Raw genomic sequence first — 54958 nt, 5'->3', positions numbered from 1 at the left:
CGGCCCCCAGGCCAAACAGGATTACTCGGTTGAGGTGCAAGGCCCGGCGGTGGCCGATATTCATCACTTCGCCTTGCTGCAAGGCGGTCGCCCGGCCCGAGCCAAATACTGGTGGCAACGCCGACGACAGCGACACGCGGAACTGGCGGTCAACGATCATGACGGTCAGGTGCGGCTGGTGTATCGCGACAATGCAGAACACCAGAGCGATATCGAAGACGTATATTTGCAAGTGCTGCGCGATGCCCGACGGCGCGTGGTGATCGCCAATGCCTACTTCTTCCCCGGCTATCGGCTGTTGCGGGAGATCCGCAATGCGGCACGCCGCGGGGTCAAGGTGCGCCTGATTCTTCAGGGGCAGCCGGACATGCGCGTGGCCACATTCGCCGCACGCATGACCTACGACTACCTGCTGCGCGCCGGGGTGGTGATCTACGAATATTGCGACCGCCCCCTGCACGGCAAAGTCGCCCTGGTCGACGAGGACTGGAGCACTGTCGGCTCAAGCAACCTCGACCCACTGAGCCTGTCCCTGAACCTGGAAGCCAACGTGCTGATCCGCGACCGTGTCTTCAACCACGATCTGTACGAGCGTCTCGACGAGTTGAGCAGCAACCATTGCAAGGTCATGTCGGCGGACACAGCCTCTCGCGGGCGGATCTGGGACATGACCATCGGCTTTCTGGTGTTTCACTTCCTGCGGCATTTCCCCGCATGGGCCGGTTGGTTGCCGGCGCATAAACCGCGCCTGAAGCCCTTTATCCATCCCCCCGGAAGCGCCAAGGCATGAGCCATTCCCAAGCGCAGCCTGCGCCCCACTCCGATACGCCGGGAAAACACCCCTGGCACCGCTGGAAAAGACCGCTGACGATGCTGTTTTTCCTGGCGCTGATCGTTTTGTTCACGATGCTCGCCCAGCGCATCGAATGGAACGAAGTGTTCGACACCCTGGCCGATTTCAAAGTGCGCACACTGATCATCGCCTCTGGTGTGACCCTGGCGAGTTTTCTGGTCTATGCCTGTTTCGACTTGATCGGGCGCACCTACTTCCGACAGAACCTGACCTGGCGGCAGGTGCTCCCGGTGGGGATTATCAGCTATGCCTTCAACCTCAACCTGAGCGCCTGGGTCGGTGGCATCGCCATGCGTTATCGACTGTATTCGCGGCTCGGCGTGAGTAAAGGCAACATCGCAAAAATCCTCGGGCTGAGCCTGGCGACCAACTGGTTCGGCTACATGGTGATTGCCGGCGCGGTGTTCAGCAGCGGCCTGGTGCGGATGCCGCCGGGCTGGAAACTGAGCAGCGACGCGCTGCAAGACGTGGGGGTTTTGTTGCTGCTGTCGAGCGCGGGGTATCTGGCGGCCTGCCGGTATTCCAGACGCCGGAAATGGTCGGTTCGCGGCGTGGAAATCATTCTGCCGTCGCTACGCATGGCGATCCTGCAACTGGCCCTCGGCGCGCTGAACTGGGCGCTGATGGCGGCGGTGATCTTCACGTTGTTGCCAAGCAAACTGGACTATCCGCTGGTGCTTGGCGTGTTGCTGATCAGCGCCATTGCCGGGGTCATCACCCATATTCCGGCCGGGCTCGGTGTGTTGGAGGCGGTGTTCGTGGCGCTGCTGCAGCACGAAGTATCGCGGGGCAGCCTGGTGGCGGGGTTGATCGCTTATCGGGCGATCTATTTCATTCTGCCGCTGTTGATAACCGTGGTGATGTATCTGGTGGTGGAAGCCAAGGCCAAGTCGTTGCGGATCTCGAAGAAACCTCGGTGAGATGTGGTTTGCCTGCGAACGACCGCAAGACCACCGCCTCTCTCAACTCGATTGAATGATGCTCAACCGCTCACCCACCACCATCTCGGTGATCCAGCCCACCAGGATCGAGGTGTATGCCTGCTGTGAAACCGGGTCGCTCAAGGCGTGATCGGCACCGTCGATGATCCGGTGAGTCAGCGAGTGAGTCTGCTGGCACGCGGCGCGGTAACTCATGATGGTCGCGTGGGGCACATAGGCGTCAGTTTCGGACTCCACCAACAACACATCCCCGGTGAATTGCGAACAGGCGTGCAACGCGCGATTGCTGTCGGCGCGTACCCGAGTGCCGCGATAATCGTGCAAGTCGGCCTTGTCCAGGTCACGCTTGGGCGTGTGCCACAAGTCGTCGCGATACAGCGCCGGCGCCCGCAGCGCCAGCCAGCGCACCGGGCGCAATGTCGTCAGGATCGCTGCCAGATAACCGCCATAACTGGTGCCGACCACTGCGATCGCAGAGGTGTCGAGCGCCGGGTGGGCGAGCAAGCGGTCGTAGGCTGCCAGCAGGTCACGCAGGTTGTCTTCGCGGGTGACTTGGGACAACGGAATGCCGGTCCCGCTGGTGTGGCCGCGCAAGTCGAACGTCAGGCACACACAACCCAACCCGGCGATGCCTTTGGCACGCTCCAGGTCGCGCTCCTGGCTACCGCCCCAGCCGTGGACGAAAAGCACCCCCGGGACTTTCGATTTGGGGCTGAGGAAGGTCCCGCTCATCTGTTCATCGTCGATGTCGATCTGAATGGTTTCGCTTCTAGCCGTCATAGGATTTGACCGTCACGTACTTGAGAAGAAAATCACTGTGCTCAGCCGGCCCGCGGTAAATCTCGATGGCGTTCTCCGGCAGCGATTGATCGCTATAGGTTTCGACCGATGACACGCGAATCGCACGCAGGCCTGGGTCGTTGACGAAGCTTTGCAGCGCCGCGACTTCGGCACTGCTGGCACCGCCCAGACGCCAGGATTGTTCGAGCACACCGCTGCGTTGTCGGCCGTTGCAGTCCAGCCCCTGGACGATGTCGTAGTTGCGCCGCGAAGCATAGAAACCGAGGTAGGACTCATCCGCCGCACTGTCGAACACCTGTGCCTGCTGGATCGCCAGCCTCACATCATCCGGCAGTTCCAGCGCCAGCAGATCTTCGTAATAACCCTGCACCACCAACAGGTCGGACCCTCCATAAACCTGCTCGCCCTGACCGTCTTCGGTCAAGTATTGATCACCGCAATAACTCAGCACTTTGTCGCCGATGAAGCTTTGCCCGACGCTATGGGTGACCACCTCAGTCAAATCCTGTTCCAGCACCACGCCCTCGGTGAACAGTGTCTTGGCCTCGGGGCGAGCGAGGATGGCGTCGAACTGGTCGAGGCTCTTGATCACTTCCTGACCGCGTCCGGCGCAGGCGTGAATAGGCTTCATGCGGATCGGGCCGCTGTAGAGCAGATGCTCCGCGGCCGGGCGCGCATCGTCCAGGGAGAACACGCTGAGGCCATCGAGCACGACGCTGCGCACCCGCTCGGAAAACAGCGGCACCCAGCCTTCGGGGGCGAACGCATTGCGGTTCAACAGCCCATGACTGATGGCTTTGGTGCAGATGAAATCGTGGTCGACGTAACCGCCCCACAAATCCTCCGGTCCTTTGACACCCAGTTGCCGGGCGGCAGCGGCGCCCACCAGCGTCTGGGTCGGCAACAGATAGAGGTCGCGACCGCTGTGCAGTTGCGGGTCGTAACTGCCGCCGTATTCGAGCCCGACGATCTGCGCCAGCCAACGGGCCAGCGCGCGATTGGTTTCGACTTCGTGCAGCGGGGCATCGGCACGCACCGAATGGGCAAGTACCAGTTTCTGGCGATTTGTTGGGGTCATGGGTTCCCCTTCAATCTGCGTTTGATAAATGTAGCTGGAGGGGTGCAGGGATCAGGCCAATGGCGGCTGATGAAGAACGACTTGTAAATCAGCCGGTTGCTTAGACAGCAATGGCATTAAGCCTGTTTGATTCTGCACGACGGGCTCTCAAGACTCTGGCATTTTGCACGACTCAAGCCCGAACACATTTTTTGACCTGGTGTGTTCTGGCTATCGGGCCACAACTGCGCTCGGCGTCACGCCAAAACGCGTCCGGTAATCGCTCGGCGCGAGCCCGGTAATCTTTTTGAACGTCGCGCGAAATGCACTCGGGTCCTGATAACCCACGGTCCAGGCAATGTGATCAATGGTGCCGTTGGTGAATTCGAGCATCTCCCGCGCCTTGCCGACGCGCAGGTGCTGGCAGTACTCGGTGGGTTTCAACCCGGTCGCCGCGCGGAATCGCCGCAGGAAGGTGCGCTCTTCCAGCCCCGCCCGTTCGGCCATTGCCGCCAGCGAGACATCGACCGCCCCGGTGCTTTGCAGCCAATGCTGGACCTTGAGAATCGAGGCATCGCCATGGCTGAGAATCGGTGAAAAATTACTGCCGCATTCGCTCGCGCTGTCGCTGTGCTCCACCACCAGAAAGCGTGCCGTGCTGGTGGCGATGCTCGGCCCCAGCAGACGGTTCACCAGGCGTAACCCCAGTTCTGACCAGGCCATCAACCCCGCCGTCGTGATCAGATCGCCGTCATCGACGATGGGCGTGTCAGCCTTGAGCTTGATCGCCGGGTAACGTTCGGCGAAGGCTTTGGCCGAGGTCCAATGAGTAGTGGCGCTACGGCCGTCGAGCAGGCCGCTTTCAGCCAACAGGATCGACCCCACGCAAACCCCGCCCAGCGTCGCGCCGTTGGCATGTTGCTGACGAATCCAGCGAATCAGCCCTTGTGTTGCCTGGCCCTTGGAAAAACCGGCGATTGATGGCGGGATCAACACCGCGACCAACGCGCCAGCCGGACCGGGTTGACTGTCGTAGACCCGCTCGGGCACCTGATCGCCCTCGACTCGCCAATGACTGACCCGCAGCAACGGCAACTGCGCCGTCTGATGCTCGGCGGCAATCCGGTTGGCCACCCCGAACAGATCCGTCAGACCATGCACCGCCGCCATCTGCGCGCCGGGATAGATCAGCACGCCCAATTCGACGACTGTCCTTTCTACGCCCATTGTCAGTTTTCCCCCTTCTATTGTCGGTGCGGCCAATCCTCGGACGGCCTGCAAAACCTAATACTTGAATCACACCCAACAAGCACTTCGAGGAAACACTCATGGCCAAGCAAGCACTCATCGTAGTCGATATCCAGAACGACTACTTCCCCCAGGGCAAGTGGCCTTTGGCAGGCGCCGATGCCGCCGCAGACAACGCTTCACGGCTGATCCAGGCCTTTCGCGAGGCCGGTGACGCGGTGGTACACATCCGCCACGAATTCACCTCCGACACCGCACCGTTCTTCACTCCGGGCTCCGACGGCGCAAAACTGCACCCCAAAGTCCTGAACCGCGCCGATGAACCGGTGGTGCTCAAGCACTTCGTCAACTCGTTCCGCGAAACCGAGCTCAAGGCCATCCTCGACCAGCAAGGTATCGAACACCTGGTGGTCGTCGGCAGCATGAGCCACATGTGCATCGACGGCGTCACTCGTGCCGCAGCGGACTTCGGCTATACGGTCACGGTGATCCACGACGCCTGTGCCACCCTTGACCTGGAGTTCAACGGCGTCACCGTCCCGGCCGCCCATGTGCATGCCGCGTTCATGTCGGCCCTGGGGTTTGCTTATGCGAGCGTGGTGTCCACCGATGACTTTCTAGCGGGCTAAATGCGGAACCTGTGGGAGCGGGCTTGCCCGCGAAGACGGAGTGTCAGTTGACATCATTGTTGACTGACACACCGCTTTCGCGAGCAAGCCCGCGCCCCACATGGATCGCGCTTAACTGACTGGCATTATGCTGCTCTTCTTTTTCATACACCTGCGCAACCGTCGAAAAAAATCTCACGCGTGAGCTATTGAGGTCCGCAAATATTGCCTGTAGTGTTTCTCACGCGTGAGTTTTTTCACAACGGGATCAGCACCATGAAAAGCAGCTCTCCATCAGATCCGCCTACCGGGTCTGTTACCGATTCAGCGAGCCGCAAGGGAGAGCGCTCGAAACCCTCCGCGAAAAAACCATCGAGCTTCTACATGAAGCAGATGCGCGCGGGCCTGGGTGCCGCCGGCTATGTGAAACACGAGACTTGGGTGCTTCCCGAAAATCGAAGCCTGCTCAAGCAGATGGAGAAACAGCTACGCCAACCGATTCTGGCTGGCTCATTCATGTCGGAGAATTACATGAGCGCAGGTAATAACTGGAACATCGATCGCCTCTACAGCGCCCTCCAGGCCCTCGACGAAGTGGTTGCGAACGAAATCACCCTCTCCCTCGTTCAAGGCTCCGAGTCCAGCATCAAGCTGGAAATGAACGATTTCGGTGGCTTGCCGATTTACATCGCGGTGGTTGGCGATCAGATCATCGTCGATACCGTTCTGGTCGATGTCGAGTCGATCAACGACGTCCCGGCCTTCAACGATGCCGTTCTGCGCAGCCGGGAAATGTTCCCGCTGTCCTCGATCGGGATCGAGTCCATGCCCAATGGGCAGATCGTTTACAACATGTTCGGCGCGCTGAGCTCCGACTCCAGCCTGACCAACGTCGTGACCGAGGTCAAAACCCTCGTCGACAACGTCCAGCGCGCCAGCGAAGCTTTCGAACGCTTCTTCAATTAATTATTCGGGAACAGGAAATATCCAATGACTCAGTCCATCTGGAGCAAATTGTTCACCGCATTGCGTGGCGGTGCCAACGAAGTCGGCGAATCGATCGTCGACCAACAGGCCCTGCGCATTCTCGACCAGGAAATTCGCGATGCTGACAGCGCGCTGGCCAACGCCAAGCGTGAGCTGGTCACCATCATGGCCAAACACAAACTGTCGGCTGACCGCGTCAGCGAGTACAACGCCAAGATCAAGGACCTGGAATCCAAGGCCCTGGCCGCCATCCAGGCCAACCGCGAAGACCTGGCACTGGAAGTGGCCGAAGCCATTTCGACCCTGACCAATGAACTGGATGTCGAGCAAAAGCAGGCCACCGAATTCGGCGGTTATGCCGACAACATGCGCAAAGACATCACCAAGGCTGAAAACCGCATCAAAAGCCTGCGCCAGCAAGTGGACATGGCCAAGGCTCGTGAAAGCGTACAGAAAGCCCAGGTCAGCGCTTCGATCGCCAGTGGCGGCGCCAACGGCAAGCTGGAAACCGCCGTTGGTACGCTGAACCGCCTGCAGGCCAAGCAGCAGCAACGCGCCGCTGAACTGCAAGCCCAGGACGAACTGGCCGACGCGTCGACCGGCACCGACCTGGAGCGCAAGCTTCGAGAAGCCGGCATCACGCCGGATTCGGGCAGTGCCAACGCTATTCTGGAACGCCTGAAGCAGAAATCGGCCGAGTAACCCGGCACGGGCAACACCGCGGTTTGGCACCCATGTCCCGGGTGCCAAGCCGCTCCCACATGGATTGCGCTTGGCTGACGGGCATTAATCGATGGCCCTTCTTTTTTGCCTGATCGAGGTCAAGGATGGATGCCCTGAAGGGTTTCAAGACAATCGCTGGCCTGGCCATCTTCATGGTTGCGCTGCAACTGCTCAATGTGGCGACCGGCTACAGCCTTAACGCCTTCGGCCTGGTTCCGAGAACCCTGCACGGACTGGTCGGCATCATCACCTCGCCTTACTTGCACACATCCTTTGCGCACCTGAGTGCCAACCTGATTGCCTTTTTGATCCTCGGTACCCTGGTCATCGTCGAAGGGCTCAACCGGTTCATGGCCGTCAGCGCTATCATCATTTTGCTGGGCGGTTCGCTGATCTGGCTGTTCGGTTTTGCCGGCGTGCATATCGGTGCCAGCGGCTGGGTGTTCGGTCTGTGGGCGTATCTTCTTTCGCGCGCCTGGTTCCAGAGGAGCTGGAGCAACCTGATAACGGCCAGTGTCGTGGCCCTGCTCTATGGTGGGCTGATTGTTGGCTTCCTTCCGCGCCGGGGCATTTCCTTCGAAGGGCATATTTTTGGTGCAATCGGCGGTTTTATTGCAGCCAAGGTACTGTTATCTACGCCGCGCAGCAGGTTTAATGCCGCCCGGTAACCGCATTCGAGCACTCAGATGCCCGAGCGATTACGTCGCCAGGAATGAGCCCCCAAGGAGTCAGGGATGTAATGTCGATTTTCCTTTTATTGCGCGCGTACGCTGCGTCCTTCTTCCATCGCTTCGGCTGGGCCGGCCTGGCCATTGCGCTGGGCGTACACCTGAGCACGGCCTGGCTCGGCCTGGCGTTTCTGGGCGAACAACACCTCATCGCTCCCGCCACGTTCACCTACTTCTATCTCACCACCACGCTCACCGTCGGCTACGGCGATCTTGCGCCACAGACAGCCGCGGGACGGATTTTCGTGGCCACCTGGGTCATGCTCGGGGGCATTGCGCTGCTGACCGCAGCCATCGGCAAAACCACCAGCAGTGTCATCGATGTATGGAGAAAAGGCATGAAGGGCAAAGGCGATTTCACCGGCAAAGTCGGCCATACCGTTCTCATCGGCTGGGAAGGCGCGTCCAGCGAGCGGGTTATTGAGTTGCTGCTGCAGGACGAAACGTCCAATGACAACCTGATCGTCATTTGCGATTGCGACCTCGAAGAAAACCCCATGCCGGGCAAGGCGGCCTTTATCAAAGGTGAAAGCCTGTCCTCTGTCGCGCTTTTGCTGCGTGCCGGCGTGCCTGGCGCCGAACGCGTACTGGTGCGCACCCATTCAGACGATCTGACCCTGGCCACCGTGCTGGCGGTCAATCAACTGAGTCCGGTCGGGCATGTGGTCGCCCACTTCAATGAAAGTGAAATCGCCGCGCTCGCCAGTGCCTACGCGCCCAGCCTGGAATGCACCTCAAGCATGGCCATCGAGATGTTGGTACGCGCCTCTCAGGATCCGGGCTCGTCAGTGGTCATCAATGAATTGCTGTGCGTGGGCCAAGGCGCCACCCAATACCTGATGAAACTGCCCGAAACTTTTGAAGCAACGTTCGGCGATCTGTACGCACAGATGAAAGAACGCCATAACGCGACCCTTATCGGCTATCGCGCCAAAGGCGCCCGACAGCCTTCGATCAACCCGCCCGGCGCCACTCACGTCAAGGGCGGCGAACTCTTCTACATCGCCTCTACTCGCCTCAAGGAAATCTCCAATGGGATGGTTTAAACAGTTGCTGGGGCTTGAGGCCCCGAACGCGAATACCGAATCGAAATGGACAGCCAGCGAAACCTCGCCTGTCGCCGGGCCTCTGGGCCTGGCATTTGGCAAAGGGGTTATGTTCGACACCACCCTGAAGCTGTTGCTCGACGGCAACACCAACGTGATCATCCCTGGCTCCCAACAGATCTGGAGCGCCGGCACCGTTGATCTCGGGCAGTCGAACTGGCTGTCACGCTATTACATGAACGACGAGGATTACTGGCTGCAAGTGCACACCACCGGCGACATTGCCGGACAGGTCGAGTCGGTGATCCTGTTCAACTACCTCAGTTACGTCACCATCAACAGTGAAGCGGAGCTGCGGCGGCTGGCTGGTCCTCAAAGCCTGATCGGCCTGCCGACCTACACCCTAAACGGGGTCGAATACACCCGCGAATGGGGCACCGAGAACGGCCAGACCGAACTGGTGCCGTTGAGCGAACACCTGAAGAATCCGGATGAGACCTACAGCATCGGGCACCGTTCGATGTTGTACGCCCGCGAAACCGGCCTGACCGATCGCCGGGAATTCCTGCTGTTTTCCGTCGAAGAAGACGCCGAGGGCACCATCAGCTTGAGCACTTCGCTGGGTATTTCGCTGTACACCACCGACCTGAACACTTTTTAAAAAGGAAGAAGTCCATGCTTGAAGCGCTCTCAATCTCCCTGAACAAAGCCGCCGTACTCGGGTTTGTTTTGTACATCCTCGGCGCCGCCGTGCTGTTCGCGCTGTTCCAGTTCATCTACACCCGAATCACACCGCACCGGGAATTCGAACTGATCCGTGCGGGCAACGTTGCAGCCGCCATCGCACTGGGAGGCGCCATCATCGGATTCGCCATTCCGGCCAGCAATGTGATCGCCTACTCGATCAGCATTCTGGACTTCGTCGTCTGGGCGGTGATCGCCGCTTTCGTACAACTGCTGGCGTTTCTGGTGACCAGCCTGGTGCTAAAAGGCGCCTCTGAGCGCATCAAGAACGGCGAAATCGCTGCGGGTATCTATGTCGCGGCAGTGGCCATCAGCGTCGGCATGTTGAACGCCGCGTGCATGACCCCTTCCCAGAACTGATTGCGCCACGGAGATTGCGATGAAACGAAGCAAGTACGTTCAGCTCTCGCTGGCGGCATCGGTCGCCATGGCCATATCAGGCTGCGGGCCGACGGAAAAAACCTACGAGATACACAAAAAGTACAATTTCCAGTCCGTTCAGCAGTGCGCCGATGAAAAGCTCCCGGTCGACATCTGTTCTGACGCCTATATGAAGGCCATGGCCCAGCATCGAAGCATTGCGCCGGTGTATGACAACCAGGCTGATTGCGACGCCGACTTTGTCGCCGACTGGTGCCAGCAGGATTCCGCCGGCAAATTCATCCCCAAGCTCGGCGGCTTCGAACTGAGTGCCGATGGCGAGGTGACGCAGTCCGAAGTGGACGCCGCCAAGGCTAAATTGCCCGCATCGGAAGCGAATGCCGCAGGGTCGGGCTTCTCCGGCAGTAGCCTGCTGACGGGACTGCTGATCGGCAACATGCTCAGCAACAACCGCAACAGTTACTACTCCGAGCCGGTCTACCGCTATCGCGATGATCGCGGTGACTATTCGTCCTCGACACTCAGTCAGCGGGTATCGTCAGGTTCAACCTTCAACAGGTCCAATCAGGCGCGGTACGGCAGCAGTGGCAGTTACACCGACACCATCACCCGCAGCAAGCCAGTGTCCGTTGCATCATCCACTTCCCGCGGCGGCTTCGGCAGCCAGGCCAGCGCACGCAGTGGCTGGGGTGGATCAGGCAAGAGCTTTGGCGGTTCGAGCAGCTAAGGGAACAAGTCCATGAAGAAAATCCTCTGCGCAGAGCGTCATGACTGGAAACAGACCGCCGAAAGCCTCGGCTTCCTGTTCCATACCATCGACGATGAACCCTATTGGGACGAGAGCGCGTACTACCAGTTCACGCTCAAGCAGATCGAGAACGACCTCGAGGACCCGACCACCGAGGTTCATGAGATGTGCATGGACCTGGTGGCGCGAGTGGTGCAAAGCGAAGAGTTGCTGGAGCGCCTGAGCATCCCCGCGCCGTTTTTCGACATGGTTCGCACTTCATGGCTCGAAGGCCACCCGCACCTGTATGGGCGCATGGACTTCTCCTACAACGGCAACGGGCCCGCCAAGTTGCTGGAACTCAACTACGACACGCCGACCAGCCTGTATGAGGCCGCGGCGTTTCAGTGGGGCTGGCTGGAGCAATGCATCGAGCGCGGCTTGCTGCCCAGGCATGCCGACCAGTTCAACAGCATCGACACCAAGCTGCATCAGGCTTTTGCCCAACTGCAACTCAAACAGCCCTTCTATTTCGCCTCGATGAAAGACTCGGTCGAAGACAAGGGCACCACCGATTACCTGCGCCTGGTCGCGGAAAAGGTCGGCATCGAATCGCGGCACATCGACATCGAAGACATTGGCCTCACCAGTGACGGACGTTTCGTTGACCTCGAAGATCGCTGGATCCCTCACCTGTTCAAACTGCATGCCTGGGAGTTCATCTTCCACGAACCCTTCGGCACAGCGATTGCGCAGAGCGACACACAGTTTTTCGAACCGCCCTGGAAATCCATCATCTCCAACAAGGGCATCCTGCCGCTGCTGTGGGAATTCAACAAAGGTCACCCGAACCTGCTCGCGGCGCATCTGGACGCCGACCCGCGTAAAGCGGTGCCCAAGGGCTGGGTGCGCAAGCCATTCTTCTCACGGGAAGGCGCGAACATTGAGCTGCAAACCGCTGAGGGTCTGATCGTAAAAGAGGACGGCCCCTACACTGATGCGCCGTTTATCCTTCAGGAGTTTGCCCCGCTGCCGAAATTTGGCGACAGCTACACGCTGATCGGCTCCTGGGTGATCGGGGATCAGGCAGCCGGTATCGGCGTGCGTGAGGACAACAGCTTGATTACCAAGGATTCGAGCCGGTTCTTGCCGCATCTGATACTCGACTGAGCCCTCCATCGCCCACTAAAAAGGACTGGTGTCGACATATCGTCAGACACCTACAAGACTTACTGCGCAAATGCCGGATAATGGCGGCCATTCGTTTAGCCGTTATTCTGGTAATCCCCCATGGAAATCAAAGTCAACTTTCTCGACAACCTGCGACTTGAAGCCAAGTTCGATGACTTCACGGTGGTGGCCGATCAACCTATCCGCTACAAGGGCGATGGCTCGGCACCGGGTCCGTTCGACTACTTCCTGGCTTCGTCGGCGCTGTGTGCGGCGTATTTTGTGAAGTTGTACTGCAACACGCGCAATATCCCCACGGATAACATCCGCCTGTCGCAGAACAATATTGTTGACCCTGAAAACCGCTACAACCAGATTTTCAAGATCCAGGTCGAGTTGCCGGCGGACATCTCCGACAAGGACCGCCAGGGCATCCTGCGCTCCATCGACCGTTGCACCGTGAAAAAAGTGGTGCAAGCCGGGCCTGAGTTTGTGATCGAAGAGGTGGACAACCTCGACGCCGATGCCCAGGCGTTGTTGATGCCTGCTTCCAACTCAGGGGCGAGCACTTATATTGCCGGCAAGGATCTGCCGCTGGAGCAAACCATCGGCAATATGTCGGCCATTCTGGCGGACCTGGGCATGAAGATTGAAATCGCCTCGTGGCGCAATATCGTGCCCAATGTGTGGTCGCTGCATATCCGCGATGCGCACTCGCCGATGTGCTTTACCAACGGCAAGGGTGCGACCAAGGAAGGCGCGTTGGCGTCGGCGTTGGGCGAGTTTATCGAGCGACTCAACTGCAACTTCTTCTACAACGACCAATTCTGGGGCGAAGACATCGCCGACGCAGCGTTTGTGCACTACCCGGACGAACGCTGGTTCAAGCCTGGCCGTAAAGATGCACTGCCGACCGAAATCCTCGACGAGTACTGCCTGAAGATTTACAACCGCGACGGCGAGCTGCGTGGTTCCCACCTGATCGACACCAACTCGGGCAATGAAGAGCGCGGCATCTGCTCGCTGCCTTACGTGCGCCAGTCCGACGGCGAGGTGGTGTATTTCCCGTCCAACCTGATTGAAAACCTGTTCCTGAGCAACGGCATGAGTGCCGGTAACACGCTGGCCGAAGCCCAGGTGCAGTGCCTGTCGGAGATCTTCGAGCGCGCGGTAAAACGCGAAATCATCGAAGGTGAATTTGCCCTGCCAGATGTGCCGGCTCACGTGCTGGCGAAGTACCCCGGAATACTGGCCGGGATTCAGGCACTGGAAGAGCAAGGGTTCCCGGTGCTGGTGAAGGATGCGTCCCTGGGAGGTGAATTCCCGGTGATGTGCGTCACGTTGATGAACCCGCGTACCGGCGGTGTGTTCGCCTCGTTCGGCGCGCACCCGAGCCTGGAAGTGGCGCTGGAACGCAGCCTGACCGAATTGCTCCAGGGCCGCAGCTTCGAAGGCCTCAACGACCTGCCCCAGCCGACGTTTGAAGGTCATGCGGTGACCGAGCCGAATAACTTCGTCGAGCACTTTATCGACTCCAGCGGCGTGGTGTCGTGGCGCTTCTTCAGCTCAAAATCGGATTACGAATTCGTGGAGTGGGACTTCTCCGGCCAGGGTGAAAACTCGAATGCCGAGGAAGCCGCGACCTTGTTCGGCATTCTCGAAGGCATGGGCAAAGAAGTGTACATGGCGGTCTACGAGCATATCGGTGCAACGGCCTGCCGTATCCTGGTGCCAGACTATTCGGAAATTTATCCAGTAGACGATCTGATCTGGGATAACACCAACAAAGCGCTGTTCTTCCGCGCCGACATCCTGAACCTGCATCGCCTGGACGAAGAGGAACTGCAAGCACTGGTTGAGCGTCTGGTGGAAAGTGAGCTGGACGACTACACCGACATCACCACCTTGATCGGCATCGAATTTGACGACAATACCGCCTGGGGTCAGCTGACGATCCTGGAGTTGAAGCTGCTGATCTATCTCGCCTTGCAACAATTTGAAGAAGCGAAAGAGGCGGTGGAAATGTTCCTGCAGTACAACGACAACACGGTTGAGCGCGGCTTGTTCTATCAAGCCGTGAATGTGGTGCTGGAGATGAAACTGGACGAAGACCTGGAACTGGAAGACTACGAGGCCAACTTCCGCCGGATGTTTGGCAACGAGCGGATGGATGCAGCGATCGGATCGGTGGACGGCAGCGTGCGCTTCCATGGCTTGACGCCGACCAGCATGAAGCTGGAGGGGCTCGATAGGCATTTGCGCTTGATCGAGAGCTACAAAAAACTGCACATGGCGCGGGCCAACATGACCGCTCTGTCCAGTTAACAGCGCCAACAAAAAAGCGAAGCCAGATCAATGGCTTCGCTTTTTACGGTGTCACTTGTCGAACAGCGGCTTATCAGAACGGGATATCGTCATCAAAGCTGTCGAAATCCGGAGCCGGTTGCGGTGCGGCCTGCGGAGGAGCCGGGCGCGACTGTTGCGGTGCCGACTGCTGCGGACGTGGAGCCTGCTGGCGTGGGGCTGGGGCGGATTGCTGGTAGTTATTGCCCCCGCCTTGTTGGTCGCCCTGCTGTGGACGGCCGCCCAGCAGTTGCATGGTGCCTTGCATATCGACCACGATTTCAGTGGTGTAACGCTTGATACCGTCTTTTTCCCACTCGCGGGTCTGCAGCTTGCCTTCGATGTAGACCTGCGAACCTTTACGCAGGTATTCGCCGGCGATTTCGGCCACTTTGCCGAACATCGAAACACGGTGCCATTCGGTCTTCTCGACCTTCTGACCGGTTTGCTTGTCGGTCCACTGTTCGCTGGTCGCCAGACTCAGGTTGGTCACGGCGTTACCGTTAGGCAAGTAGCGAACTTCGGGATCCTGGCCGCAAGTGCCGACCAATATGACTTTGTTAACCCCACGGGCCATAACGTTCTCCTAGGCTACGCACGCTGCCTCGGCCGGGTTGTTCACCAGGCGCTCAAGGGTCGTGCGATCCAATAGTTCTGTGTCCAATTTGATGTAAATCGCCGCTTCATCAGCAACGATCACCGCATCTGTTACCCCTACGACGGCCTTCAGGCGCTCAACCAGACCCGCTTCGCGGATCGCCTCGGGCGACAACGGCAAGCGCAGGCTCGTGACGTAAGGTGGTTCGCGCATGGTAACAGCAAAGGCCAGCCAAAGTGCAGCCAGCCCGGCACATCCCAGGAACACAACCGACAAACCGCCGTGCTGAAACAGCCAGCCGCCGAGGATCCCGCCCAGTGCCGAACCGAGGAACTGACTGGTGGAATAAACCCCCATCGCCGTGCCTTTGCCGCCTGCCGGTGAAACCTTGCTGATCAGCGACGGCAAGGACGCTTCCAGCAGATTGAACGCGGTGAAAAACACCACCGTGCCGATTACCAGAGCCCGCAAGCTGTCGCCGAACTGCCAGAAGAATAGCTCAGTGAGCATCAGCGTCAGCACCGCGCCCAATAAAACTCGTTTCATTTTGCGTTTCTTCTCGCCGTAGATAATGAACGGGATCATGGCGAAGAAAGAAATCAGCAGCGCAGCGAGGTACACCCACCAGTGCTGCTCCTTGGGCAAACCGGCTTTTTCGACCAGCGCCAGGGGCAATGCAACGAAGCTCGACATCAACATCGCGTGCAACACAAAAATGCCCAGGTCCAGGCGCAGCAGGTCCGGGTGCTTGAGCGTCGGTATCAGCGCTTGACGCGCGACACCGGACTCGCGGTGCTGCAATGGCCCGGTGGCGCGCGGCACCATGAACATCACGATGACGATACCGAGCAGCGCCATGCCGCCGGTGGCGAAGAACAGCCCCGAGAGGCCGAAGGCACGGGTCAGCAATGGCCCTACCACCATGGCGATCGCGAACGACAGACCGATCGTCATGCCGATCATGGCCATGGCTTTGGTCCGATGCTGTTCCCGGGTCAGGTCCGACAGCAACGCCATGACCGCCGCGGAAATCGCCCCGGCGCCCTGCAGGATGCGTCCGGCGATAACGCCCCAGATCGAATCGGCATTGGCCGCCAGCACACTCCCCAGGGCGAAAACGATCAGCCCCAGGTAAATCACTGGACGTCGACCGATGCGGTCGGAAATGAAGCCAAAGGGAATCTGAAAAATCGCCTGGGTCAGGCCGTAAGCGCCAATCGCCAACCCGATGAGGGCCGGGGTCGCGCCCGCCAGGTCCATCCCATAGGTCGCCAGCACCGGCAACACCATGAACATGCCAAGCATACGGAAGGCGAACACCAGGGCCAGACCGCTTGCTGCGCGGGTCTCACTGCCACTCATGCGTTCGCTGTGGGGATCGTGCATGGAAAAACCTCATGTGAACCGGCGGCGATTCTACCAGTCCCATCGATTGACGGGGTATATCGCGACGCTATGACGCGTACAGATGACGCAATCTTCATGCAAGGCTGCGCGCCCCTCATTTGATAGTGTGCATCCATCCAGTATTTGGCCGTATACTCCTACGTTTTCGACGCCCGCCGAGCGAGGCCACTTTGGACAAGATCCTGATTCGTGGGGCCCGAACCCACAACCTGAAGAACATCGACCTGACCCTGCCACGGGACAAACTGATCGTCATCACCGGCCTGTCCGGATCCGGCAAGTCGTCCCTGGCCTTCGACACGCTGTACGCCGAAGGCCAGCGCCGCTATGTCGAATCGCTGTCGGCCTACGCCCGGCAATTCCTGTCGATGATGGAAAAACCTGACGTCGACACCATCGAAGGTCTGTCGCCAGCGATCTCCATCGAACAGAAATCGACCTCGCACAACCCGCGCTCGACGGTTGGCACCATTACCGAAATCTACGATTACCTGCGCCTGCTCTACGCTCGCGTCGGTATTCCGCGCTGCCCGGACCACGACATTCCGCTGGAAGCCCAGACCGTCAGCCAGATGGTCGATCTGGTGCTGGCGCAACCGGAAGGCAGCAAACTGATGCTGTTGGCTCCGGTAATCCGCGAGCGCAAGGGCGAACACCTCTCGGTCTTCGAAGAACTGCGGGCCCAGGGCTTTGTGCGCGCCCGGGTGAACGGCAAACTCTGTGAGCTGGACGAGTTGCCGAAGCTGGATAAACAGAAGAAGCACTCGATCGACGTCGTGGTCGACCGCTTCAAGGTCCGCGCCGATCTGCAACAGCGCCTGGCCGAATCGTTCGAGACCGCGCTGAAACTGGCGGACGGCATCGCTCTGGTGGCGCCAATGGACGACGAGCCCGGCGAAGAAATCATCTTCTCCGCACGCTTTGCCTGTCCGATCTGCGGCCACGCCATCAGCGAGCTGGAACCCAAGCTGTTTTCCTTCAACAACCCAGCCGGCGCCTGCCCGACCTGCGATGGCCTGGGGGTTAAGCAGTTCTTCGACACCAAACGATTGGTGAACGGTGAACTGACCCTGGCGGAAGGCGCGATCCGCGGCTGGGACCGGCGCAACGTCTATTACTTCCAGATGCTTGGCTCGCTGGCCGCCCACTACAAGTTCAGCCTCGAAGTGCCGTTCAACGAACTGCCGGCCGATCAGCAGAAATTCATCCTGCATGGTAGCGGCTCGCAGAATGTCGACTTCAAGTACCTGAACGACCGCGGCGATATCGTCAAACGCTCGCACCCGTTCGAAGGCATCGTGCCGAACCTGGAACGTCGCTACCGAGAAACCGAATCGGCTTCGGTCCGTGAAGAACTGGCCAAGTTCCTCAGCACCCAGCCTTGCCCGGATTGCCGTGGCACTCGTCTGCGTCGCGAGGCGCGACACGTTTGGGTTGGCGAGAAGACCTTGCCGGCGGTGACCAACTTGCCGATCGGCGATGCCTGCGAATACTTCGGCGTGCTGAAGCTGACCGGCCGCCGTGGCGAAATTGCCGACAAGATCCTCAAGGAAATCCGCGAACGCCTGCAGTTTCTGGTCAACGTAGGCCTGGACTATCTGTCACTGGATCGCAGTGCCGACACGCTGTCCGGCGGTGAGGCCCAGCGTATCCGCCTGGCCAGTCAGATTGGCGCCGGCCTGGTGGGGGTTCTGTACATCCTCGATGAACCGTCAATTGGCCTGCACCAGCGGGACAACGACCGGTTGCTGGGCACCCTCAAGCATCTGCGGGATATCGGCAACACGGTAATCGTGGTCGAGCACGACGAAGACGCGATTCGTCTGGCCGACTATGTAGTGGATATCGGCCCGGGCGCGGGTGTGCACGGTGGACATATCGTTGCCGAAGGTACGCCGGACGAAGTCATGGCTCACCCTGACTCTCTGACTGGCAAGTATTTGTCGGGCCGAGTGAAGATCGCCGTTCCAGCCAAACGCACACCCCGTAACAAGAAGCTGTCGCTGTCCCTCAAGGGTGCTCGCGGCAACAATCTGCGCAATGTCGACCTGGAGATTCCAATCGGCCTGCTGACTTGCGTGACCGGCGTGTCCGGCTCGGGCAAATCGACGCTGATCAACAACACGTTGTTTCCCTTGAGCGCTACCGCACTCAACGGGGCAACGACCCTGGAAGCGGCGGCTCACGACAGCATCAAGGGCCTTGAGCACCTGGATAAAGTCGTCGACATCGATCAGAGCCCGATCGGTCGCACACCGCGCTCCAACCCGGCGACCTACACCGGCTTGTTCACGCCGATTCGCGAGTTATTCGCTGGCGTACCGGAATCTCGCTCCCGCGGTTACGGGCCGGGGCGTTTCTCCTTCAACGTGAAGGGCGGGCGCTGTGAAGCTTGCCAGGGCGATGGCCTGATCAAGGTGGAGATGCACTTCCTGCCGGACATCTATGTCCCGTGCGACGTCTGCAAGAGCAAGCGCTACAACCGCGAAACCCTTGAGATCAAATACAAGGGCAAGAGCATCCACGAAACCCTCGAAATGACCATCGAGGAAGCCCGGGTGTTCTTCGACGCGGTTCCGGCCTTGGCCCGTAAGCTTCAGACGCTGATGGACGTAGGCCTTTCGTACATCAAGCTGGGACAATCGGCGACGACGCTGTCGGGCGGTGAGGCCCAGCGGGTGAAACTGTCCCGCGAGTTGTCCAAGCGCGATACCGGCAAAACCCTGTATATCCTCGATGAGCCGACTACCGGCTTGCACTTCGCTGATATCCAACAACTGCTCGATGTTCTGCATCGCTTGCGCGATCACGGCAATACCGTGGTGGTGATCGAACACAACCTGGATGTGATCAAGACCGCCGACTGGTTGGTGGACCTGGGGCCGGAAGGCGGCTCCAAGGGCGGCCAGATCATTGCCGTCGGCACACCGGAAGACGTGTCCGAGATGAAGCAATCGCATACCGGCTACTATCTCAAGCCACTGCTGGCTCGCGACAAGGCCTGAATTGGGGCCATGAAAAAGCCCCTGTCACTTTGTCGGTGACAGGGGCATTTTTGTGCGTCGCCGGTCTAAAAATCAGAACTGCGATTGCAGGTAATTCTCCAGACCGATCAACTTGATCAAACCCAGCTGTTTCTCCAGCCAATAGGTGTGATCTTCCTCGGTGTCGTTCAGCTGAATGCGCAGGATCTCGCGGGTGACATAGTCCTTGTGCAACTCGCAAAGCTCGATGCCTTTGCACAGAGCTGCACGAACTTTATATTCCAGACGCAGGTCAGCGGCGAGCATGTCAGGCACAGTGGTGCCAACATCGAGATCGTCTGGACGCATGCGCGGCGTACCTTCGAGCATCAGGATCCGACGCATCAGGGCGTCAGCATGTTGCGCCTCTTCTTCCATCTCGTGGTTGATACGCTCGTAGAGCTCGGTGAACCCCCAGTCCTCGTACATCCGCGAATGGATGAAATATTGATCACGCGCCGCCAGTTCGCCTGTCAGCAACGTGTTGAGGTAATCGATTACGTCTGGGTGACCTTGCATCGCCCTACATCTCCCTGCTTGAAAGGCTGTAGTTTGAACCAACCTGACCTGAAGGTCACTCGCCTTCCGCAATAAAAGCGAAGATACTCTGAGAAAATGGGTTCAAATAACGCAAAAACCGCCCTAATGAGGGCGGTTCTGCTTCTCGTTTAGACTTCGTTAAGCTGTACGCCCAACGCCTTCGCGATGCCTTCTCCATAAGCCGTATCGGCCTTGAAGAAATGTTGCAGTTGACGATCAACCACGTCGCCGGAAACCCCAGACATCGCACCGGCAATGTTGTTGATCAGCAGAGCTTTCTGCTCATCGTTCATCAGACGGAACAGCGCACCGGCGTGGCTGTAGTAGTCGGTATCCTCGCGATGATCGTAGCGATCAGCCGCGCCGCTCAATGCCAAGGCAGGTTCCGCGTAGTGCGGTGCCTGTTTCGGTGATTCAACGTAGCTGTTCGGCTCGTAGTTCGGTGCCGCACCGCCATTACTGCCAAACGCCATCGAACCATCACGCTGGTAAGTGTTGACCGGACTGCGAGGTGCATTCACTGGCAGCTGCTGATGATTGGTGCCCACACGATAGCGGTGAGCATCCGCGTAAGCGAACACACGCCCCTGCAGCATGCGGTCAGGTGACAGGCCGACGCCTGGAACCATGTTGCTCGGACCGAACGCGGCCTGCTCGACTTCAGCGAAGTAGTTCAGCGGATTGCGGTTGAGCTCAAGCTCGCCTACTTCGATCAACGGGAACTCTTTCTGCGACCAGGTCTTGGTCACGTCGAACGGGTTCTCGTAGTGAGCCGCAGCCTGGGCCTCGGTCATGATCTGAATGTTGACACTCCATTTCGGGAAGTCACCGCGCTCAATGGCGCCGAACAGGTCACGTTGTGCGTAATCCGGATCGGTACCGGCCAGTCGTGCCGCTTCTGCCGGAGCGAGATTCTTGATCCCTTGTTTGGTTTTGTAGTGCCACTTCACCCAGTGACGCTCGCCATTGGCGTTGATCAGGCTGTAGGTGTGACTGCCAAAACCATGCATGTGGCGATAACCGTCAGGGATGCCGCGGTCAGAGAACAGGATAGTGATCTGGTGCAACGCCTCAGGCGAATGCGACCAGAAATCCCACATCATCTGCGCGCTTTTCAGATTGCTTTGCGGCAGACGCTTCTGGGTGTGGATAAAGTCAGGGAATTTCAGCGGATCACGGATGAAGAACACCGGCGTGTTGTTACCGACAATGTCCCAGTTGCCTTCCTCGGTGTAGAACTTCAGGGCAAAACCGCGTGGATCACGCTCGGTGTCAGCCGAACCGCGCTCGCCACCCACAGTGGAGAATCGCAGGAAGGTCGGGGTTTGTTTGCCGACAGACTCAAACAGCTTGGCGCTGGTGTATTGAGTGATATCGCGAGTCACAGTGAACGTACCGTAAGCACCCGAGCCTTTGGCGTGTACGCGACGCTCCGGGATGTTTTCACGGTTGAAGTGGGCAAGCTTCTCGATCAGGTGGAAATCGTCGAGCAGCAGAGGGCCACGAGGGCCGGCGGAGCGGGAATTCTGGTTGTCGGCGACAGGAGCGCCACTGGCGGTCGTAAGTGTTTTGTTTTGGCTCATGCGATCTCTTCCTCTGTCAGTCTTGAACTGCCGGCTAAATCGGCTTGGTGGGAAGTATTGATCATCAACATGACAGTCACAAATTCATTAATTTGCAGACACCAATAGAAAATTACTAATGATCAACCCAAGCATATAGTGCCTATAGGGAAGGGTTTGAAGCTTGTACGCAGAGCGCATTTCTAACAGGCACAAAAAACCGGGCACTAGGCCCGGTTCTTTGTTTCAGACTGACGTCTTACTCAGCGGATACAGCTTCACCGCCGACAGCACGATCAACCAACTCGACGTACGCCATAGGCGCGTTGTCGCCAGCGCGGAAACCGCACTTGAGGATGCGCAGGTAGCCACCCTCACGGGTAGCGTAACGCTTGCCCAGGTCGTTGAAGAGCTTACCAACGATAGCTTTCGAACGAGTACGGTCGAAAGCCAGACGGCGGTTAGCCAGGCTGTCTGTCTTGGCCAAAGTGATCAGCGGCTCAGCAACGCGGCGCAGTTCTTTGGCTTTTGGCAGTGTAGTTTTGATCAGCTCGTGCTCGAACAGCGACACCGCCATGTTTTGAAACATGGCCTTGCGGTGCGAGCTGGTGCGGCTCAGGTGACGACCACTTTTACGATGACGCATGGTTCATTCCTTACCAAACACAACGTTCGGTGATTACGACGATCAGGCAGTCGCCTTGTCGTCCTTCTTAAGACTTGCAGGCGGCCAGTTGTCGAGGCGCATGCCGAGGGACAGACCGCGGGAGGCCAGAACGTCCTTGATTTCAGTCAAGGATTTCTTGCCAAGGTTCGGAGTCTTCAACAGCTCTACTTCGGTACGCTGAATCAGGTCGCCGATGTAGTAGATGTTTTCCGCCTTAAGGCAGTTAGCCGAACGTACAGTCAGTTCCAGATCGTCAACCGGGCGAAGCAGGATCGGATCGATCTCGTCTTCCTGCTCGACAACCACTGGTTCACTGTCACCTTTGAGGTCGACGAACGCAGCCAACTGCTGTTGCAGAATGGTTGCAGCACGGCGGATAGCCTCTTCAGGATCCAGGGTACCGTTGGTTTCCAGATCAATAACCAGCTTGTCCAGGTTAGTACGCTGTTCGACACGGGCGTTTTCCACCACGTATGCGATACGGCGAACCGGGCTGAACGAAGAGTCAAGCTGCAAGCGACCGATGCTGCGGCTTTCGTCTTCATCGCTCTGACGCGAGTCTGCCGGTTCATAACCACGACCACGAGCTACGGTGAGCTTCATGTTCAGGGCGCCGTTAGACGCCAGGTTAGCGATTACGTGATCGGGGTTAACGATCTCGACATCATGATCCAGCTGAATATCGGCAGCGGTAACCACCCCCGAACCCTTCTTCGACAAGGTCAGCGTAACTTCGTCTCGACCGTGCAGCTTGATAGCCAGACCTTTAAGGTTCAACAGGATTTCAATTACGTCTTCCTGTACACCTTCGATGGCGCTGTACTCGTGGAGCACACCGTCAATCTCGGCCTCGACTACTGCACAGCCGGGCATTGAGGACAACAGGATGCGGCGCAGCGCGTTGCCCAGGGTGTGGCCAAAACCACGCTCGAGAGGCTCGAGTGTGATCTTGGCGCGGGTTGGACTGACAACCTGCACATCAATATGGCGGGGTGTCAGGAACTCATTTACCGAAATCTGCATGGATGCACCTATTTTCTAGCCCTTACTTGGAGTAGAGCTCGACAATCAGGCTTTCGTTGATGTCGGCGGACAGATCACTGCGAGCTGGAACGTTCTTGAAAACGCCCGACTTCTTCTCAGTGTCTACTTCTACCCATTCTACGCGGCCACGTTGGGCACACAGATCGAGAGCTTGGACAATGCGAAGTTGGTTCTTTGCTTTCTCGCGAACTGCAACCACGTCACCAGCACGAACCTGGTAAGACGGAACGTTTACGGTCTGACCGTTAACGCTGATCGACTTGTGCGATACCAGCTGACGGGATTCGGCACGAGTAGAGCCAAAACCCATACGGTATACAACGTTGTCCAGACGGCATTCGAGCAGTTGCAACAGGTTTTCGCCAGTTGCGCCTTTCTTGCCAGCAGCTTCTTTGTAGTAACCGCTGAATTGACGCTCGAGAACGCCGTAGATACGACGGACCTTCTGCTTTTCACGCAGTTGGGTGCCGTAATCGGACTGGCGACCGCGGCGTTGGCCGTGGATACCAGGTGCTGCTTCGATGTTGCACTTCGATTCGATCGCGCGCACGCCGCTCTTCAGAAAGAGATCGGTGCCTTCGCGACGAGCGAGTTTGCATTTTGGACCAATGTAACGAGCCATTCTTTACAATCTCCTGGATTACACGCGGCGCTTCTTCGGCGGACGGCACCCGTTGTGCGGGATTGGCGTCACGTCGGTGATGCTGGCGATCTTGTAGCCACAGCCGTTCAAAGCGCGGACTGCGGATTCACGACCTGGACCTGGACCTTTGACGTTAACGTCGAGGTTTTTCAGGCCGTATTCCAGCGCAGCTTGACCAGCACGCTCAGCAGCTACTTGAGCAGCGAACGGGGTGGACTTGCGGGAACCGCGGAAACCCGAACCACCGGAGGTAGCCCAGGAAAGAGCGTTACCTTGACGGTCGGTAATGGTCACGATGGTGTTGTTAAAAGAAGCATGGATGTGGGCGATGCCATCAACCACTGTCTTTTTAACTTTTTTACGAGGACGAGCAGCAGGTTTTGCCATGATTAATTTCCTGTCGATTCGCTGGGGCGATTACTTGCGGATCGGCTTACGCGGACCTTTACGGGTACGCGCGTTGGTCTTGGTACGCTGACCGCGTACTGGCAGACCACGACGATGACGCAGACCGCGATAGCAACCGAGGTCCATCAAACGCTTGATTTTCATGTTGATTTCGCGACGCAGGTCACCTTCAGTGGTGAACTTCGCCACTTCGCCACGCAGCTGTTCAATCTGCTCGTCGCTCAGATCTTTGATCTTTGCCGCTGGGTTTACCCCAGTCACTGCACAAATTTTCTGTGCAGTAGTGCGACCAACACCATAGATGTAGGTCAGCGAGATAACAGTATGCTTGTTATCTGGAATGTTAACGCCTGCAATACGGGCCATTCAGTGGGACTCCAATTGACAGCTACCTACGCCCCGGAAGCCAAGAAATAGGGCGCGAGATAATATCGCTGTAATAACAAATAATCAACCCGGCAGCGCACTAGCTGCCGGGCTTGAAGCACAATCACACTCAGCCTTGGCGCTGTTTGTGACGCGGTTCCGCGCTGCAAATTACTCGAACAACACCTTCGCGGCGAATAATCTTGCAGTTACGGCACAGCTTTTTCACCGATGCACGAACTTTCATCACCAACTCCTCGAACCTTATGGGTACTCAGCGCAACATGCCGCTGCCGTAACCCTTCAGGTTGGCTTTCTTCATCAGGGATTCGTACTGGTGCGAAACGAGGTGCGATTGTACTTGGGACATGAAGTCCATCACAACCACGACCACGATCAGCAACGAGGTCCCGCCAAGGTAGAACGGTACGTTTGCTGCAACCACCAGGAACTGGGGCAACAGGCAGACGGCCGTCATGTAAAGAGCACCGAACATGGTCAAGCGAGTCAGAACGCCATCAATGTAGCGCGCAGACTGCTCACCTGGACGGATGCCCGGAATAAAGGCACCGGACTTCTTCAGGTTTTCCGCTACGTCTTTCGGATTGAACATCAACGCCGTATAGAAGAAGCAGAAGAAAATAATCCCTGCACTAAACAGCAGAATATTCAACGGCTGACCAGGAGCGATCGACTGCGAGATGTCCTGCAACCAGCCCATACCTTCAGACTGACCGAACCAGGCACCCAACGAAGCCGGGAACAGCAAAATGCTGCTCGCGAAAATAGCCGGAATAACGCCGGCCATGTTCACCTTCAGCGGCAAGTGGCTGGTCTGCGCAGCGAAGACCTTACGGCCCTGCTGACGCTTGGCGTAGTGAACAGCAATACGACGCTGGCCACGCTCAATGAACACCACGAAACCGATAATCGCTACTGCCAGCAAACCGATGGCAACCAGGGCGAAGATGTTGATATCACCCTGACGTGCAGACTCGAAAGACTGCCCGATCGCTCTCGGAAGACCGGCGACGATACCCGAAAAAATCAACATCGAGATACCGTTGCCAACACCACGCTCAGTAATCTGCTCACCCAGCCACATCATGAACATCGCACCAGCCACAAAAGTGGATACCGCGACGAAATGGAAGCCAAAGTCACCAGTGAACGCAACGCCCTGCCCCGCCAGACCAATGGACATGCCAATAGCCTGGACGAGAGCGAGGACGACAGTGCCGTAGCGGGTGTACTGGCTGATCTTGCGACGGCCAGCTTCACCTTCCTTCTTCAACTGTTCCAGCTGCGGGCTGACGGCGGTCATCAGTTGCATGATGATCGATGCCGAAATGTACGGCATGATCCCCAGCGCAAAGATGCTCATCCGTTCCAGCGCGCCGCCGGAAAACATGTTGAACAAGCTAAGAATGGTCCCCTCATTCTGTCGAAACAGGTCCGCGAGTCGGTCCGGGTTGATACCTGGAACCGGGATGTGTGCGCCTATTCGGTAGACGATAATCGCCAGGAACAGAAAACGCAGACGAGCCCAGAGTTCAGACATACCGCCTTTGCCGAGCGCAGAGAGAGCACCTTGCTTAGCCATTTATTCCTCGAACTTGCCGCCAGCTGCTTCGATAGCCGCACGCGCACCTTTGGTGGCGCCGATTCCCTTTCCGATGGTGACAGCGCGAGTAACTTCGCCGGACAGCATGATTTTCACACGCTGAACGTTGACGTTGATCACGTTGGCATCTTTCAGGGACTGCACGGTGACGATGTCGCCTTCCACTTTAGCCAGCTCGGACAGACGCACTTCTGCGCGGTCCATGGCTTTCAGGGAAACGAAACCAAACTTCGGCAGGCGACGATGCAGCGGCTGTTGACCGCCTTCAAAGCCTGGAGCAATGGTGCCACCGGAGCGGGAGGTTTGACCTTTGTGGCCACGGCCACCAGTCTTACCCAAACCGCTACCGATACCACGGCCCGGACGATGCTTTTCGCGACGGGAACCCGGCGCTGGACTCAGATCATTGAGTTTCATCGATTAACCCTCGACACGCAGCATGTAGTAAGCCTTGTTGATCATCCCGCGATTCTCGGGAGTATCCTGGACTTCTACAGTGTGACCGATGCGACGCAGACCCAGACCCTTAACGCACAGTTTGTGGTTAGGGATGCGGCCGGTCATGCTTTTGATCAGCGTAACTTTAACGGTAGCCATGATCAGAAGATCTCCTTGACGCTTTTGCCACGCTTGGCGGCAATGGATTCAGGAGACTGCATTGCTTTCAAACCTTTGAAAGTGGCGTGAACCACGTTTACCGGGTTAGTCGAGCCGTAGCACTTGGCCAGAACGTTCTGAACGCCAGCAACTTCGAGGACAGCACGCATAGCGCCACCAGCGATGATACCGGTACCTTCAGAAGCAGGCTGCATGTACACCTTCGAAGCGCCGTGAGCGGACTTCATTGCGTACTGCAGAGTGGTGCCGTTCAGATCAACTTGGATCATGTTGCGGCGAGCAGCTTCCATTGCCTTCTGGATCGCAGCAGGCACTTCACGCGACTTGCCACGGCCGAAGCCAACGCGCCCTTTACCATCACCAACCACGGTCAACGCGGTGAAAGTGAAGATACGGCCGCCTTTAACGGTTTTGGCTACGCGGTTAACTTGAACCAGCTTCTCGATGTAGCCTTCGTCGCGCTTTTGGTCGTTATTTGACATAACTTAGAACTCCAGCCCAGCTTCACGAGCAGCATCAGCCAGCGCCTTGACGCGGCCGTGGTACTTGAAGCCAGAGCGGTCGAAAGCCACCTGCGAGACGCCAGCGGCTTTAGCACGCGTAGCGACCAGCTGGCCAACCTTAGTGGCCGCGTCGATGTTGCCGGTGGCACCATCACGCAGTTCTTTATCCAAAGTCGAGGCACTTGCCAGGACTTTGTTGCCGTCGGCCGAAATGACCTGGGCGTAGATGTGCTGCGACGAGCGGAACACGCAGAGACGCACGACTTCGAGTTCGTGCATTTTCAGGCGTGCTTTGCGAGCGCGACGCAGTCGAGTAACTTTTTTGTCGGTCATTTGCTATGCCCTACTTCTTCTTGGCTTCTTTACGACGGACGACTTCGTCCGCGTAGCGCACACCTTTGCCTTTGTACGGCTCTGGTGGACGGAAGTCGCGGATCTCGGCGGCCACTTGACCTACCAGCTGCTTGTCGATGCCCTTGATCAGGATATCGGTCTGGCTAGGAGTCTCAGCGGTGATGCCTTCCGGCAGTTCATAATCCACTGGGTGCGAGAAGCCAAGAGCCAGGTTCAGCACTGTGCCTTTTGCTTGCGCTTTGTAACCAACACCGACCAGCTGGAGCTTACGCTCGAAGCCTTGGCTTACGCCTTGGACCATGTTGTTTACCAACGCACGAGTGGTACCAGCCATTGCGCGAGTTTGTTGATCGCCATTGCGAGCAGCGAAACGCAGCTCACCAGCTTCTTCAACGATCTCAACGGACGAATGGATGTTCAGTTCGAGAGTACCCTTGGCACCCTTCACCGAAAGCTGTTGGCCTGCGAATTTGACTTCGACACCGGCTGGCAGCTTAACGGGGTTCTTAGCGACGCGTGACATGCTTATCCCCCCTTAGAACACAGTGCAAAGAACTTCGCCGCCGACACCGGCAGCGCGCGCAGCACGATCCGTCATCACACCTTTGTTGGTGGAGACGATAGACACACCGAGACCGCCACGAACTTTTGGCAGATCATCGACGGACTTGTACTGACGCAGGCCTGGACGGCTAACGCGCTTCACTTCCTCGATGACCGGACGGCCTTCGAAGTACTTCAGCTCGATGGACAGCAGTGGCTTGATTTCGCTGCTGATCTGATAACCCGCAATGTAACCTTCGTCCTTCAGGACTTTGGCAACAGCTACCTTCAAAGTAGAAGATGGCATGCTTACGACGGACTTTTCAGCCATCTGGGCATTACGGATTCGAGTTAGCATGTCCGCTAACGGGTCCTGCATACTCATGGGCTAGACGCTCCTAATACACAAAAAATTAGCCTTGCGGCTACTACGTGTCGCCGAGTACATCCGCGTAAAAAAACACGGGCTCAGGCGAGCCGGGTATTCTAGACACACCCCACAAATGAATCAAGCCCCAAAAGGGGCTTGATTCAAGTTCAAGGTCACCGATGGTCAGGATCTTGCGACCCCGAACACCGAGACTTTGACAGTGCTTACCAGCTGGCTTTAACCAGACCAGGTACGTCACCACGCATTGCAGCTTCACGCAGTTTGTTACGGCCAAGGCCGAACTTGCGGTAAACGCCGTGTGGACGACCGGTCAGGCGGCAGCGGTTACGCATGCGCGAAGCGCTTGCGTCACGTGGCTGCTTCTGCAGAGCTACTGTAGCTTCCCAACGTGCTTCTGGACTTGCGTTCAGATCAACGATGATAGCTTTCAGTGCTGCACGCTTTTTGGCGTACTTGGCAACCGTGAGCTGACGCTTCAGCTCGCGGTTTTTCATGCTCATCTTGGCCATTTTCCTACTCCAATCAGTTGCGGAACGGGAATTTGAAAGCACGCAACAGGGCGCGACCTTCATCATCGTTCTTGGCAGTGGTGGTCAGGGTAATGTCCAGACCGCGGAGAGCATCGATCTTGTCGTAGTCGATTTCCGGGAAGATGATCTGCTCTTTAACACCCATGCTGTAGTTACCACGACCATCGAAGGACTTGGCATTCAGGCCGCGGAAGTCGCGAACCCGAGGCAGGGAGATCGACAGCAGACGATCCAGGAACTCGTACATACGCTCACGGCGCAGGGTCACTTTGACGCCGATCGGCCAACCTTCACGGACTTTAAAGCCAGCGATGGATTTCCGAGCGTAGGTCACAACGACTTTCTGGCCGGTGATCTTTTCCAGGTCAGCAACAGCGTGTTCGATGACTTTTTTGTCGCCGATCGCTTCGCCCAGACCCATGTTCAGGGTGATTTTGGTAACGCGCGGAACTTCCATCACGTTCGAAAGCTTAAGTTCTTCCTTAAGTTTCGGTGCGATTTCCTTCCGGTAAATCTCTTTTAGTCGTGCCATGGTCTTCTACCTAGCAGTGTTCAAGCATCAACCGCTTTTTGGGTCGACTTGAAGACACGAATTTTCTTACCGTCTTCTACTTTGAAACCAACGCGGTCAGCCTTGTTGGTTTCGCCGTTGAAGATGGCGACGTTGGAAGCGTGCAGTGGCGCTTCTTTCTCGACGATACCGCCCTGTACGCCCGACATCGGGTTAGGCTTGGTATGACGCTTGACCAGGTTCAGACCACCAACGACCAGACGGTCATCAGCAAGAACCTTCAGCACCTTACCGCGCTTACCTTTGTCTTTGCCGGCGATCACGATGATCTCGTCGTCACGACGAATCTTTTGCATGTCGGATCTCCTTACAGCACTTCTGGGGCGAGCGAGACGATCTTCATGAACTTCTCAGTACGAAGTTCACGGGTCACTGGCCCAAAGATACGGGTGCCGATCGGCTCTTGCTTGTTGTTCAGAAGAACAGCAGCGTTGCCATCAAAGCGGATAATGGAGCCATCTGCACGGCGAACGCCGTGACGAGTGCGGACTACAACAGCAGTCATCACTTGGCCTTTTTTCACCTTACCGCGAGGAATTGCTTCCTTCACGGTAACCTTGATGATGTCACCGATACCAGCGTAACGACGATGGGAGCCACCCAGCACCTTGATGCACATAACACGGCGAGCGCCGCTGTTATCGGCCACATCGAGCATGGATTGAGTCTGAATCATATAATTTCTCCGACCCCTAGTCCTTAGACTTCCACAGCGCGTTCGAGAACATCAACCAGCGCCCAAGACTTGGTCTTGGCCAAAGGACGAGTTTCACGAATAGTGACTTTGTCGCCGATGTGGCACTGATTGGTTTCGTCGTGCGCGTGCAGCTTAGTCGAACGCTTAACGTATTTACCGTAGATCGGGTGCTTAACGCGACGCTCGATCAGAACGGTGATGGTTTTGTCCATCTTGTCGCTGACAACACGGCCAGTCAGCGTACGGACAGTTTTTTCGGCTTCAGCCATGATTACTTACCTGCCTGCTGGTTGAGCACAGTCTTCACGCGAGCAATGTCACGCTTAACTTGCGAGAGCAGATGAGACTGCCCCAACTGGCCAGTTGCTTTCTGCATACGCAGATTGAACTGGTCGCGCAGCAGGCCGAGCAGTTGCTCGTTCAGCTGCTGTGCGGATTTTTCACGAAGTTCATTCGCTTTCATCACATCACCGTCCGTTTAACAAAGGAGGTGGCGAGCGGCAGCTTTGCAGCAGCCAGGGCGAAAGCCTCACGCGCCAGCTCTTCAGAAACACCCTCGATTTCATACAGGACTTTGCCTGGCTGAATCTGGGCAACCCAGTACTCCACGTTACCCTTACCCTTACCCATCCGAACTTCGAGTGGTTTTTTGGAAATAGGCTTGTCCGGGAATACACGGATCCAGATCTTGCCGCCACGTTTAACGTGACGGGTCAGTGCACGACGCGCTGACTCGATCTGACGAGCGGTGAGACGACCACGAGCAACAGACTTCAGCGCATATTCGCCGAAGCTGACTTTGCTACCGCGCAATGCCAGGCCACGGTTGTGACCAGTCATTTGCTTGCGGAACTTCGTACGCTTTGGTTGCAACATTTGGCGTACCCCTTACTTAGCAGCTTTTTTACGAGGCGCTGGTGCTTGTGGTTTCAGTTCTTCTTGGCGACCACCAATTACTTCGCCTTTGAAGATCCAAACCTTTACACCGATCACACCATAAGTGGTGTGAGCTTCGTAGTTGGCATAGTCGATGTCGGCACGCAGGGTGTGCAGAGGCACACGACCTTCGCGATACCATTCAGTACGTGCGATTTCAGCACCGCCGAGACGACCGCTCACTTGGATTTTGATGCCTTTGGCACCAATGCGCATGGCGTTCTGAACAGCGCGCTTCATAGCGCGACGGAACATTACGCGACGCTCCAGCTGCTGAGCTACGCTCTGCGCAACCAGCATACCGTCGAGCTCCGGCTTGCGGATCTCTTCGATATTGATGTGCACAGGCACACCCATTTGCTTGGTCAGGTCCTGACGCAGTTTCTCAACATCTTCACCTTTCTTCCCGATAACGATACCTGGACGAGCGGTGTGGATGGTGATTCGTGCAGTTTGGGCCGGACGATGGATATCGATACGGCTTACGGACGCGCTTTTTAGTTTGTCTTGGAGATACTCACGCACCTTCAGATCAGCGAACAAGTAGTCCGCATAAGTCCGACCGTCTGCGTACCAGACGGAGGTGTGCTCCTTGACGATTCCCAGGCGAATGCCAATGGGATGTACTTTCTGACCCATCTCTTCGACTCCGTTACTTGTCAGCAACCTTGACAGTGATATGGCAAGACCGCTTGACGATGCGATCAGCACGGCCTTTGGCACGTGGCATGATGCGCTTCAGCGAACGCCCTTCGTTAACGAAAACGGTGCTGACTTTCAGGTCATCAACGTCTGCGCCTTCGTTATGCTCGGCGTTGGCTACGGCCGACTCCAGCACTTTCTTCATGATCTCGGCGGCTTTCTTACTGCTGAAAGCCAACAGGTTGAGCGCTTCGCCCACCTTCTTCCCGCGGATCTGGTCGGCGACCAAGCGGGCTTTCTGGGCGGAGATTCGAGCGCCCGACAACTTAGCGGCTACTTCCATTTCCTAACCCCTTAACGCTTGGCTTTCTTGTCTGCCACGTGCCCACGATATGTGCGGGTACCGGCGAACTCGCCCAGTTTGTGGCCGACCATGTCTTCGTTAACGAGAACTGGGACGTGTTGACGACCGTTGTGTACTGCGATGGTCAGACCGACCATTTGTGGCAGGATCATCGAGCGACGCGACCAGGTTTTAACTGGTTTGCGATCGTTCTTTTCCGCCGCCACTTCGATCTTCTTCAGTAGGTGAAGATCGATAAAAGGACCTTTTTTCAGAGAACGTGGCACTGTCGTATCCCTCTATTTACTTGCGACGACGGACGATCATTTTGTCGGTACGCTTATTACCACGAGTCTTCGCGCCCTTAGTCGGGAAGCCCCATGGCGATACCGGATGACGACCACCAGAGGTACGACCTTCACCACCACCATGTGGGTGGTCAACCGGGTTCATGGCAACACCACGAACGGTTGGGCGAACGCCACGCCAGCGTTTGGCACCAGCTTTACCCAGCGAACGCAGGCTGTGCTCGGAGTTCGAGACTTCGCCCAGGGTCGCGCGGCATTCAGCCAGCACTTTACGCATCTCACCAGAACGCAGACGCAGGGTCACGTAGACACCTTCACGAGCGATCAGCTGAGCCGAAGCACCAGCGGAACGAGCGATTTGCGCGCCTTTACCTGGCTTCAATTCGATGCCGTGTACGGTGCTACCAACTGGAATGTTACGCAGTTGCAGAGCGTTGCCCGGCTTGATCGGTGCCAGAGCACCTGCGATCAGCTGGTCGCCAGCACTCACGCCTTTAGGCGCAATGATGTAGCGACGCTCGCCATCTGCGTACAGCAGCAGAGCGATGTGAGCAGTACGGTTTGGATCGTATTCGATACGCTCAACAGTGGCAGCGATGCCATCTTTGTCGTTGCGACGGAAATCGACCAGACGATAATGCTGCTTATGGCCACCACCGATGTGACGAGTGGTAATACGACCATTGTTGTTACGACCACCAGACTTCGATTTTTTCTCGAGCAGCGGTGCGTGAGGAGCGCCTTTATGCAGCTCCTGGTTGACCACCTTGACCACAAAACGGCGGCCAGGGGAAGTCGGTTTGCATTTAACGATTGCCATGATGCACCCCTTCCTTACTCAGCACTGCTGCTGAAATCGAGATCTTGGCCTGGCTGAAGGGAGATAACTGCCTTCTTCCAGTCATTACGCTTGCCCAGACCGCGAGCAGTGCGCTTGCTCTTACCCAGAACATTCAGGGTAGTAACACGCTCTACTTTCACGCTGAACAGGCTTTCGACGGCCTTCTTGATTTCCAGCTTGGTTGCGTCAGTGGCAACCTTGAAAACGAACTGGCCTTTCTTGTCTGCCAGAACCGTAGCCTTCTCGGAAACGTGCGGGCCAAGCAGAACTTTAAATACGCGTTCCTGGTTCATCCCAGCAGCTCCTCGAATTTCTTCACGGCCGACACGGTGATCAACACCTTGTCGTATGCGATCAGACTAACTGGATCGGAACCTTGCACATCACGTACATCAACGTGCGGCAGGTTACGAGCAGCCAGGTACAGGTTCTGATCAACAGCGTCCGACACGATCAGAACGTCGGTCAGGCTCATGTTGTTCAGTTTGCCCAGCAGGTCTTTGGTTTTCGGCGTTTCAACAGCGAAATCCTGAACCACGACCAGACGATCAGTACGCACCAGCTCAGCAAGGATGGAACGCATTGCTGCGCGATACATCTTCTTGTTCAGCTTCTGGGAGTGATCCTGAGGACGAGCTGCGAAAGTGGTACCGCCGCCACGCCAGATTGGGCTACGGATAGTACCGGCACGAGCACGGCCAGTACCTTTCTGACGCCATGGGCGCTTACCGCCACCACGAACGTCGGAACGGGTCTTTTGCTGCTTGCTACCTTGACGGCCGCCGGCCATGTAGGCCACGACTGCTTGGTGAACCAGCGTCTCGTTGAATTCGCCGCCAAATGTCAGTTCGGAAACTTCGATCGCTTGAGCGTCATTTACATTTAATTGCATGTCAGCTTCCCCTTAACCGCGAGCCTTGGCTGCTGGACGTACAACCAAGTTGCCGCCAGTAGCGCCAGGAACAGCGCCCTTGACCAACAACAGATTGCGTTCAGCGTCCACGCGCACTACTTCGAGGGACTGCACGGTCACGCGCTCAGCGCCCATATGACCGGACATTTTTTTGCCCTTGAATACACGACCAGGAGTCTGGCACTGGCCGATAGAGCCTGGAACGCGGTGGGATACGGAGTTACCGTGGGTGTTATCTTGCCCGCGGAAATTCCAACGCTTGATCGTACCCTGGAAGCCTTTACCTTTGGACTGACCGGTTACATCAACCAGTTGACCAGCAGCGAAGATTTCAGCATTGATCAGATCGCCGGCCTGGTACTCGCCTTCTTCAAGGCGGAATTCCATCACGGTACGACCAGCGGCAACGTTCGCCTTAGCGAAGTGGCCAGCTTGCGCAGCTGTAACACGCGAAGCACGACGCTCGCCTACAGTGACTTGCACTGCACGATAGCCATCGGTCTCTTCAGTTTTGAACTGGGTGACGCGATTCGGCTCGATCTCAATGACCGTGACCGGAATGGAGACACCTTCTTCGGTGAAAATACGGGTCATACCGCATTTACGACCGACTACACCAATAGTCATGTTGTAAACCTCATGAGTGTACGGGGCTTTCACCCGCTATGGCCGCCCATTTCAGAGCGTTACACGACTAAGACCGAGTCTTAGCCGAGGCTGATCTGCACTTCCACACCGGCCGCAAGATCAAGCTTCATAAGAGCATCAACGGTTTTATCCGTTGGCTGGACGATGTCCAGAACGCGCTTATGAGTACGGATCTCGTACTGGTCACGCGCGTCTTTGTTGACGTGCGGGGAGACCAGAACGGTGAACCGCTCTTTACGGGTAGGCAGTGGAATTGGACCACGCACTTGAGCACCAGTACGTTTCGCGGTTTCCACGATTTCCTGGGTGGATTGGTCGATCAGGCGATGGTCAAAAGCCTTCAACCTGATACGGATTTGCTGATTTTGCATTGGATTTCAGACTCCGGCTGCTATTCCCACCGGGCGCAATACGCCCGTTAAAAGGAGGCGCAATTCTATAGACGCCCCCGATAGGTGTCAACCCAATAAAAAAGCCCCCGCTGAGCGGGGGCTTTTTCAAAGCATCGAAGCTATCTCAGAAGAGAAGCTTACTCGATGATTTTAGCTACAACGCCAGCACCAACGGTACGGCCGCCTTCGCGAATAGCGAAACGCAGACCGTCTTCCATTGCGATGGTTTTGATCAGGGTAACAGTCATTTGAATGTTATCGCCTGGCATTACCATTTCAACGCCTTCTGGCAGCTCGCAGTTACCAGTCACGTCAGTAGTACGGAAGTAGAACTGTGGACGGTAGCCTTTGAAGAACGGAGTGTGACGACCGCCTTCTTCTTTGCTCAGAACGTAAACTTCTGCGGTGAACTTGGTGTGCGGCTTAACGGTACCTGGCTTAACCAGAACCTGACCACGCTCCACGTCATCACGCTTGGTGCCACGCAGCAGCACGCCGCAGTTCTCGCCAGCACGACCTTCGTCGAGCAGTTTGCGGAACATTTCAACACCGGTGCAAGTGGTGACGGTAGTGTCACGCAGACCAACGATTTCCAGCGGATCCTGAACGCGAACGATACCGCGCTCGATACGACCAGTCACAACAGTACCGCGACCCGAGATCGAGAATACGTCTTCGATTGGCATCAGGAACGGCTTGTCAGTCAGACGAACTGGTTCTGGGATGTAGCTGTCCAGAGTTTCAACCAGCTTCTTGACGGCAGTGGTGCCCATCTCGTTATCGTCCAGACCATCCAGCGCCATACGAGCGGAGCCGATGATGATTGGAGTGTCGTCGCCTGGGAAGTCGTAAGTGCTCAGCAGATCGCGCACTTCCATCTCAACCAGTTCCAGCAGCTCAGCGTCGTCTACCAGGTCAGCCTTGTTCAGGAAAACCACGATGTACGGAACGCCTACCTGACGGGACAGCAGGATGTGCTCACGGGTTTGTGGCATCGGACCATCAGCGGCCGAGCAAACCAGGATAGCGCCGTCCATTTGAGCAGCACCGGTGATCATGTTCTTCACATAGTCAGCGTGACCTGGGCAGTCAACGTGAGCGTAGTGACGGATCTTCGAGTTGTACTCAACGTGAGCGGTGTTGATGGTGATACCGCGAGCTTTCTCTTCTGGTGCGCTGTCGATCTTGTCGAAGTCAACACGAGCCGAACCGAAAACTTCGGAGCAGACGCGAGTCAGAGCAGCGGTCAGAGTGGTTTTACCGTGGTCAACGTGACCGATAGTGCCAACGTTGACGTGCGGTAGGGAACGATCAAATTTTTCTTTAGCCACGACAATTAACTCCTTGCCTAAAGGACTGAATCAGCCTTGTTTTTTGGTAACGGTTTCGACGATGTGCGACGGAGCCGTATTGTATTTTTTGAATTCCATAGAGTAGCTTGCGCGCCCCTGAGACATGGAACGAACGTCGGTCGCATAACCGAACATCTCGCCCAACGGAACCTCGGCACGAATTACTTTACCGGAAACCGTATCTTCCATACCCAGAATCATGCCGCGACGACGGTTAAGGTCGCCCATCACGTCACCCATATAGTCTTCAGGCGTAACAACCTCTACCGCCATGATCGGCTCAAGCAACTCACCACCACCCTTCTGGGCCAGTTGCTTGGTCGCCATGGAAGCAGCCACCTTAAACGCCATCTCGTTCGAGTCGACGTCGTGGTAAGAACCATCAAACACGGTAGCCTTCAGGCCGATCAGCGGATAGCCGGCAACAACACCGTTCTTCATCTGCTCTTCGATACCCTTCTGGATAGCCGGGATGTATTCCTTAGGAACCACACCACCCACTACTTCGTTCAGGAATTGCAGACCTTCCTGACCTTCGTCAGCAGGTGCAAAACGGATCCAGCAATGACCAAACTGGCCACGACCGCCGGACTGACGAACGAACTTGCCTTCGATTTCGCAGCTCTTCGTGATGCGCTCACGGTACGAAACTTGAGGCTTACCGATGTTGGCTTCGACGTTGAACTCACGGCGCATCCGGTCAACCAGGATGTCCAGGTGCAGCTCGCCCATGCCGGAGATGATCGTTTGACCAGTCTCTTCATCAGTTTTGACGCGGAAAGACGGGTCTTCCTGAGCAAGCTTGCCCAGAGCGATACCCATTTTTTCCTGGTCATCCTTGGTCTTAGGCTCTACGGCAACCGAAATAACCGGCTCCGGGAAGTCCATGCGAACCAGGATGATTGGCTTGTCAGCGTTGCACAAAGTTTCACCAGTGGTGACGTCCTTCATGCCGATCAAGGCCGCGATGTCACCAGCGCGTACTTCCTTGATTTCTTCACGGGCGTTTGCGTGCATTTGCACCATACGACCCACGCGCTCTTTCTTGCCTTTTACCGAGTTGATCACGCCGTCGCCGGAGGCCAACACGCCCGAGTAAACCCGAACAAAGGTCAAGGTACCCACGAATGGGTCGGTAGCGATCTTGAACGCCAGAGCCGCGAAAGGCTCGTCGTCGCTTGCATGACGCTCCATTTCCTCTTCCTCGTTATCCGGGTTGGAACCCTTGATAGCAGGAATGTCGGTAGGAGCAGGCAGGAAGTCGATAACGGCGTCGAGAACCAGGGGAACACCCTTGTTCTTGAAGGAAGAACCGCAAACAGCCAGAACGATCTCACCAGCGATAGTACGCTGACGCAGAGCGGCCTTGATTTCCTCGATGGAGAGCTCTTCCCCTTCGAGATACTTGTTCATCAGCTCTTCGTTGGCTTCGGCCGCAGCCTCGACCATGTTGCTGCGCCACTCTTCAGCCAGCTCTTGCAGCTCGGCAGGAATGTCCTTGCGAACAGGGACCATACCCTTGTCAGAGTCATTCCAGTAGACAGCTTGCATGTTGATCAGATCGATCTGACCCTGGAAGTTGTCTTCGGAACCGATAGCCAACTGGATTGGCACCGGAGTGTGACCCAGACGCTGCTTGATCTGACCGATCACGCGCAGGAAGTTAGCGCCAGCACGGTCCATCTTGTTTACGTAAACAAGACGTGGAACGCCGTACTTGTTGGCCTGACGCCATACGGTTTCCGACTGAGGCTCAACACCCGAAGTACCGCAGAACACAACGACAGCGCCGTCGAGTACGCGCAGGGAGCGTTCAACTTCAATAGTGAAGTCTACGTGGCCCGGGGTATCGATAACGTTGAAACGGTGTTCGTGCGAGTACTGCTTCTCAGAACCTTTCCAGAAGGCGGTGATAGCAGCAGAAGTAATGGTAATACCACGCTCCTGCTCCTGCACCATCCAGTCTGTGGTCGCGGCGCCGTCATGCACCTCGCCCATTTTGTGACTTTTGCCAGTGTAAAAAAGGACGCGCTCGGTGGTGGTGGTTTTACCAGCATCCACGTGAGCAACGATACCGATGTTACGGTAGCGGCTAATCGGAGTAGTACGAGCCATAAAGCCCTCGCAAAATTAGTGAAGCTAAAATTAGAAGCGGTAGTGCGAGAAAGCCTTGTTGGCTTCAGCCATACGGTGCACGTCTTCACGCTTCTTAACAGCAGCACCTTTACCTTCAGCAGCGTCCAACAGTTCGCCAGCCAAACGCAGAGCCATAGACTTCTCGCCGCGCTTACGGGCGAAGTCTACCAACCAGCGCATTGCCAGCGCGTTACGACGGGACGGACGAACTTCGACCGGAACCTGGTAAGTAGCACCGCCTACACGGCGCGACTTTACTTCGACCAGCGGAGCGATGGCGTCGAGAGCTTTCTCGAAGATTTCCAGGGGGTCGCTGTTCTTGCGTTCTTTAACCTTTTCCAGCGCGCCATAAACGATACGCTCGGCAACGGCTTTTTTGCCGCTTTCCATCACGTGGTTCATGAACTTGGCCAGGATTTGGCTTCCGTATTTTGGATCGTCAAGCACTTCGCGCTTGGCTGCTACGCGTCTTCTTGGCATGGATAAGCCCTCAAACGGTCTTCAGGTTCGCTCGGAATCGGTGCCCTTTCGGGACGCCTCCGACCTTACTCTTATCGACTCAGAAAAATAGAAATCGGTTTTTTGCTGCAAGCGACTATTACTTCGGACGCTTGGTACCGTACTTCGAACGACCTTGGTTACGACCTTTAACGCCGGAAGTATCCAAAGAGCCGCGAACGGTGTGGTAACGAACACCTGGCAAGTCTTTTACACGACCGCCGCGGATCAGTACCACGCTGTGCTCTTGCAGGTTGTGGCCTTCACCGCCGATGTACGAGGAAACCTCGAAACCGTTGGTCAGACGCACACGGCATACTTTACGCAGTGCCGAGTTAGGTTTTTTCGGCGTAGTGGTATACACACGGGTGCATACGCCACGACGTTGCGGGCAGTTCTGCAGCGCAGGCACGTCGGATTTCTCGACGATACGCTTACGCGGCTGACGTACCAGCTGGTTGATAGTTGCCATCTACTAGCTCCACTGTTGTCTTGCGACGCTATTGTCTTGCAAGAAAAGCAAAATGGCAGGAACGAATCCCCGCCAAATTTAGGGGTACAAGAGTCTAAAGAGGATCTTGCCCCCAGTCAAGGCAAGGCCCCGACCTCTCCCCCCATCCAACCTCGACAAATTGTCTCGACTGGATGAACGGAGCGATCAGGGCCTGCACTCATTTACTACCGCAGAACTCAGTTACCGCTCGAGTTCAGCGCTTCGGTCAGTGCAGCTTCCACTTCACTGGCGCTCACGCGCAACGGTTTGTCAGCATCACGGCGGCGCTTGCGCTCGCTGTGATAAGCCAGACCGGTACCGGCCGGGATCAGACGACCCACGACCACGTTTTCTTTCAGGCCGCGCAGGTAATCGCGCTTGCCGGTTACCGCCGCCTCGGTCAGTACGCGAGTGGTTTCCTGGAAGGAAGCCGCCGAGATGAACGATTCGGTGGACAACGACGCCTTGGTGATACCCAGCAGAACACGAGTGAACTTGGAGACAAATTTGTCTTCATTGCTCAGACGCTCGTTCTCTACCAGCACGTGAGTCAATTCCATCTGGTCGCCCTTGATGAAACTGGAATCGCCGGATTCAGCGATCTCAACTTTACGCAGCATCTGACGCAGGATGGTCTCGATGTGCTTGTCGTTGATCTTCACGCCTTGCAGACGGTAAACGTCCTGGATCTCGTTCACGATGTACTTGGCCAGCGCACTCACACCCAGCAGACGCAGGATGTCGTGTGGATCGCTCGGACCGTCGGAGATAACTTCGCCGCGGTTTACCTGTTCGCCTTCGAAGACGTTCAGGTGACGCCACTTCGGAATCAGCTCTTCGTACGGATCGCTACCGTCGTTCGGGGTGATAACCAGACGGCGCTTGCCTTTGGTCTCTTTACCGAACGCGATGGTGCCGCTGACTTCAGCCAGAATCGAGGCTTCTTTCGGACGACGGGCTTCGAACAAGTCGGCAACACGCGGCAGACCACCGGTGATGTCACGGGTCTTCGAAGTCTCTTGCGGAATACGAGCGATAACATCACCGATCGCGATTTTCGCACCGTCCGCTACACCGACCAGGGCGTTAGCAGGCAGGAAGTACTGAGCAATTACGTCGGTACCCGGCAGCAAGAGATCCTTGCCGTTGTCATCAACCATCTTCACAGCAGGACGGATATCTTTACCGGCAGCTGGACGGTCTTTGGCGTCGAGTACTTCAATGTTGGTCATACCGGTCAATTCGTCAGTCTGACGCTTGATCGTGATGCCTTCTTCCATACCCACGTAGGTCACGGTACCTTTCATTTCGGTAACGATTGGGTGAGTGTGCGGATCCCACTTGGCCACGATTGCGCCAGCGTCGACCTTGTCACCTTCTTTAACCGAAATCACAGCACCGTACGGCAGCTTGTAGCGCTCACGCTCACGACCGAAGTCATCAGCGATTGCCAGCTCACCGGAACGGGACACAGCAACCAGGCAACCGTCCACTCGCTCAACGTGCTTCAGGTTATGCAGACGGACGGTACCGCCATTCTTCACCTGAACGCTGTCGGCTGCGGAGGTCCGGCTTGCCGCACCACCGATGTGGAACGTACGCATGGTCAGCTGGGTACCCGGCTCACCGATGGACTGGGCAGCGATAACGCCGACCGCTTCACCGATGTTCACCTGGTGACCACGAGCCAAGTCACGGCCGTAGCACTTGGCGCAAATGCCGTAGCGGGTTTCGCAGCTGATCGGCGAACGCACGATTACTTCGTCGATGCTGTTCAGCTCGATGAACTCGACCCACTTCTCGTCTACCAGAGTGCCGGCAGGAACGATAACTTCCTCGGTACCTGGCTTGAATACGTCACGGGCAATGACACGACCCAATACGCGCTCACCCAACGGCTCAACAACGTCACCGCCTTCAATGTGCGGAGTCATTACCAGGCCATGTTCGGTACCGCAATCGATCTCGGTCACAACCAGATCCTGCGCCACGTCTACCAGACGACGAGTCAGGTAACCGGAGTTCGCAGTTTTCAACGCGGTATCCGCCAGACCTTTACGAGCACCGTGAGTAGAGATGAAGTACTGAAGTACGCTCAAACCTTCACGGAAGTTCGCAGTAATCGGCGTTTCGATGATGGAACCGTCCGGCTTGGCCATCAGGCCACGCATACCGGCGAGCTGACGGATCTGCGCAGCAGAACCCCGTGCGCCCGAGTCGGCCATCATGTACATCGAGTTGAAGGATTCCTGGTCAACTTCGACGCCATGGCGGTCAATGACTTTCTCTTTCGAGAGGTTGGCCATCATCGCCTTGGATACTTCGTCGTTCGCCTTGGACCAAAGGTCGATCACTTTGTTGTACTTCTCGCCCTGGGTTACCAGGCCGGAGGCGTACTGACTTTCGATCTCTTTCACTTCGTCGGTGGCGGCACCGATGATGCGGGCTTTTTCATCCGGGATAACGAAGTCGTTAACACCGATGGAAACGCCGGAGATGGTCGAATAGGCAAAACCGGTGTACATCAACTGGTCAGCGAAGATCACGGTCTCTTTCAAACCAACCACGCGGTAGCACTGGTTGATCAGCTTGGAGATCGCTTTCTTTTTCATCGGCAGGTTGACGACGTCGAAGGACAGACCTTTTGGCACAACCTGGAACAACAGCGCACGGCCGACGGTAGTGTCGACGATACGAGTGTTGGTCACGCTGCCGCCATCACGATCGTTCACGGTTTCGTTGATCCGCACCTTGACCTTGGCGTGCAGTGCGGCTTCGCCGGCACGGAACACACGGTCAACTTCCTGCAGATCCGCGAACACACGACCTTCGCCTTTGGCGTTGATCGCTTCACGAGTCATGTAGTACAGACCCAATACAACGTCCTGCGAAGGAACGATGATTGGCTCACCGTTGGCTGGCGACAGAATGTTGTTGGTCGACATCATCAACGCACGCGCTTCCAGCTGGGCTTCCAGCGTCAGCGGCACGTGCACGGCCATTTGGTCGCCGTCGAAGTCGGCGTTGTACGCAGCACAGACCAGAGGGTGCAGCTGGATAGCCTTACCTTCGATCAGTACCGGTTCAAACGCCTGGATACCCAGACGGTGAAGGGTCGGTGCACGGTTGAGGAGAACCGGGTGTTCGCGAATCACTTCAGCGAGAACGTCCCAAACCTCTGGCAGCTCACGCTCAACCATCTTCTTGGCCGCTTTGATGGTGGTAGCAAGACCACGCATTTCCAGCTTGCCGAAAATGAACGGCTTGAACAGCTCGAGAGCCATCTTCTTCGGCAGACCGCACTGGTGCAGACGCAGGGTCGGACCTACGGTAATTACCGAACGACCGGAGTAGTCAACACGCTTACCGAGCAAGTTCTGACGGAAACGACCTTGCTTACCCTTGATCATGTCAGCCAGGGATTTCAGAGGACGCTTGTTGGAACCGGTGATAGCGCGGCCACGACGACCGTTGTCGAGCAGTGCGTCGACGGCTTCCTGCAACATACGCTTTTCGTTGCGCACGATGATGTCCGGAGCGGACAGATCAAGCAGGCGCTTCAAACGGTTGTTACGGTTGATCACTCGACGATACAGATCGTTGAGGTCGGAAGTCGCGAAACGACCGCCATCCAATGGGACCAGTGGACGCAGATCTGGCGGCAGAACCGGCAGAACGGTCAGCACCATCCACTCTGGCAGGTTGCCGGAACCCTGGAAGGCTTCCATCAACTTCAGACGCTTGGACAGCTTTTTGATTTTGGTTTCGGAGTTGGTTTGCGGAATCTCTTCACGCAGACGGCCAATCTCGTGTTCCAGGTCGATAGCGTGCAGCAGTTCACGGACAGCTTCGGCACCCATGCGGGCATCGAAATCGTCGCCGAACTCTTCCAGCGCTTCGAAGTACTGCTCGTCGTTGAGCAGCTGACCCTTTTCAAGGGTGGTCATGCCTGGATCGATAACGACGTAGCTCTCGAAGTAGAGAACGCGCTCGATATCACGCAGGGTCATGTCCATCAGCAAGCCGATACGGGACGGCAGCGATTTCAGGAACCAGATGTGGGCTACTGGCGAGGCCAGCTCGATGTGCGCCATGCGCTCACGACGAACTTTTGCCAGCGCGACTTCAACGCCGCACTTCTCGCAGATCACACCACGGTGCTTCAAGCGCTTGTACTTACCGCACAGGCACTCGTAATCCTTTACCGGGCCAAAGATCTTGGCGCAGAACAGGCCGTCACGCTCAGGTTTGAACGTACGGTAATTGATGGTTTCCGGCTTTTTAACTTCACCGAACGACCACGAACGGATCATCTCAGGCGATGCCAATCCAATACGGATGGCGTCGAACTCTTCGACTTGACCCTGGTTTTTCAGCAAATTCAGTAGGTCTTTCAAGGCCTTTCCTCCTGGCGGAGCAGAGAGCGGGCAATCCTGCCCCGCTCTCGATTCGCGTCACGTGTTATTCGGTTTCCAGATCGATATCGATGCCGAGGGAACGAATTTCCTTGATCAACACGTTGAAGGACTCGGGCATGCCCGGCTCCATACGGTGATCGCCGTCCACGATGTTTTTGTACATCTTGGTCCGGCCGTTCACATCGTCCGACTTCACTGTGAGCATTTCTTGCAGAGTGTAAGCAGCACCGTATGCTTCCAGTGCCCAGACCTCCATCTCCCCGAAACGCTGACCACCGAACTGCGCCTTACCACCCAGCGGCTGCTGGGTAACCAGGCTGTACGAACCGGTAGAACGAGCGTGCATCTTGTCGTCTACCAAGTGGTTCAGCTTCAGCATGTACATGTAGCCAACAGTAACCGGGCGCTCGAACTTGTTGCCGGTACGGCCGTCGGTCAGCTGCATCTGGCCGCTTTCTGGCAGGTCTGCCAGTTTCAGCATGGCCTTGATTTCGCTTTCCTTGGCGCCGTCGAACACTGGAGTGGCCATTGGAACGCCGCCACGCAGGTTCTTCGCCAGGTCCAGGATTTCCTGGTCGGAGAAGCTATCCAGATCTTCGTTACGACCGCCGATCTGGTTGTAGATCTCGTCCAGGAAGGTGCGAAGTTCAGCAACCTTACGTTGCTCTTCGACCATCCGGTTGATCTTCTCGCCCAGGCCTTTGGCCGCGAGGCCCAGGTGGGTTTCAAGAATCTGACCAACGTTCATACGCGAAGGTACGCCCAACGGGTTGAGGACGACGTCGACCGGGGTGCCATTGGCATCGTGCGGCATGTCTTCAACCGGCATGATCACGGAGACCACACCCTTGTTACCGTGACGACCGGCCATCTTGTCACCCGGCTGGATGCGGCGACGGATTGCCAGGTAAACCTTGACGATTTTCAGCACACCTGGAGCCAGGTCATCGCCCTGCTGCAGTTTGCGCTTCTTGTCTTCGAACTTGTCGTCCAGCAAACGGCGGCGATCAACGATGTAGGCCTGAGCCTTCTCGAGCTGCTCGTTCAGAGCATCTTCAGCCATGCGCAGTTTGAACCACTGGCCGTGCTCAAGACCGTCGAGAACTTCGTCGGTGATTTCCTGACCTTTCTTCAGACCGGCGCCGCCTTCGGCTTTGTGGCCGACCAGAGCGGAACGCAGACGTTCGAAAGTGGCGCCTTCAACGATACGGAACTCTTCGTTCAGGTCCTTGCGGATCTCGTCGAGTTGAGTCTTCTCGATCGACAGTGCACGAGCATCACGCTCAACGCCGTCACGGGTGAAGACTTGTACGTCGATGACAGTACCCTTGGTGCCGGTAGGCACACGCAGGGAGGTGTCTTTAACGTCGCTGGCTTTTTCACCGAAGATCGCACGCAGCAGTTTTTCTTCCGGGGTCAGTTGGGTCTCGCCTTTCGGAGTGACCTTACCTACCAGGATGTCGCCTGCGCCGACTTCAGCACCTACGTAAACGATACCGGCTTCGTCCAGCTTGTTCAGTGCAGCTTCACCCACGTTCGGGATGTCTGCAGTGATTTCCTCTGGCCCAAGCTTGGTGTCACGCGCCACACAGGTCAGTTCCTGAATGTGGATCGTGGTGAAACGGTCTTCCTGAACAACACGCTCAGACAGGCAGATGGAGTCTTCGAAGTTGAAGCCGTTCCATGCCATGAACGCGATGCGCATGTTCTGACCCAGAGCCAGCTCACCCATATCGGTGGACGGACCGTCGGCCATGATGTCGCTACGCTGAACCCGATCACCCTTGCTCACCAGCGGACGCTGGTTGATGCAGGTGTTCTGGTTGGAGCGGGTGTACTTGGTCAGGTTGTAGATGTCGACACCAGCTTCGCCGGTTTCAACTTCATCATCAGCAACACGAACCACAATACGGCTGGCGTCGACGGAGTCGATCACGCCGCCACGACGAGCCACGACGCAAACGCCGGAGTCGCGAGCCACGTTACGTTCCATGCCGGTACCTACCAGCGGCTTGTCAGCACGCAGGGTTGGTACAGCTTGACGCTGCATGTTCGAACCCATCAACGCACGGTTGGCGTCGTCGTGCTCGAGGAACGGGATCAGCGACGCAGCAACCGAAACTACCTGCTTCGGCGACACGTCCATCAAGGTGACGTCTTCCGGCGCCTTGACGGTGAACTCGTTCAAGTGACGAACAGCTACCAGCTCGTCGATCAGCACTTTCTTGTCGTTCATCGTGGCCGAAGCCTGAGCGATCACGTGATCAGCTTCTTCGATGGCAGACAGGAAAACGATCTCGTCGGTGACCAGAGCGTCTTTCACCACGCGGTACGGGCTCTCGAGGAAACCGTACTGGTTGGTGCGCGCATAGGCGGCCAGGGAGTTGATCAGACCGATGTTCGGACCTTCCGGCGTTTCAATCGGGCATACACGACCGTAGTGAGTCGGGTGTACGTCACGGACTTCGAAGCCTGCACGTTCGCGAGTCAAACCGCCTGGGCCGAGTGCAGAGACACGACGCTTGTGGGTGATCTCGGACAGCGGGTTGTTCTGGTCCATGAACTGGGACAGCTGGCTGGAACCGAAGAACTCTTTCACCGCCGCAGCCACTGGCTTGGCGTTGATCAGGTCTTGCGGCATCAGGCCTTCGCTTTCCGCCATCGACAGACGCTCTTTGACCGCACGCTCAACACGTACCAGGCCAACGCGGAACTGGTTCTCGGCCATTTCGCCTACGCAGCGAACACGACGGTTACCCAGGTGGTCGATGTCATCGACGATGCCTTTACCGTTACGGATGTCGACCAGAGTCTTCAGAACCGCGACGATGTCTTCTTTGCACAACACGCCCGAACCTTCGATCTCGGTACGACCGATACGACGGTTGAACTTCATCCGGCCGACCGCAGACAGGTCATAGCGCTCAGGACTGAAGAACAGGTTGTTGAACAGTGTCTCGGCAGCGTCCTTGGTTGGCGGCTCGCCTGGACGCATCATGCGATAGATCTCGACCAGCGCTTCCAATTGGTTGCTGGTGGAGTCGATCTTCAGGGTGTCGGAGACGAACGGACCGCAGTCGATATCGTTGGTGTACAGAGTTTCGATGCGAACAACGCCCGCCTTGGCAATTTTTGCCAGGATTTCGGTGTTCAGCTCGGTGTTGCACTCTGCCAGGATTTCGCCGGTAGCCGGATGCACGATGACCTTGGCGGTAGTGCGACCCAGGACGTAGTCCAGAGGCACTTGCAGCTCTTTGATCCCGGCTTTTTCCAGCTGGTTGATGTGGCGAGCGGTGATACGACGACCTTGCTCGACAATAACCTTGCCTTTGTCATCCTGAATATCGAGGACAGCAATTTCACCACGCAGGCGCTGAGGCACCAGTTCCAGGCTGAGGTTTTCACCCTGCACATGGAAGACGTTGGTGGTGTAGAACGCGTCCAGCACTTCTTCAGTGGTATAGCCCAGCGCACGCAGCAGTACCGATGCAGGCAGCTTGCGACGACGGTCGATACGCACAAATACGCAATCTTTCGGGTCGAACTCGAAGTCCAGCCACGAACCGCGGTAAGGAATGATGCGCGCGGAGTACAGCAGCTTGCCGGAGCTGTGCGTCTTGCCACGGTCGTGGTCGAAGAACACGCCCGGGGAACGGTGCAGCTGGGAAACGATTACACGCTCGGTACCGTTGATTACGAAGGTACCGTTCTCAGTCATCAGGGGGATTTCACCCATGTAGACTTCTTGCTCTTTGATGTCCTTGATCGCTTTGTTCGACGATTCTTTGTCGAAAATGATCAGGCGCACTTTTACCCGCAAAGGTACGGCGTAAGTTACACCGCGCAATACGCATTCTTTGACATCAAATGCCGGTTCGCCCAGGCGATAACCGACGTACTCCAGCGCAGCATTGCCGGAGTAGCTGATGATCGGGAAAACGGATTTGAAGGCCGCATGCAGGCCCACGTCGCGGAACTGATCTTTAGTCGCTCCCGCTTGCAAGAATTCACGATACGAATCCAGCTGGATGGCCAGGAGGTACGGCACATCCATGACGTCCGGCAACTTGCTAAAGTCCTTGCGGATACGTTTTTTCTCAGTATATGAGTAAGCCATCAGCGTTCCCCAGCTTGGTCACCTGCTTGTTTGGCCCCTCCCGACGGGAGCAGCCAGAAAATCGTGCAAACCCCATGGTTTGCGCCACCACATCGGGTGGATACAGCTCGTTACCAGCACCGACCCAGTCGGCTGCCAATAACGGAAAAAGGCCGGTGGCAAGAGCCACCAGCCATCAGCCTTTCGCTTAACGCTCGGGCTGGAGGAGCAAAGTCGATGCTTATTTCAGCTCGACTTTAGCGCCTGCTTCTTCCAGAGCTGCTTTGGCTTTGTCAGCTGCGTCTTTGGCAACAGCTTCCAGAACCATGGCAGGAGCGCCGTCAACTACAGCCTTGGCTTCTTTCAGGCCCAGACCGGTCAGTTCACGTACAGCCTTGATCACGTTAACTTTCTTCTCGCCAGCTTCGGTCAGCATGACGTTGAATTCAGTTTGCTCTTCAACAACAGCGGCAGCAGCAGCTGGACCAGCAGCAGCAACAGCAGCGGTAACGCCGAAGGTTTCTTCCATTGCTTTGATCAGCTCAACAACTTCCAGAACGGTTTTCTGGCCGATTGCTTCGATGATTTGTTCGTTAGTCAGAGACATGACTTGAATCCTGTATTGGGGTGACAGCTTACGCAGCCATCAAATTAAACATATGATTTTGAAAGGTCTCGCTGTGCCTTAGGCAGCAGCTGCTTCTTTCTGGTCGCGAACGGCTGCCAGGGTACGAGCCAGCTTGCTGGTAGCGCCTTGGATCACGCTCATCAGTTTCGCAATAGCTTCGTCGCGGGTCGGCAGGGTAGCCAACACGTCGATCTGGTTAGCGGCAAGGAACTTGCCATCAAACGCAGCTGCCTTGATCTCGAACTTGTCCTGACCCTTGGCGAACTCTTTGAAAATCCGGGCAGCAGCGCCTGGATGTTCTTTGGAGAATGCAATCAGGGTAGGGCCGGTGAACACGTCGTTGAGGACACTGAATTCAGTGTCAGCAACAGCGCGCTTGAGCAGGGTGTTACGTACGACACGTACATAAACGCCAGCTTCACGAGCCTCTTTACGGAGTCCGGTCATCGCGCCTACTGTTACGCCACGGGCATCAGCCACGACAGCGGACAGAGCGACTTTGGCAGCCTCGTTGACTTCAGCGACGATGGCCTTCTTGTCTTCGAGTTTAATTGCCACGGGTTTAACTCCTGCTTGTTACCGTTTCATCCAGTCGAAACCGGATGTCGTTTTGGTGTCTGATTCGGTAAGGAACCGGGAGCACCATCTGCGTAGGCTTGAGGTTTAAGACTTGCGTCGCCTACGGTCTTGGATAGCCCCCGCCAGGCAGGGACCCCAATCTTTCAATTGGCGCAATTACTTGCGCCAACCTGCGTCTTACGCGTCGAGCGAACCCTGGTCGATGACCAGACCTGGGCCCATAGTAGTGCTCAGGGTAACGCGCTTGACGTAAATACCTTTCGAGGAAGCTGGCTTGATACGCTTCAGATCAGCGATCAGGGCTTCAACGTTTTCCTTCAGCTTGACGGCATCGAAGCCGACTTTGCCAACGGAAGTGTGGATGATGCCGTTTTTGTCGGTGCGATAACGAACCTGACCAGCCTTGGCGTTTTTAACCGCGGTAGCTACGTCCGGAGTTACAGTGCCGACTTTAGGGTTAGGCATCAGACCACGTGGACCGAGGATCTGACCCAACTGACCTACGACGCGCATTGCATCCGGGGATGCGATCACTACGTCATAGTTCAGGTCGCCGCCTTTCATTTCGGCAGCCAGGTCGTCCATACCTACACGGTCAGCGCCGGCAGCCAGAGCGGCCTCGGCAGCTGGACCCTGAGTGAACACAGCAACGCGAACGGTCTTGCCGGTACCGTGCGGCAGCACGGTAGCGCTACGAACGACCTGGTCGGATTTACGCGGGTCAACACCCAGATTCACAGCTACGTCGAACGACTCGCTGAACTTGACAGTCGACAGCTCGGACAGCAGAGCAGCAGCGTCTACAAAGTTGTAGGCCTTGCCTGCTTCGATTTTGCCGGCGATAGCCTTTTGACGCTTGGTCAGCTTAGCCATTACACACCCTCCACGTTAAGGCCCATGCTACGAGCAGAACCGGCGATAGTACGCACGGCTGCTTCCATATCAGCTGCAGTCAGATCCGCGTTTTTGGTTTTCGCGATTTCTTCCAGCTGAGCACGAGTCACAGTGCCAACCTTAACGGTGTTCGGACGAGCGGAACCGCTAGTCAGACCAGCAGCCTTCTTCAGCAGAACCGAAGCAGGAGTGGATTTGGTTTCGAACGTGAAGCTACGGTCGCTGTAGACAGTGATGATCACTGGAGTCGGCAGACCTGGCTCAAGACCCTGAGTACGGGCGTTGAAAGCCTTGCAGAATTCCATGATGTTCACGCCGTGCTGACCCAGAGCAGGACCAACAGGTGGGCTTGGGTTAGCCTGAGCGGCCTTCACTTGCAGCTTGATGTAAGCGGTAATCTTCTTGGCCATGAGGCACTCCAATTACGGGTTCAAACGCCTCGAAAGGCTCCCCGGTTACTTGCGCGTTTATCCCAGTGACGACAAAACCCCACAGCCTAGGGCTGCGGGGTTGGGATGCTTGCTCAGCTAGACCTTTTCGACCTGGCTGAACTCCAACTCTACCGGAGTAGAGCGACCGAAAATGAGCACCGCCACTTGGATCCGGCTCTTTTCGTAGTTAACCTCTTCAACCGTGCCGGTAAAATCGGCAAACGGCCCGTCGTTGACACGTACCGACTCACCCGGCTCGAACAACGTCTTCGGCTTCGGCTTGTCGCTACCATCAGCAACGCGACGCAGAATCGCTTCTGCTTCTTTATCTGTGATTGGTGCAGGCTTGTCGGCAGTACCACCGATGAAACCCATCACCCGAGGAGTATCCTTGACCAAGTGCCAAGTACCCTCGTTCATGTCCATCTGAACCAGCACATAACCTGGGAAGAATTTGCGCTCGCTTTTGCGCTTCTGGCCATTACGCATTTCAACCACTTCTTCAGTGGGAACCAGAATTTCGCCGAAGCCATCTTCCATGCCAGCCAGCTTTACGCGCTCGATCAACGAACGCATGACATGCTTCTCGTAACCGGAGTAAGCATGCACAACGTACCAACGCTTAGCCACGGGACACCCTTAGCCGACGATCAAGGAAACAAGCCAACCGAGCAGGGAATCAAGCCCCCACAACAGCAACGCCATAACCAGAACAACAGCCACAACGATCAACGTGGTCTGCGTGGTTTCTTGGCGAGTTGGCCAAACGACTTTACGAATCTCGGTGCGCGCTTCCTTAACCAGTACAAAGAAAGACTTGCCCTTAACCGTCTGCAGGCCTACAAAGGCAGCTACAGCAGCAATGACCAGCAAAGCGAGCACGCGGTACAGGATCGGCGAAGCAGAGTAATACTGATTGCCAACAACGCCAACAATCACCAAAGCGACTACTACCAGCCACTTGAGCAGATCGAAGCGAGAGCCTTGAGCTTCAGCTTTAGGAGTCATCTATGAAGATCCTGTGAAAAGAAAGCCAGACACACCAAGTGAATCTGGCAGGTCAGGAGGGAATCGAACCCCCAACCTACGGTTTTGGAGACCGTCGCTCTGCCAATTGAGCTACTGACCTAAAACAAAATCAGGCCGACCATTATGCCGGCCCGAAAAAGACTTTACAACAATTTACTCGATGACCCTGATCACACACCAGAACCATATTGCACGACCGCCCTTTCAGGCAACAACGCGCACCTACAAGCCATTAAAACAAAGGCAGATATTTTCATATCTGCCTTGTTATATGGAGCTCTTGAGCGGATTTGAACCGCTGACCTCACCCTTACCAAGGGTGTGCTCTACCAACTGAGCTACAAGAGCGTAACACTTTGCAGGACCTGCAAACTTGGAGCGGGTAGCGGGAATCGAACCCGCATCATCAGCTTGGAAGGCTGAGGTTCTACCACTAAACTATACCCGCGGAGCTTGCAGCTCTCGCTAAAAATGGTGGAGGGGGAAGGATTCGAACCTTCGAAGTCGTAGACGTCAGATTTACAGTCTGATCCCTTTGGCCGCTCGGGAACCCCTCCTAAGCGAGCCGGCATTCTATATCATGCCAGCCTTCTGTCAAGCATTTTCTCATTAAAAACCTGAGGTTAGCTGCGTTGACCTCGCTTCGCACTGTCAACCTTTAAAAGGTCTTCACTGCGAAGCGGGCGCCATTCTATGCAAACTATTCGGCAGGCGCAACCCCCTCACACGGCATTATTTTATGTTTTAACTCATTGAATTCTTTAGAAAGGTTTAAGAGCTGCAAGTCATCCAGCAAACGCCGGCTTTCCGGCGCCACGCGCACCCAGTAACCCGCATATTCAGGAAGATCCTTTGGCAAGGGCTGAAACTTGATATCCATGCCGCTCAATCGATGCTCAATTGCCTGGGCGACCTCCTGCCGAGCAGAACCGCCCAAATAGAGACAGCTGCTGTCCGCCTGCGTGGTTTTCCCCTTGTCTCGCGTCGTATCAGTCGCCTCGCTCAACAAACGAATGTCCTGCTGAGCGCCCCGATACAAACTCAAGGGAGTCACATCCTTCGCGCGAAGCGGAGCCTCCTGTTGGTGCCAGACGTAATAGAACACATTGAGAACAAGCAGTAGCAGGAACAACCAACGCATAAAAACCTCAAGACAAGGGACACGCCATAGCCAACCCTACAAACACCAAGTCTGGAACCACCTTGGCTCCGGGCACAATACCAGAGACCAGATCTGCATCCCCCCCTGTGAGGAATACAGCGAAATCCCCCCCCCAATAGCTGCGAGCCAACTCTAACTGTGTCAGGACAAAGCCCCTCAACATCAACAAGCAGCCTCGCTCGACCGCCTCGACGGTTGTACGCCCCGGAACAAGATTCTCCAAAGCGCGCTCGGCAGCAAGGTCGCCATAGCGAATTCTACGGGTATGAGTACGCAACTGATTACGCATCAAGGGCATTCCCGGACAGATGAATCCTCCAAGATGCTCGCCATCCCTAGCGACAAAATCAGCAGTGACTGCGGTACCAAAATCGAGCACCAGGCAAGCACCGGAAGCCAGATGAAATCCTCCGAGCATTGCAAGCCAGCGATCAAGCCCTAAGCGCTCGAACTCTTCATAGCCATTACGAACCCCGGACATTTCGCGAGCCGGAGTGGCGCACACTACTGAAATACCGAAAGCATCTGTCAACAAAGAGATCAGGATCCCGGTTTCTTCGGCGGTTCTGACGCTGACCAATCGACAATGCTTGAGCGCAAGCCCCTTGAGCGCCTTCAAACTCTCCAGCAACGCGAGATCCGAATCAACGACACCCTCACCAACCACCCGCCTGACATCTGCGCCAAGCACGCGCCACTTGATGAAACTGTTTCCACAATCGAGCTCAAGAATCATCACGCAACCTCAGGCTGAGCTCACCGCCACTAAAGATTTTTTCCACGCCATCCACCTTCAAGCGCAAGGCACCCTGACCATCGATACCCAGCACCTCTCCATCTATCTGACTAGCTCCAGCAATCAACGACACCGCGCGCCCCTGCCATAGATGATTTTGCTCCCACTCCGCCCGGATAGCCGGAAATCCGCCGGTCTGGTGGCGGTTCAAGTAGGCCTGGAGCATCCCGCCCAACTTCGCGACCAAGTGATTGCGATCAACCGCCTTGCCCGACTCGAGCCGCATGGACGTCCACTGCTGGTCAACCTCATCAGTCATCTGCATGTTCACATTGATCCCGACACCGATCACTACGTGACACACATCTGCAGGATCGCCCACTAATTCGAGCAATATTCCAGCAATTTTCTTCTGACCAACCAGAACATCATTGGGCCACTTCAACCCCGCACCTGAAATACCAAGCTCTCGCAAGGCCTGCAGTACGGCGAGCCCAACAACTAGACTCAAGCCTTCCAGCTGCCGCATCCCACCCTCAATGCGCAACACCAGGCTGTAATAGATGTTTTCTGCGAACGGACTCACCCACTTGCGTCCACGCCGTCCGCGACCGGCCGTCTGCCGTTCGGCGAGCACCAGAAATGGCGCGACCTGACCACGCTCGATAGCGCGCAAGGCTTCAGCATTGGTAGAGTCAATTGAGTCGAGAACCAGGATAGGCCACTCACAGGAAGGCTCACGCGCGCATATCTCGACAGGGTCAAGCAGCGTCAATGGCGCAGCCAGCTGATAGCCGCGACCGCGCACTTTATGAATGGATAAGCCGAGCTCAGCCTCCAAATGCTGAAGCTGCTTCCATACAGCGCTACGACTGACGCCCAAGGCGACGCCCAGGGCCTGACCCGAATGGAATCGGCCATCCTTAAGAAGCTTTAACAACGTCAGCATTCAAGTCTCGCCTCACAATGAGGCCCGCATGATAGCCATGCCCCGAGCCGTTGCATAGAAACCCTGAAGGTCAGACTTTCCTGCGGAC

Annotated in this window: 63 protein-coding genes and 4 tRNA genes (1 of these 67 cut by a window edge); 13 read left to right on the top strand and 54 right to left on the bottom strand. The window is 56.5% G+C overall.

The annotated features are described in order from the left end of the window. Positions 1-790, top strand: the 3' portion of a protein-coding gene (clsB, locus tag AC30D7_RS25615; protein WP_490135926.1) for a cardiolipin synthase ClsB. Its footprint begins 497 nt before the window's first position; only the last 790 of its 1287 coding nucleotides appear in the window; the start codon falls outside the window, past its left edge; the stop codon is at positions 788-790. Next, positions 787-1773, top strand: a complete 987-nt coding sequence (locus AC30D7_RS25610) for a lysylphosphatidylglycerol synthase domain-containing protein (protein WP_490135925.1) — start codon at positions 787-789, stop codon at positions 1771-1773. Before clsB ends, AC30D7_RS25610 begins: the two co-directional genes overlap by 4 nt. 42 nt (positions 1774-1815) lie before the next feature. Here the strand turns inward: AC30D7_RS25610 and AC30D7_RS25605 are convergent, their stop codons facing one another. From AC30D7_RS25605 to AC30D7_RS25595, 3 genes are all read right to left on the bottom strand, one after another. Further along, on the bottom strand, positions 1816-2574 hold the full coding sequence (locus tag AC30D7_RS25605) for an alpha/beta hydrolase family protein (RefSeq protein ID WP_490135924.1): 759 nt from the start codon (positions 2572-2574) through the stop codon (positions 1816-1818). Continuing rightward, positions 2564-3673: a DUF3182 family protein gene (locus tag AC30D7_RS25600; RefSeq protein WP_490135923.1), complete on the bottom strand. Its 1110-nt coding sequence runs from the start codon at positions 3671-3673 to the stop codon at positions 2564-2566. Before AC30D7_RS25600 ends, AC30D7_RS25605 begins: the two co-directional genes overlap by 11 nt. Positions 3674-3883: 210 nt before the next feature. Beyond that, positions 3884-4879, bottom strand: a complete 996-nt coding sequence (locus AC30D7_RS25595; RefSeq protein WP_490135922.1) for a GlxA family transcriptional regulator — start codon at positions 4877-4879, stop codon at positions 3884-3886. A gap of 101 nt (positions 4880-4980) precedes the next feature. Here AC30D7_RS25595 and AC30D7_RS25590 point away from each other — a divergent pair, with 101 nt between their 5' ends. The 10 genes from AC30D7_RS25590 (at position 4981) to AC30D7_RS25545 (ending at position 14339) form a co-directional block, all read left to right on the top strand. After that, on the top strand, positions 4981-5529 hold the full coding sequence (locus tag AC30D7_RS25590; RefSeq protein ID WP_490135921.1) for a cysteine hydrolase family protein: 549 nt from the start codon (positions 4981-4983) through the stop codon (positions 5527-5529). 363 nt (positions 5530-5892) lie between these two features. Then, positions 5893-6474, top strand: a complete 582-nt coding sequence (locus tag AC30D7_RS25585) for a YjfI family protein (protein ID WP_490135920.1) — start codon at positions 5893-5895, stop codon at positions 6472-6474. A gap of 24 nt (positions 6475-6498) precedes the next feature. After that, positions 6499-7197 (top strand): PspA/IM30 family protein, encoded by a 699-nt coding sequence (locus AC30D7_RS25580; RefSeq protein WP_490135919.1) that lies wholly within the window; start codon positions 6499-6501, stop codon positions 7195-7197. A 125-nt stretch (positions 7198-7322) separates the two neighbouring features. After that, the gene (locus AC30D7_RS25575; RefSeq protein ID WP_490135918.1) at positions 7323-7886 is read left to right on the top strand and encodes a rhomboid family intramembrane serine protease; all 564 of its coding nucleotides are present in this window, start codon (positions 7323-7325) and stop codon (positions 7884-7886) included. Between the two features lie 71 nt (positions 7887-7957). Beyond that, complete coding sequence (locus AC30D7_RS25570) at positions 7958-8992, top strand: ion channel (RefSeq protein WP_490135917.1); 1035 nt, start codon at positions 7958-7960, stop codon at positions 8990-8992. Continuing rightward, a complete protein-coding gene (locus tag AC30D7_RS25565) occupies positions 8979-9653 on the top strand; it encodes a DUF2491 family protein (protein WP_430954400.1) in 675 nt (224 codons plus the stop codon). The genes AC30D7_RS25570 and AC30D7_RS25565 overlap by 14 nt, the downstream gene beginning before the upstream one ends. A gap of 14 nt (positions 9654-9667) precedes the next feature. Next, positions 9668-10096, top strand: a complete 429-nt coding sequence (locus AC30D7_RS25560; protein WP_018925663.1) for a DUF350 domain-containing protein — start codon at positions 9668-9670, stop codon at positions 10094-10096. A 19-nt stretch (positions 10097-10115) separates the two neighbouring features. Next, positions 10116-10844, top strand: a complete 729-nt coding sequence (locus AC30D7_RS25555) for a DUF1190 domain-containing protein (RefSeq protein ID WP_019581406.1) — start codon at positions 10116-10118, stop codon at positions 10842-10844. Between the two features lie 12 nt (positions 10845-10856). Next, positions 10857-12014, top strand: coding sequence for a glutathionylspermidine synthase family protein (locus AC30D7_RS25550; RefSeq protein ID WP_490135916.1), 1158 nt, complete (start codon positions 10857-10859; stop codon positions 12012-12014). 120 nt (positions 12015-12134) lie between these two features. Next, positions 12135-14339: an OsmC domain/YcaO domain-containing protein gene (locus AC30D7_RS25545; protein ID WP_490135915.1), complete on the top strand. Its 2205-nt coding sequence runs from the start codon at positions 12135-12137 to the stop codon at positions 14337-14339. A 73-nt stretch (positions 14340-14412) separates the two neighbouring features. Here AC30D7_RS25545 and AC30D7_RS25540 read toward each other — a convergent pair whose 3' ends face one another. Together AC30D7_RS25540 and AC30D7_RS25535 are read right to left on the bottom strand one after the other, a co-directional pair. Continuing rightward, a complete protein-coding gene (locus AC30D7_RS25540; protein ID WP_007933689.1) occupies positions 14413-14934 on the bottom strand; it encodes a single-stranded DNA-binding protein in 522 nt (173 codons plus the stop codon). A gap of 9 nt (positions 14935-14943) precedes the next feature. After that, a complete protein-coding gene (locus AC30D7_RS25535) occupies positions 14944-16341 on the bottom strand; it encodes an MFS transporter (RefSeq protein WP_019650831.1) in 1398 nt (465 codons plus the stop codon). Positions 16342-16532: 191 nt separating this feature from the next. Between AC30D7_RS25535 and uvrA the strand changes: the two genes are divergently transcribed. Further along, the gene (uvrA, locus tag AC30D7_RS25530; RefSeq protein WP_018925658.1) at positions 16533-19367 is read left to right on the top strand and encodes an excinuclease ABC subunit UvrA; all 2835 of its coding nucleotides are present in this window, start codon (positions 16533-16535) and stop codon (positions 19365-19367) included. A 72-nt stretch (positions 19368-19439) separates the two neighbouring features. Here the strand turns inward: uvrA and bfr are convergent, their stop codons facing one another. From bfr to birA, 49 genes are all read right to left on the bottom strand, one after another. Further along, positions 19440-19904, bottom strand: a complete 465-nt coding sequence (gene bfr, locus AC30D7_RS25525) for a bacterioferritin (protein ID WP_019581411.1) — start codon at positions 19902-19904, stop codon at positions 19440-19442. A 149-nt stretch (positions 19905-20053) separates the two neighbouring features. Continuing rightward, the gene (locus AC30D7_RS25520; RefSeq protein WP_490135914.1) at positions 20054-21508 is read right to left on the bottom strand and encodes a catalase; all 1455 of its coding nucleotides are present in this window, start codon (positions 21506-21508) and stop codon (positions 20054-20056) included. A gap of 238 nt (positions 21509-21746) precedes the next feature. Beyond that, positions 21747-22133: a 50S ribosomal protein L17 gene (gene rplQ / locus AC30D7_RS25515; RefSeq protein WP_007924175.1), complete on the bottom strand. Its 387-nt coding sequence runs from the start codon at positions 22131-22133 to the stop codon at positions 21747-21749. Between the two features lie 42 nt (positions 22134-22175). Next, complete coding sequence (locus AC30D7_RS25510; protein ID WP_003186012.1) at positions 22176-23177, bottom strand: DNA-directed RNA polymerase subunit alpha; 1002 nt, start codon at positions 23175-23177, stop codon at positions 22176-22178. A gap of 22 nt (positions 23178-23199) precedes the next feature. Further along, the gene (gene rpsD, locus AC30D7_RS25505) at positions 23200-23820 is read right to left on the bottom strand and encodes a 30S ribosomal protein S4 (protein WP_003176404.1); all 621 of its coding nucleotides are present in this window, start codon (positions 23818-23820) and stop codon (positions 23200-23202) included. An 18-nt stretch (positions 23821-23838) separates the two neighbouring features. Then, positions 23839-24228: a 30S ribosomal protein S11 gene (rpsK, locus tag AC30D7_RS25500; protein ID WP_002555466.1), complete on the bottom strand. Its 390-nt coding sequence runs from the start codon at positions 24226-24228 to the stop codon at positions 23839-23841. A 30-nt stretch (positions 24229-24258) separates the two neighbouring features. Further along, positions 24259-24615: a 30S ribosomal protein S13 gene (gene rpsM / locus AC30D7_RS25495; RefSeq protein ID WP_003186020.1), complete on the bottom strand. Its 357-nt coding sequence runs from the start codon at positions 24613-24615 to the stop codon at positions 24259-24261. A gap of 130 nt (positions 24616-24745) precedes the next feature. Beyond that, positions 24746-24862 carry a 50S ribosomal protein L36 gene (rpmJ, locus tag AC30D7_RS25490; protein WP_002555468.1) on the bottom strand — a complete coding sequence of 39 codons (117 nt, stop codon included), beginning with the start codon at positions 24860-24862 and terminating at the stop codon, positions 24746-24748. A gap of 27 nt (positions 24863-24889) precedes the next feature. Continuing rightward, positions 24890-26218 carry a preprotein translocase subunit SecY gene (gene secY, locus AC30D7_RS25485; RefSeq protein ID WP_003228718.1) on the bottom strand — a complete coding sequence of 443 codons (1329 nt, stop codon included), beginning with the start codon at positions 26216-26218 and terminating at the stop codon, positions 24890-24892. After that, on the bottom strand, positions 26219-26656 hold the full coding sequence (gene rplO / locus AC30D7_RS25480; RefSeq protein WP_003228720.1) for a 50S ribosomal protein L15: 438 nt from the start codon (positions 26654-26656) through the stop codon (positions 26219-26221). It abuts the gene before it with no gap. 3 nt (positions 26657-26659) lie between these two features. Next, positions 26660-26836: a 50S ribosomal protein L30 gene (gene rpmD, locus AC30D7_RS25475; RefSeq protein WP_003176408.1), complete on the bottom strand. Its 177-nt coding sequence runs from the start codon at positions 26834-26836 to the stop codon at positions 26660-26662. Between the two features lie 2 nt (positions 26837-26838). Then, entirely contained in the window at positions 26839-27339 is a 501-nt protein-coding gene (gene rpsE, locus AC30D7_RS25470) for a 30S ribosomal protein S5 (protein WP_003186035.1), read from the bottom strand. A gap of 3 nt (positions 27340-27342) precedes the next feature. Beyond that, entirely contained in the window at positions 27343-27693 is a 351-nt protein-coding gene (gene rplR, locus AC30D7_RS25465) for a 50S ribosomal protein L18 (RefSeq protein ID WP_003186037.1), read from the bottom strand. Between the two features lie 10 nt (positions 27694-27703). After that, complete coding sequence (gene rplF / locus AC30D7_RS25460) at positions 27704-28237, bottom strand: 50S ribosomal protein L6 (protein ID WP_003176412.1); 534 nt, start codon at positions 28235-28237, stop codon at positions 27704-27706. 12 nt (positions 28238-28249) lie between these two features. Then, positions 28250-28642, bottom strand: coding sequence for a 30S ribosomal protein S8 (rpsH, locus tag AC30D7_RS25455; protein ID WP_003186040.1), 393 nt, complete (start codon positions 28640-28642; stop codon positions 28250-28252). Positions 28643-28851: 209 nt separating this feature from the next. Next, complete coding sequence (gene rpsN / locus AC30D7_RS25450; protein ID WP_003176414.1) at positions 28852-29157, bottom strand: 30S ribosomal protein S14; 306 nt, start codon at positions 29155-29157, stop codon at positions 28852-28854. Between the two features lie 13 nt (positions 29158-29170). Continuing rightward, the gene (gene rplE / locus AC30D7_RS25445) at positions 29171-29710 is read right to left on the bottom strand and encodes a 50S ribosomal protein L5 (protein ID WP_003210069.1); all 540 of its coding nucleotides are present in this window, start codon (positions 29708-29710) and stop codon (positions 29171-29173) included. Between the two features lie 20 nt (positions 29711-29730). Continuing rightward, entirely contained in the window at positions 29731-30045 is a 315-nt protein-coding gene (rplX, locus tag AC30D7_RS25440) for a 50S ribosomal protein L24 (RefSeq protein WP_007896770.1), read from the bottom strand. Between the two features lie 11 nt (positions 30046-30056). Further along, the gene (gene rplN / locus AC30D7_RS25435; protein ID WP_002555479.1) at positions 30057-30425 is read right to left on the bottom strand and encodes a 50S ribosomal protein L14; all 369 of its coding nucleotides are present in this window, start codon (positions 30423-30425) and stop codon (positions 30057-30059) included. 23 nt (positions 30426-30448) lie between these two features. Continuing rightward, a complete protein-coding gene (gene rpsQ / locus AC30D7_RS25430; RefSeq protein WP_003176419.1) occupies positions 30449-30715 on the bottom strand; it encodes a 30S ribosomal protein S17 in 267 nt (88 codons plus the stop codon). Between the two features lie 2 nt (positions 30716-30717). Further along, the gene (rpmC, locus tag AC30D7_RS25425; RefSeq protein WP_002555481.1) at positions 30718-30909 is read right to left on the bottom strand and encodes a 50S ribosomal protein L29; all 192 of its coding nucleotides are present in this window, start codon (positions 30907-30909) and stop codon (positions 30718-30720) included. Continuing rightward, positions 30909-31322 carry a 50S ribosomal protein L16 gene (gene rplP, locus AC30D7_RS25420; protein WP_019409905.1) on the bottom strand — a complete coding sequence of 138 codons (414 nt, stop codon included), beginning with the start codon at positions 31320-31322 and terminating at the stop codon, positions 30909-30911. Before rplP ends, rpmC begins: the two co-directional genes overlap by 1 nt. 12 nt (positions 31323-31334) lie before the next feature. Then, positions 31335-32021 (bottom strand): 30S ribosomal protein S3, encoded by a 687-nt coding sequence (gene rpsC / locus AC30D7_RS25415; protein ID WP_003176422.1) that lies wholly within the window; start codon positions 32019-32021, stop codon positions 31335-31337. 13 nt (positions 32022-32034) lie between these two features. After that, entirely contained in the window at positions 32035-32367 is a 333-nt protein-coding gene (gene rplV, locus AC30D7_RS25410; protein WP_003103908.1) for a 50S ribosomal protein L22, read from the bottom strand. An 11-nt stretch (positions 32368-32378) separates the two neighbouring features. After that, positions 32379-32654, bottom strand: coding sequence for a 30S ribosomal protein S19 (gene rpsS, locus AC30D7_RS25405; RefSeq protein ID WP_002555486.1), 276 nt, complete (start codon positions 32652-32654; stop codon positions 32379-32381). A gap of 16 nt (positions 32655-32670) precedes the next feature. After that, a complete protein-coding gene (gene rplB / locus AC30D7_RS25400) occupies positions 32671-33495 on the bottom strand; it encodes a 50S ribosomal protein L2 (protein WP_003186055.1) in 825 nt (274 codons plus the stop codon). A 14-nt stretch (positions 33496-33509) separates the two neighbouring features. After that, positions 33510-33809 (bottom strand): 50S ribosomal protein L23, encoded by a 300-nt coding sequence (gene rplW / locus AC30D7_RS25395; RefSeq protein WP_002555488.1) that lies wholly within the window; start codon positions 33807-33809, stop codon positions 33510-33512. Continuing rightward, positions 33806-34408, bottom strand: a complete 603-nt coding sequence (gene rplD, locus AC30D7_RS25390) for a 50S ribosomal protein L4 (protein ID WP_003228735.1) — start codon at positions 34406-34408, stop codon at positions 33806-33808. The genes rplW and rplD overlap by 4 nt, the downstream gene beginning before the upstream one ends. A gap of 12 nt (positions 34409-34420) precedes the next feature. Continuing rightward, positions 34421-35056 carry a 50S ribosomal protein L3 gene (gene rplC, locus AC30D7_RS25385; RefSeq protein ID WP_003186059.1) on the bottom strand — a complete coding sequence of 212 codons (636 nt, stop codon included), beginning with the start codon at positions 35054-35056 and terminating at the stop codon, positions 34421-34423. Between the two features lie 80 nt (positions 35057-35136). After that, on the bottom strand, positions 35137-35448 hold the full coding sequence (rpsJ, locus tag AC30D7_RS25380; protein WP_003186070.1) for a 30S ribosomal protein S10: 312 nt from the start codon (positions 35446-35448) through the stop codon (positions 35137-35139). A 158-nt stretch (positions 35449-35606) separates the two neighbouring features. After that, entirely contained in the window at positions 35607-36800 is a 1194-nt protein-coding gene (tuf, locus tag AC30D7_RS25375) for an elongation factor Tu (protein WP_007933700.1), read from the bottom strand. Between the two features lie 30 nt (positions 36801-36830). Further along, the gene (gene fusA / locus AC30D7_RS25370) at positions 36831-38936 is read right to left on the bottom strand and encodes an elongation factor G (protein ID WP_007933703.1); all 2106 of its coding nucleotides are present in this window, start codon (positions 38934-38936) and stop codon (positions 36831-36833) included. Between the two features lie 30 nt (positions 38937-38966). Beyond that, a complete protein-coding gene (gene rpsG / locus AC30D7_RS25365; RefSeq protein WP_002555493.1) occupies positions 38967-39437 on the bottom strand; it encodes a 30S ribosomal protein S7 in 471 nt (156 codons plus the stop codon). A gap of 118 nt (positions 39438-39555) precedes the next feature. Next, positions 39556-39927, bottom strand: a complete 372-nt coding sequence (rpsL, locus tag AC30D7_RS25360; RefSeq protein WP_003186084.1) for a 30S ribosomal protein S12 — start codon at positions 39925-39927, stop codon at positions 39556-39558. A 218-nt stretch (positions 39928-40145) separates the two neighbouring features. Next, positions 40146-44345: a DNA-directed RNA polymerase subunit beta' gene (rpoC, locus tag AC30D7_RS25355; protein WP_007933713.1), complete on the bottom strand. Its 4200-nt coding sequence runs from the start codon at positions 44343-44345 to the stop codon at positions 40146-40148. A gap of 64 nt (positions 44346-44409) precedes the next feature. Continuing rightward, positions 44410-48483, bottom strand: coding sequence for a DNA-directed RNA polymerase subunit beta (gene rpoB, locus AC30D7_RS25350; protein WP_018925655.1), 4074 nt, complete (start codon positions 48481-48483; stop codon positions 44410-44412). A gap of 220 nt (positions 48484-48703) precedes the next feature. Continuing rightward, a complete protein-coding gene (gene rplL, locus AC30D7_RS25345) occupies positions 48704-49069 on the bottom strand; it encodes a 50S ribosomal protein L7/L12 (RefSeq protein ID WP_018925654.1) in 366 nt (121 codons plus the stop codon). Between the two features lie 78 nt (positions 49070-49147). Beyond that, positions 49148-49648 (bottom strand): 50S ribosomal protein L10, encoded by a 501-nt coding sequence (rplJ, locus tag AC30D7_RS25340; RefSeq protein ID WP_018925653.1) that lies wholly within the window; start codon positions 49646-49648, stop codon positions 49148-49150. Positions 49649-49846: 198 nt separating this feature from the next. After that, complete coding sequence (rplA, locus tag AC30D7_RS25335) at positions 49847-50542, bottom strand: 50S ribosomal protein L1 (protein WP_007933725.1); 696 nt, start codon at positions 50540-50542, stop codon at positions 49847-49849. Next, the gene (rplK, locus tag AC30D7_RS25330; RefSeq protein WP_007933726.1) at positions 50542-50973 is read right to left on the bottom strand and encodes a 50S ribosomal protein L11; all 432 of its coding nucleotides are present in this window, start codon (positions 50971-50973) and stop codon (positions 50542-50544) included. The genes rplA and rplK overlap by 1 nt, the downstream gene beginning before the upstream one ends. A 117-nt stretch (positions 50974-51090) precedes the next feature. Further along, positions 51091-51624 (bottom strand): transcription termination/antitermination protein NusG, encoded by a 534-nt coding sequence (gene nusG, locus AC30D7_RS25325; RefSeq protein WP_007933727.1) that lies wholly within the window; start codon positions 51622-51624, stop codon positions 51091-51093. 9 nt (positions 51625-51633) lie between these two features. Further along, positions 51634-52002 carry a preprotein translocase subunit SecE gene (gene secE / locus AC30D7_RS25320; protein ID WP_007933728.1) on the bottom strand — a complete coding sequence of 123 codons (369 nt, stop codon included), beginning with the start codon at positions 52000-52002 and terminating at the stop codon, positions 51634-51636. Between the two features lie 45 nt (positions 52003-52047). Next, positions 52048-52123, bottom strand: a tRNA-Trp gene (locus AC30D7_RS25315). A 172-nt stretch (positions 52124-52295) separates the two neighbouring features. Continuing rightward, a tRNA-Thr gene (locus tag AC30D7_RS25310) sits at positions 52296-52371 on the bottom strand. Between the two features lie 26 nt (positions 52372-52397). Next, positions 52398-52471, bottom strand: a tRNA-Gly gene (locus tag AC30D7_RS25305). Positions 52472-52495: 24 nt separating this feature from the next. Continuing rightward, positions 52496-52580: transfer RNA gene (locus tag AC30D7_RS25300), tRNA-Tyr, on the bottom strand. A gap of 143 nt (positions 52581-52723) precedes the next feature. Further along, positions 52724-53164: a hypothetical protein gene (locus tag AC30D7_RS25295; protein ID WP_490135913.1), complete on the bottom strand. Its 441-nt coding sequence runs from the start codon at positions 53162-53164 to the stop codon at positions 52724-52726. A gap of 7 nt (positions 53165-53171) precedes the next feature. Beyond that, entirely contained in the window at positions 53172-53921 is a 750-nt protein-coding gene (locus tag AC30D7_RS25290) for a pantothenate kinase (protein WP_490135912.1), read from the bottom strand. Beyond that, positions 53911-54870 (bottom strand): bifunctional biotin--[acetyl-CoA-carboxylase] ligase/biotin operon repressor BirA, encoded by a 960-nt coding sequence (birA, locus tag AC30D7_RS25285; protein ID WP_490135911.1) that lies wholly within the window; start codon positions 54868-54870, stop codon positions 53911-53913. The genes AC30D7_RS25290 and birA overlap by 11 nt, the downstream gene beginning before the upstream one ends. Positions 54871-54958 lie beyond the last annotated feature (88 nt).

The sequence above is a fragment of the Pseudomonas sp. DF5 genome, from assembly GCF_058148225.1.
This window is presented reverse-complemented; position numbering and strand designations above follow the sequence as displayed.

Excerpts from the sequence above, each read along its gene's own strand:
- AC30D7_RS25610 (WP_490135925.1), top strand. The coding sequence starts at position 787 with ATGAGCCATTCCCAAGCGCAGCCTGCGCCCCACTCCGATACGCCGGGA.
- AC30D7_RS25605 (WP_490135924.1), bottom strand. The coding sequence starts at position 2,574 with ATGACGGCTAGAAGCGAAACCATTCAGATCGACATCGACGATGAACAG.
- AC30D7_RS25600 (WP_490135923.1), bottom strand. The coding sequence starts at position 3,673 with ATGACCCCAACAAATCGCCAGAAACTGGTACTTGCCCATTCGGTGCGT.
- AC30D7_RS25595 (WP_490135922.1), bottom strand. The coding sequence starts at position 4,879 with ATGGGCGTAGAAAGGACAGTCGTCGAATTGGGCGTGCTGATCTATCCC.
- AC30D7_RS25590 (WP_490135921.1), top strand. The coding sequence starts at position 4,981 with ATGGCCAAGCAAGCACTCATCGTAGTCGATATCCAGAACGACTACTTC.
- AC30D7_RS25585 (WP_490135920.1), top strand. The coding sequence starts at position 5,893 with ATGAAGCAGATGCGCGCGGGCCTGGGTGCCGCCGGCTATGTGAAACAC.
- AC30D7_RS25580 (WP_490135919.1), top strand. The coding sequence starts at position 6,499 with ATGACTCAGTCCATCTGGAGCAAATTGTTCACCGCATTGCGTGGCGGT.
- AC30D7_RS25575 (WP_490135918.1), top strand. The coding sequence starts at position 7,323 with ATGGATGCCCTGAAGGGTTTCAAGACAATCGCTGGCCTGGCCATCTTC.
- AC30D7_RS25570 (WP_490135917.1), top strand. The coding sequence starts at position 7,958 with ATGTCGATTTTCCTTTTATTGCGCGCGTACGCTGCGTCCTTCTTCCAT.
- AC30D7_RS25565 (WP_430954400.1), top strand. The coding sequence starts at position 8,979 with ATGGGATGGTTTAAACAGTTGCTGGGGCTTGAGGCCCCGAACGCGAAT.
- AC30D7_RS25560 (WP_018925663.1), top strand. The coding sequence starts at position 9,668 with ATGCTTGAAGCGCTCTCAATCTCCCTGAACAAAGCCGCCGTACTCGGG.
- AC30D7_RS25555 (WP_019581406.1), top strand. The coding sequence starts at position 10,116 with ATGAAACGAAGCAAGTACGTTCAGCTCTCGCTGGCGGCATCGGTCGCC.
- AC30D7_RS25550 (WP_490135916.1), top strand. The coding sequence starts at position 10,857 with ATGAAGAAAATCCTCTGCGCAGAGCGTCATGACTGGAAACAGACCGCC.
- AC30D7_RS25545 (WP_490135915.1), top strand. The coding sequence starts at position 12,135 with ATGGAAATCAAAGTCAACTTTCTCGACAACCTGCGACTTGAAGCCAAG.
- AC30D7_RS25540 (WP_007933689.1), bottom strand. The coding sequence starts at position 14,934 with ATGGCCCGTGGGGTTAACAAAGTCATATTGGTCGGCACTTGCGGCCAG.
- AC30D7_RS25535 (WP_019650831.1), bottom strand. The coding sequence starts at position 16,341 with ATGCACGATCCCCACAGCGAACGCATGAGTGGCAGTGAGACCCGCGCA.
- bfr (WP_019581411.1), bottom strand. The coding sequence starts at position 19,904 with ATGCAAGGTCACCCAGACGTAATCGATTACCTCAACACGTTGCTGACA.
- AC30D7_RS25520 (WP_490135914.1), bottom strand. The coding sequence starts at position 21,508 with ATGAGCCAAAACAAAACACTTACGACCGCCAGTGGCGCTCCTGTCGCC.
- rplQ (WP_007924175.1), bottom strand. The coding sequence starts at position 22,133 with ATGCGTCATCGTAAAAGTGGTCGTCACCTGAGCCGCACCAGCTCGCAC.
- AC30D7_RS25510 (WP_003186012.1), bottom strand. The coding sequence starts at position 23,177 with ATGCAGATTTCGGTAAATGAGTTCCTGACACCCCGCCATATTGATGTG.
- rpsD (WP_003176404.1), bottom strand. The coding sequence starts at position 23,820 with ATGGCTCGTTACATTGGTCCAAAATGCAAACTCGCTCGTCGCGAAGGC.
- rpsK (WP_002555466.1), bottom strand. The coding sequence starts at position 24,228 with ATGGCAAAACCTGCTGCTCGTCCTCGTAAAAAAGTTAAAAAGACAGTG.
- rpsM (WP_003186020.1), bottom strand. The coding sequence starts at position 24,615 with ATGGCCCGTATTGCAGGCGTTAACATTCCAGATAACAAGCATACTGTT.
- rpmJ (WP_002555468.1), bottom strand. The coding sequence starts at position 24,862 with ATGAAAGTTCGTGCATCGGTGAAAAAGCTGTGCCGTAACTGCAAGATT.
- secY (WP_003228718.1), bottom strand. The coding sequence starts at position 26,218 with ATGGCTAAGCAAGGTGCTCTCTCTGCGCTCGGCAAAGGCGGTATGTCT.
- rplO (WP_003228720.1), bottom strand. The coding sequence starts at position 26,656 with ATGAAACTCAATGATCTGAGTCCAGCGCCGGGTTCCCGTCGCGAAAAG.
- rpmD (WP_003176408.1), bottom strand. The coding sequence starts at position 26,836 with ATGGCTACCGTTAAAGTTACGCTGATCAAAAGCATGACCGGCCGCATC.
- rpsE (WP_003186035.1), bottom strand. The coding sequence starts at position 27,339 with ATGTCAAATAACGACCAAAAGCGCGACGAAGGCTACATCGAGAAGCTG.
- rplR (WP_003186037.1), bottom strand. The coding sequence starts at position 27,693 with ATGACCGACAAAAAAGTTACTCGACTGCGTCGCGCTCGCAAAGCACGC.
- rplF (WP_003176412.1), bottom strand. The coding sequence starts at position 28,237 with ATGTCACGCGTCGCTAAGAACCCCGTTAAGCTGCCAGCCGGTGTCGAA.
- rpsH (WP_003186040.1), bottom strand. The coding sequence starts at position 28,642 with ATGAGTATGCAGGACCCGTTAGCGGACATGCTAACTCGAATCCGTAAT.
- rpsN (WP_003176414.1), bottom strand. The coding sequence starts at position 29,157 with ATGGCCAAGATGAGCATGAAAAACCGCGAGCTGAAGCGTCAGCTCACG.
- rplE (WP_003210069.1), bottom strand. The coding sequence starts at position 29,710 with ATGGCACGACTAAAAGAGATTTACCGGAAGGAAATCGCACCGAAACTT.
- rplX (WP_007896770.1), bottom strand. The coding sequence starts at position 30,045 with ATGCAAAAGATTCGTCGTGACGACGAGATCATCGTGATCGCCGGCAAA.
- rplN (WP_002555479.1), bottom strand. The coding sequence starts at position 30,425 with ATGATTCAGACTCAATCCATGCTCGATGTGGCCGATAACAGCGGCGCT.
- rpsQ (WP_003176419.1), bottom strand. The coding sequence starts at position 30,715 with ATGGCTGAAGCCGAAAAAACTGTCCGTACGCTGACTGGCCGTGTTGTC.
- rpmC (WP_002555481.1), bottom strand. The coding sequence starts at position 30,909 with ATGAAAGCGAATGAACTTCGTGAAAAATCCGCACAGCAGCTGAACGAG.
- rplP (WP_019409905.1), bottom strand. The coding sequence starts at position 31,322 with ATGTTGCAACCAAAGCGTACGAAGTTCCGCAAGCAAATGACTGGTCAC.
- rpsC (WP_003176422.1), bottom strand. The coding sequence starts at position 32,021 with ATGGGTCAGAAAGTACATCCCATTGGCATTCGCCTGGGAATCGTCAAG.
- rplV (WP_003103908.1), bottom strand. The coding sequence starts at position 32,367 with ATGGAAGTAGCCGCTAAGTTGTCGGGCGCTCGAATCTCCGCCCAGAAA.
- rplB (WP_003186055.1), bottom strand. The coding sequence starts at position 33,495 with ATGGCAATCGTTAAATGCAAACCGACTTCCCCTGGCCGCCGTTTTGTG.
- rplW (WP_002555488.1), bottom strand. The coding sequence starts at position 33,809 with ATGAACCAGGAACGCGTATTTAAAGTTCTGCTTGGCCCGCACGTTTCC.
- rplD (WP_003228735.1), bottom strand. The coding sequence starts at position 34,408 with ATGCAATTAAATGTAAATGACGCTCAAGCGATCGAAGTTTCCGAACTG.
- rplC (WP_003186059.1), bottom strand. The coding sequence starts at position 35,056 with ATGACTATTGGTGTAGTCGGTCGTAAATGCGGTATGACCCGTATTTTC.
- rpsJ (WP_003186070.1), bottom strand. The coding sequence starts at position 35,448 with ATGCAAAATCAGCAAATCCGTATCAGGTTGAAGGCTTTTGACCATCGC.
- fusA (WP_007933703.1), bottom strand. The coding sequence starts at position 38,936 with ATGGCTCGTACTACTCCGATTAGCCGCTACCGTAACATCGGTATCGTT.
- rpsG (WP_002555493.1), bottom strand. The coding sequence starts at position 39,437 with ATGCCAAGAAGACGCGTAGCAGCCAAGCGCGAAGTGCTTGACGATCCA.
- rpsL (WP_003186084.1), bottom strand. The coding sequence starts at position 39,927 with ATGGCAACTATCAACCAGCTGGTACGTCAGCCGCGTAAGCGTATCGTC.
- rpoB (WP_018925655.1), bottom strand. The coding sequence starts at position 48,483 with ATGGCTTACTCATATACTGAGAAAAAACGTATCCGCAAGGACTTTAGC.
- rplL (WP_018925654.1), bottom strand. The coding sequence starts at position 49,069 with ATGTCTCTGACTAACGAACAAATCATCGAAGCAATCGGCCAGAAAACC.
- rplA (WP_007933725.1), bottom strand. The coding sequence starts at position 50,542 with ATGGCTAAGCTGACCAAGCGTCAAAAGGCTATCGCCGGCAAAATCGAA.
- rplK (WP_007933726.1), bottom strand. The coding sequence starts at position 50,973 with ATGGCCAAGAAGATTACCGCTTACATCAAGCTGCAAGTGAAGGCCGCT.
- secE (WP_007933728.1), bottom strand. The coding sequence starts at position 52,002 with ATGACTCCTAAAGCTGAAGCTCAAGGCTCTCGCTTCGATCTGCTCAAG.
- AC30D7_RS25295 (WP_490135913.1), bottom strand. The coding sequence starts at position 53,164 with ATGCGTTGGTTGTTCCTGCTACTGCTTGTTCTCAATGTGTTCTATTAC.
- AC30D7_RS25290 (WP_490135912.1), bottom strand. The coding sequence starts at position 53,921 with ATGATTCTTGAGCTCGATTGTGGAAACAGTTTCATCAAGTGGCGCGTG.
- birA (WP_490135911.1), bottom strand. The coding sequence starts at position 54,870 with ATGCTGACGTTGTTAAAGCTTCTTAAGGATGGCCGATTCCATTCGGGT.